At 66.9% G+C, this 57,671-nt stretch carries 40 protein-coding genes and 1 riboswitch (2 of these 41 only partly in view); of the genes, 20 read left to right on the top strand and 20 right to left on the bottom strand.

From position 1 onward, the window contains the following. From ACZK29_RS18060 to thiC, 5 genes are all read right to left on the bottom strand, one after another. Positions 1-2,498, bottom strand: partial view of a TonB-dependent receptor plug domain-containing protein gene (locus ACZK29_RS18060; protein WP_111202767.1) — the 5' portion only. Its footprint begins 460 nt before the window's first position; 2,498 of the gene's 2,958 nt are visible here — the first part of the coding sequence; it begins with the start codon at positions 2,496-2,498; its stop codon lies beyond the left edge, outside the window. 49 nt (positions 2,499-2,547) lie between these two features. Continuing rightward, entirely contained in the window at positions 2,548-3,447 is a 900-nt protein-coding gene (locus ACZK29_RS18065) for a helix-turn-helix transcriptional regulator (protein ID WP_111202768.1), read from the bottom strand. Between the two features lie 114 nt (positions 3,448-3,561). Next, positions 3,562-5,886, bottom strand: coding sequence for a winged helix-turn-helix domain-containing protein (locus ACZK29_RS18070; protein WP_478446326.1), 2,325 nt, complete (start codon positions 5,884-5,886; stop codon positions 3,562-3,564). 269 nt (positions 5,887-6,155) lie between these two features. Continuing rightward, positions 6,156-6,827, bottom strand: a complete 672-nt coding sequence (locus ACZK29_RS18075; protein ID WP_111202770.1) for an ion channel — start codon at positions 6,825-6,827, stop codon at positions 6,156-6,158. A gap of 115 nt (positions 6,828-6,942) precedes the next feature. Beyond that, positions 6,943-8,787 (bottom strand): phosphomethylpyrimidine synthase ThiC, encoded by a 1,845-nt coding sequence (gene thiC / locus ACZK29_RS18080; protein ID WP_478446327.1) that lies wholly within the window; start codon positions 8,785-8,787, stop codon positions 6,943-6,945. An 81-nt stretch (positions 8,788-8,868) separates the two neighbouring features. Further along, positions 8,869-8,969, bottom strand: a riboswitch (TPP riboswitch). Between the two features lie 256 nt (positions 8,970-9,225). Between thiC and ACZK29_RS18085 the strand changes: the two genes are divergently transcribed. Beyond that, positions 9,226-10,803, top strand: a complete 1,578-nt coding sequence (locus ACZK29_RS18085) for a BCCT family transporter (RefSeq protein ID WP_111202772.1) — start codon at positions 9,226-9,228, stop codon at positions 10,801-10,803. Between the two features lie 546 nt (positions 10,804-11,349). Here ACZK29_RS18085 and ggt read toward each other — a convergent pair. Further along, complete coding sequence (gene ggt / locus ACZK29_RS18090; RefSeq protein ID WP_033835650.1) at positions 11,350-13,068, bottom strand: gamma-glutamyltransferase; 1,719 nt, start codon at positions 13,066-13,068, stop codon at positions 11,350-11,352. Between the two features lie 660 nt (positions 13,069-13,728). On the opposite strand from ggt, the gene ilvC reads away from it, so the two are divergent. From ilvC to leuB, 9 genes are all read left to right on the top strand, one after another. Next, complete coding sequence (gene ilvC / locus ACZK29_RS18095; RefSeq protein WP_049435305.1) at positions 13,729-14,703, top strand: ketol-acid reductoisomerase; 975 nt, start codon at positions 13,729-13,731, stop codon at positions 14,701-14,703. A 37-nt stretch (positions 14,704-14,740) separates the two neighbouring features. Continuing rightward, on the top strand, positions 14,741-16,477 hold the full coding sequence (ilvG, locus tag ACZK29_RS18100) for an acetolactate synthase 2 catalytic subunit (protein ID WP_111111485.1): 1,737 nt from the start codon (positions 14,741-14,743) through the stop codon (positions 16,475-16,477). After that, positions 16,461-16,712, top strand: coding sequence for an ACT domain-containing protein (locus tag ACZK29_RS18105; protein WP_164147206.1), 252 nt, complete (start codon positions 16,461-16,463; stop codon positions 16,710-16,712). The genes ilvG and ACZK29_RS18105 overlap by 17 nt, the downstream gene beginning before the upstream one ends. A 96-nt stretch (positions 16,713-16,808) precedes the next feature. Then, positions 16,809-17,900, top strand: a complete 1,092-nt coding sequence (locus ACZK29_RS18110; protein ID WP_164147205.1) for a threonine dehydratase — start codon at positions 16,809-16,811, stop codon at positions 17,898-17,900. Then, a complete protein-coding gene (locus ACZK29_RS18115) occupies positions 17,897-19,483 on the top strand; it encodes a 2-isopropylmalate synthase (protein WP_164147204.1) in 1,587 nt (528 codons plus the stop codon). The genes ACZK29_RS18110 and ACZK29_RS18115 overlap by 4 nt, the downstream gene beginning before the upstream one ends. 10 nt (positions 19,484-19,493) lie before the next feature. Beyond that, positions 19,494-20,273, top strand: coding sequence for a class I SAM-dependent methyltransferase (locus tag ACZK29_RS18120; RefSeq protein WP_164147203.1), 780 nt, complete (start codon positions 19,494-19,496; stop codon positions 20,271-20,273). A gap of 60 nt (positions 20,274-20,333) precedes the next feature. After that, entirely contained in the window at positions 20,334-21,752 is a 1,419-nt protein-coding gene (leuC, locus tag ACZK29_RS18125) for a 3-isopropylmalate dehydratase large subunit (RefSeq protein WP_111204135.1), read from the top strand. After that, a complete protein-coding gene (leuD, locus tag ACZK29_RS18130; RefSeq protein ID WP_164147207.1) occupies positions 21,752-22,330 on the top strand; it encodes a 3-isopropylmalate dehydratase small subunit in 579 nt (192 codons plus the stop codon). The genes leuC and leuD overlap by 1 nt, the downstream gene beginning before the upstream one ends. Continuing rightward, positions 22,320-23,381, top strand: a complete 1,062-nt coding sequence (gene leuB, locus ACZK29_RS18135; RefSeq protein ID WP_164147202.1) for a 3-isopropylmalate dehydrogenase — start codon at positions 22,320-22,322, stop codon at positions 23,379-23,381. Before leuD ends, leuB begins: the two co-directional genes overlap by 11 nt. A gap of 166 nt (positions 23,382-23,547) precedes the next feature. On the opposite strand, the gene ACZK29_RS18140 is transcribed toward leuB, so the two are convergent. Continuing rightward, a complete protein-coding gene (locus ACZK29_RS18140) occupies positions 23,548-24,321 on the bottom strand; it encodes an SDR family oxidoreductase (RefSeq protein ID WP_164147201.1) in 774 nt (257 codons plus the stop codon). Between the two features lie 117 nt (positions 24,322-24,438). On the opposite strand from ACZK29_RS18140, the gene ACZK29_RS18145 reads away from it, so the two are divergent. Beyond that, positions 24,439-25,344, top strand: coding sequence for a LysR family transcriptional regulator (locus tag ACZK29_RS18145; RefSeq protein WP_478446328.1), 906 nt, complete (start codon positions 24,439-24,441; stop codon positions 25,342-25,344). 201 nt (positions 25,345-25,545) lie between these two features. Here the strand turns inward: ACZK29_RS18145 and ACZK29_RS18150 are convergent, their stop codons facing one another. Both ACZK29_RS18150 and ACZK29_RS18155 read right to left on the bottom strand, forming a co-directional pair. After that, positions 25,546-28,707 (bottom strand): efflux RND transporter permease subunit, encoded by a 3,162-nt coding sequence (locus ACZK29_RS18150; RefSeq protein WP_111204131.1) that lies wholly within the window; start codon positions 28,705-28,707, stop codon positions 25,546-25,548. A gap of 4 nt (positions 28,708-28,711) precedes the next feature. Further along, positions 28,712-29,842 (bottom strand): efflux RND transporter periplasmic adaptor subunit, encoded by a 1,131-nt coding sequence (locus ACZK29_RS18155; RefSeq protein WP_106550763.1) that lies wholly within the window; start codon positions 29,840-29,842, stop codon positions 28,712-28,714. Between the two features lie 117 nt (positions 29,843-29,959). Between ACZK29_RS18155 and ACZK29_RS18160 the strand changes: the two genes are divergently transcribed. From ACZK29_RS18160 to ACZK29_RS18170, 3 genes are all read left to right on the top strand, one after another. Next, on the top strand, positions 29,960-30,640 hold the full coding sequence (locus ACZK29_RS18160) for a TetR/AcrR family transcriptional regulator (RefSeq protein WP_049429069.1): 681 nt from the start codon (positions 29,960-29,962) through the stop codon (positions 30,638-30,640). A gap of 136 nt (positions 30,641-30,776) precedes the next feature. Then, positions 30,777-31,424, top strand: coding sequence for a protein-L-isoaspartate O-methyltransferase family protein (locus ACZK29_RS18165; RefSeq protein ID WP_053499081.1), 648 nt, complete (start codon positions 30,777-30,779; stop codon positions 31,422-31,424). Positions 31,425-31,440: 16 nt separating this feature from the next. Beyond that, on the top strand, positions 31,441-32,799 hold the full coding sequence (locus tag ACZK29_RS18170; RefSeq protein WP_005410961.1) for a TolC family outer membrane protein: 1,359 nt from the start codon (positions 31,441-31,443) through the stop codon (positions 32,797-32,799). 87 nt (positions 32,800-32,886) lie between these two features. On the opposite strand, the gene ACZK29_RS18175 is transcribed toward ACZK29_RS18170, so the two are convergent. Both ACZK29_RS18175 and waaA read right to left on the bottom strand, forming a co-directional pair. Then, positions 32,887-34,107: an amino acid transporter gene (locus ACZK29_RS18175; protein WP_478447098.1), complete on the bottom strand. Its 1,221-nt coding sequence runs from the start codon at positions 34,105-34,107 to the stop codon at positions 32,887-32,889. A gap of 216 nt (positions 34,108-34,323) precedes the next feature. Beyond that, the gene (waaA, locus tag ACZK29_RS18180; protein ID WP_478446329.1) at positions 34,324-35,622 is read right to left on the bottom strand and encodes a lipid IV(A) 3-deoxy-D-manno-octulosonic acid transferase; all 1,299 of its coding nucleotides are present in this window, start codon (positions 35,620-35,622) and stop codon (positions 34,324-34,326) included. 60 nt (positions 35,623-35,682) lie between these two features. Here waaA and ACZK29_RS18185 point away from each other — a divergent pair, with 60 nt between their 5' ends. Beyond that, complete coding sequence (locus ACZK29_RS18185; RefSeq protein ID WP_111204128.1) at positions 35,683-36,600, top strand: LpxL/LpxP family Kdo(2)-lipid IV(A) lauroyl/palmitoleoyl acyltransferase; 918 nt, start codon at positions 35,683-35,685, stop codon at positions 36,598-36,600. A 141-nt stretch (positions 36,601-36,741) separates the two neighbouring features. On the opposite strand, the gene ACZK29_RS18190 is transcribed toward ACZK29_RS18185, so the two are convergent. From ACZK29_RS18190 to ACZK29_RS18205, 4 genes are all read right to left on the bottom strand, one after another. After that, the gene (locus tag ACZK29_RS18190) at positions 36,742-37,191 is read right to left on the bottom strand and encodes an REP-associated tyrosine transposase (protein ID WP_111204127.1); all 450 of its coding nucleotides are present in this window, start codon (positions 37,189-37,191) and stop codon (positions 36,742-36,744) included. Positions 37,192-37,366: 175 nt separating this feature from the next. After that, positions 37,367-38,698 carry an O-antigen ligase family protein gene (locus ACZK29_RS18195; protein ID WP_111204126.1) on the bottom strand — a complete coding sequence of 444 codons (1,332 nt, stop codon included), beginning with the start codon at positions 38,696-38,698 and terminating at the stop codon, positions 37,367-37,369. Then, positions 38,679-39,794 (bottom strand): glycosyltransferase, encoded by a 1,116-nt coding sequence (locus ACZK29_RS18200; protein WP_111204125.1) that lies wholly within the window; start codon positions 39,792-39,794, stop codon positions 38,679-38,681. The genes ACZK29_RS18195 and ACZK29_RS18200 overlap by 20 nt, the downstream gene beginning before the upstream one ends. Before the next feature lie 15 nt (positions 39,795-39,809). Beyond that, entirely contained in the window at positions 39,810-40,007 is a 198-nt protein-coding gene (locus tag ACZK29_RS18205; RefSeq protein ID WP_005410967.1) for a zinc-finger domain-containing protein, read from the bottom strand. A gap of 419 nt (positions 40,008-40,426) precedes the next feature. Between ACZK29_RS18205 and ACZK29_RS18210 the strand changes: the two genes are divergently transcribed. The 3 genes from ACZK29_RS18210 (at position 40,427) to ACZK29_RS18220 (ending at position 45,982) form a co-directional block, all read left to right on the top strand. Next, positions 40,427-43,768 (top strand): GH92 family glycosyl hydrolase, encoded by a 3,342-nt coding sequence (locus ACZK29_RS18210; RefSeq protein ID WP_478453099.1) that lies wholly within the window; start codon positions 40,427-40,429, stop codon positions 43,766-43,768. After that, a complete protein-coding gene (locus ACZK29_RS18215; RefSeq protein WP_459048105.1) occupies positions 43,765-44,508 on the top strand; it encodes a basic secretory protein-like protein in 744 nt (247 codons plus the stop codon). Before ACZK29_RS18210 ends, ACZK29_RS18215 begins: the two co-directional genes overlap by 4 nt. Positions 44,509-45,037: 529 nt before the next feature. Next, entirely contained in the window at positions 45,038-45,982 is a 945-nt protein-coding gene (locus tag ACZK29_RS18220) for an IS481 family transposase (RefSeq protein WP_478446330.1), read from the top strand. A gap of 86 nt (positions 45,983-46,068) precedes the next feature. Here the strand turns inward: ACZK29_RS18220 and ACZK29_RS18225 are convergent, their stop codons facing one another. Both ACZK29_RS18225 and ACZK29_RS18230 read right to left on the bottom strand, forming a co-directional pair. After that, entirely contained in the window at positions 46,069-48,360 is a 2,292-nt protein-coding gene (locus ACZK29_RS18225) for an NADP-dependent malic enzyme (RefSeq protein ID WP_019662061.1), read from the bottom strand. A gap of 230 nt (positions 48,361-48,590) precedes the next feature. Further along, entirely contained in the window at positions 48,591-49,934 is a 1,344-nt protein-coding gene (locus tag ACZK29_RS18230; RefSeq protein WP_111204121.1) for a dicarboxylate/amino acid:cation symporter, read from the bottom strand. Between the two features lie 331 nt (positions 49,935-50,265). Between ACZK29_RS18230 and ACZK29_RS18235 the strand changes: the two genes are divergently transcribed. After that, positions 50,266-51,432 carry an OprO/OprP family phosphate-selective porin gene (locus tag ACZK29_RS18235; protein ID WP_111204120.1) on the top strand — a complete coding sequence of 389 codons (1,167 nt, stop codon included), beginning with the start codon at positions 50,266-50,268 and terminating at the stop codon, positions 51,430-51,432. Between the two features lie 66 nt (positions 51,433-51,498). Next, complete coding sequence (locus tag ACZK29_RS18240) at positions 51,499-54,141, top strand: hybrid sensor histidine kinase/response regulator (RefSeq protein WP_478446331.1); 2,643 nt, start codon at positions 51,499-51,501, stop codon at positions 54,139-54,141. A 560-nt stretch (positions 54,142-54,701) separates the two neighbouring features. On the opposite strand, the gene ACZK29_RS18245 is transcribed toward ACZK29_RS18240, so the two are convergent. The 3 genes in view from ACZK29_RS18245 to ACZK29_RS18255 are tightly spaced (at most 60 nt apart) and all read right to left on the bottom strand, a layout consistent with a single transcriptional unit that may run on beyond the window. Continuing rightward, entirely contained in the window at positions 54,702-55,352 is a 651-nt protein-coding gene (locus tag ACZK29_RS18245) for a response regulator (protein ID WP_111204115.1), read from the bottom strand. 60 nt (positions 55,353-55,412) lie between these two features. Beyond that, positions 55,413-56,468 (bottom strand): ABC transporter substrate-binding protein, encoded by a 1,056-nt coding sequence (locus ACZK29_RS18250; RefSeq protein ID WP_164147102.1) that lies wholly within the window; start codon positions 56,466-56,468, stop codon positions 55,413-55,415. Beyond that, positions 56,465-57,671: the 3' portion of a sensor histidine kinase N-terminal domain-containing protein gene (locus tag ACZK29_RS18255; RefSeq protein WP_459048124.1), read on the bottom strand. Its footprint extends 185 nt past the window's final position; 1,207 of the gene's 1,392 nt are visible here — the last part of the coding sequence; its start codon lies beyond the right edge, outside the window — the gene reads right to left on this strand; its stop codon occupies positions 56,465-56,467. The genes ACZK29_RS18250 and ACZK29_RS18255 overlap by 4 nt, the downstream gene beginning before the upstream one ends.

Consider the following 57,671-nt stretch of genomic DNA (forward strand, 5'->3'; position numbering starts at 1 on the left):
TCCAGGTTGAACGACAGGGTACCGAAGCTGTATTCCGGCAGGCGGTAACGAACGCCGAAGTTGTAGCCTTCGGTTTCCAGCGAGCCCAGGTTCGCGTTGCCGCGGCTCAGGCTGTTGACCTGGCCGGTGACCGCGTCACGACCGTACTGGCCGCAGAACTGGTCGACGCCATTCTGGTAGCACTGGTTCAGCACGTAGTTCGCGTTGACCGCAGTGATCACGTTGTCCACGGTGATCTTGTACCAGTCCAGCGAGACGTTCAGGCCGCTGACGAAGCTCGGGCTCCAGACCAGGCCTGCGGTGCGGGTCTTGCTGGTTTCCGGCTGCAGGCTGTCGTTGCCGACGCCCGACTGGAACGGGGCATTGCCCTGGGTGTCACGCGCAGCAACCGGACGGCCAGCGGCGTCGGTCTGGCGGAAGCCCGGGGACAGGCCTTCGGCAGCACAGCGGGCGGCGACAGCGCCGTTGCTGCGCTGGCCGAACACGGCATCACACGGATCGGTGAAGTTGTCGAAGGTCTGCGAGCCGCCACCGAAGGTATCGCTCAGGGTCGGGGCACGGAAGCCCTCGCCGTAGGTCGCACGCACCAGCAGGTCGTCGATCGGCTTCCAGGTCACGCTGAACTTGCTGTTGATCGTGTTGCCGAACTTGTCGTAGTCCGAGTAGCGGCTGGCGACATCCAGCGACAGCTCCTTGGCACCCGGCAGGTCACGCAGCAGCGGCACCATCAGTTCCAGGTAGAACTCGTTGGTCTTGTACTTGCCTTCGGTCGGCTGTGCGGCCAGGTCGGTGGTGTAACCGGCGGCCGACAGTGCGTCCGGATGGTCGTAGCCCGACACTTCGCGGTGCTCATAGCCAGCAGCGAAAGCGAACTCGCCCGCGTTGCCCGGCATGTCGAACAGCGAACCGGTGATGTTGGCGAAGTACTGCTTGCTCTTGCTCTGGCCGGTCGAGTTCAGCAGGGTGTTGATGTACTTCAATGCATCCGGGGTCGCGGCGCTGGCGCCGCCCAGCAGGTCGAACGGGGTGCAGCGGCCCGGGCCGATGCCCAGGTCGATCGGGTTGGCAGCCGTACCGCACTGGGCAACACCGCTGCTGTTGATGAACGACGGGCCCAGCGCATTCTTCAGTGCCAGCAGGTTGATGTTGCCGGTGCTGGTCTGGGTCACGTCGTACTGGTTGTAGTTGATGCCCACATCCCAGTCGAACGGACGGTTGTTGAAGTCGAAGTTGCCTTCCAGGGCCGCATCGAAGTGCAGCGACTTCACATTGTTCTGGGTAACGCGCGGCAGCTCGAAGATGCGGCGGCCCCAGCTGGTGAGATCAACGCCGGCACCCGGGTTGGCCCAGTTGCCCATCGGGTTGTAGATGCTGTCCTTGCTGATCGCGACCGGGAAGGTCGGCTGCGAGGCGCCGGTCAGCGGGTAGCCGGCGATCTGGCGCTTGGAATCGCGCTCGGAGTACATCGCCGTCGACTTCAGACGCAGGTTGTCGTTGATGTCGTAGCTGGCCGAGGTGAACATCGACTTCGACTCACCGCCCTGGTTCAGCATCATCTGCTGCGAGGCGTTGTAGTAGTCGTCGGTGTTGATGGGGTGGTAGTTGTCCATGCTGTTGGACGGCTGACCCACGCCCACCGGGGTGTTCCACGAACCGGTGTGGTTGACCACCCAGGTGGTGGGTTCCCAGTCACCATCTTCGTTGTACTCGCCCGCACCCGGGGTACCGGCAGCGCGCGGATCGGTGAAGCGGCCCCACGGGCCGGCCGGGCTCAGGCCATCCTTCGGATGGCCCTGGCCATAGGTGTAGCGGGTCAGGCCACGGTCCTTGGCCCACACCGGATCTTCCTTGGTGTAGTTGGCGCCGAAGACGATCGAGGAACGCTCGCCGCTGGCACCCAGGGTCAGGCTGTACTGGGTCTTGGCACCGTCGCCGTGGCTGTTCTGGCCGTAATAGGCACTGGCCTCGGCGCCGTCGAAGTTCTTGCGCAGGATGATGTTGACCACGCCGGAGATGGCGTCGGAACCGTAGATCGCCGAGGCGCCGTCCTTCAGGACTTCAATGCGCTCGATCAGCGAGGTCGGGATGGTCGACATGTCGGTGAAGCCGGCCAGGCTGGTGCTCCAGCGCTTGCCGTTGACCAGCACCAGCGTGCGCTGCTCACCCAGGTTGTACAGGCTGACGTACTGGCCGCCCTGTTCCGGGTTGGACGCCAGCACGGCCGCCTTGCTGAAGGTCTGGGTGCCTGCCACGGACAGGTTCTGCAGCAGGTCGCCGACGCTGACCAGGCCCGAACGCTGGATGTCCTCATGGCTTACGGTGAGGACCGGCTGGGAGGTTTCCACATCCACCGAGCGGATGCGGGAGCCGGTGACTTCCAGGCGATCAAGGGTGGTCGGGGCACTGGCTTCCTGTGCGGAAGCAAATGCCGGTGCCAGCGCCAGCGCAATGCCGGCGGGCAGCAGGCCCAGCCGCACGGCAGGGGTGCGAACGTTCATCAATCTCTCCAAGGTACGTGTTAGTAGCGTGTTAAAACGCTCCAGCACGTTACGATTGCGTTGCGATGCTGTATTTGCGCGACCCAACCGGAGACTTTGCAGAGTGTGGCGGGAGCAAGCCGCCGTTTTCCCTGAACCGGGAAGCAGACTGTCCATAACGGGCGCGGAAGGCCCGCGCGAAGCTGCAGCAGTTGTCGAATCCGCTGGCTGCGGCGACCTCGCCCACCATCATGTCGGTGTCGCGCAGCAGATCGGCGGCCCGCTCCAGGCGCAACCGTGCCGAAAGCGACTGGGGGCTCTCTTCATACAGGCTCTGGAAGGTCTTGGAGAGGTACCAGCTGGAGAAGTTGGTCAGCTCGGCCAGCTCGCCGATCCGCACCACGCGGTGGCTGTTGCCCTCCAGATAGAGACGGGCGCGCTGCATGCGGCCGAACACCTGGCGCTTGCGGCTGCGTGAGCGACCGGGGCAGCGCTGTACGTTGTCGGCAAGGTCACGCTGCAGGCCGGCCAGATGCAACAACAGCGGGCGCAGCGCCTGCGCTGGCAGGCCGCTGTCGAGCGCATCGCGCCACAGGCGCAGGGCAACGCGGGCGTCGCCGCGGCCCATGCGACCACGACCGGCATACAGGCCACAGTCGGCCATCTCGGACAGCACCCGCATCGCCTCCGCATTCAGGCTGAGGCCCACGCACAGTCCGTTACGGCCGGCCTGCACCAACGGGCGCGACTCCTTCTCGAAGGCAATCCACTCGCCATGGCGCAGGCGGAAACGCCCTTCCTTGGCTTCCACCCAGGAACTGCCCCGCACCTGCAGCCAGACCGTGAAGCTTGACCCTGCCGTTTGCAGGCTGCCGAGCCGGGCCACGCCCATGCAGGTCGGCGCGAGATCGTCGAGCGCCTTGTCGAGGGAGACGGTTTGGCCACGATCGGCCAGCGAGAGTTGACGCATGGGGCACCACGGGTTTGCCTGATACAGGCTTCCGTTTTGCCTAATCAGGCGTCAGCCCGTCAGGAAAATCCGCCGAGATCGCCACGAATTCGCGGCGAGAACTCCACGAAAAAATCACGAAGAGATATTTTTCTTCAGGATCAACGACTTGAGAAAGGCCGGGAACAGTGCCGGCGTCGACCGGGGCAGCTGCATGACGCCGATATCGGCACCATCGCTGACCGCCAGGGCGACATACAGATCCCGGCCATCGGCGCTGGCACTGATGCCGTTGCCCGCACTGAGCCGCTGCCGGTCCAGGCAGCGCTCGGGGGCTTCGGTGCCGGCCTGGATATGGATCAAGGTCGTACCGCACTCGGTCGAGTTGCCGAGATAGCCGATGCCACCGGTGCCTGCCACCGTCCAGGTGCGATAGCGCCATCGGCTGGGCCGGTCTTCACTGACCTGCTGCACGCTGGCCGGGGACAGTGCTGCATCCACCGACCACAGGCCGCCGGACGCCAGGCGGGTGAACAGCACGCGGCCATCGCCCCGATCGAAACGCGCCTGGGAGACGCCGTCGATACTGGCCAGGCGGCGCCAGGGGGTCACGCTGCGATCAAACAGGCTCAACCGGGTGCGCTGCTCTGCATCGCGCTCGACTACCAGCAGCTGTTCCGGGGTGGCCCCGTACAAGGCCTGTAGCGGCTGATCGACCGGAACCGGCAGCGGTTGCAGATGCTCGTCGCGCGGGGCGATCTCGTAGACCACGGTACGCCCATGCTCGTCACGCCCGACCACCAGCAGCTGGCGGCTGTCGGCCGACCAGTCCGGCGCCTGCCGCCCCTCCGGGCGCAGGCCCTCGATCGGCCGCAGTGAATCGGGCCGCTGCATGTCCGCCCACCACAGCGCGAAACTGCCGGAACGATCGGAGGTGAAGACCAGCTGGCGACCGTCGGGCGCCGCCATCGGCTGCCCGTCACGCCCGCTGGACGCGAACAGCCGCTCGGCGCTGCCGCCGGCCATCGGCACTTTGAACACGCCGAACTGGGCACGGCGGTGAACGAAGGCCAGCACGTCGCCGTGGCGCGACACCGCAGGCCACTGTGCGTCGTCGAGGCCGGCATCACGCAAGGTGCGGCGCTCCACGTCCAGGTAGTACAACCGCACCTCGCTGTCCACGCGCCGGCCGAACACGATGCTGCGCCCATCGCCCAGCCAAGCCCAGCCACGCTGTTCGGCGGATTCGTTGGTCAACTGCTCCAGCTCACCGCCTCCGGCCGGCATCCGCCACAGGTCGCCCATCTGTGGATTGCGCACGAACACCAGCCACTTGCCGTCGGGCGAGTAGCGTGGCGCGTAGTCAAAATCATCCTGATCGACCGGGTAGTCCAACGCCCGCCACTGGCCGCTGGCCAGGTCGAGCACACGGATACCGCGATGGGCATAGCGGCCCACCATGCTGCCAAAGACCAGGCCGCGGCCATCCGGTGTCCAGTCGAAGCTGAGCAGCTCGGTTCCATCGCAACGGGTCGCCTGGCGCACGCCGCCGCCAGTGGCACTGGCGATCAGCACCTGGCAACCGCCGTCGGCTCCAAAGCGGGCAAAAGCGATCTCGCGCCCGTCCGGTGACCAGCTCGGGAAACGGTCACTGGCCCCCTTTGGCGGTAGTGCCAGCTGCCGGGCCGGCGCATTGCCCGAGGTCTGCACCTTGATCACACCACCTCCGGCGCCATCCTCGTTGGCGCCTTCGTAGGCAACCTGGGAGCCGTCCGGCGAAAGTGTGGGATAGGTTTCAAAACCACTGGTAGCGGTGATCAGGCGATAGGGACGCTGCGGGCTGCCGATCACCCGCACGCCGTTCTCGACCGCTGCATCCACCGGTGAACTCGGCTCCGGCCCGCGCCGCAGCAACAATGTGGCCATGACCAGCAGCGCGGCCAGCATCATCACGCCCAGCACCCACAACAGCTGGCGGCGCAGCTGGCGCCAGCCACGCCGGCGTGAAGGCGCTGCCGGCACGGCTGCGAGCGGATGCCCGCTGCCGCCGGCCACCGCCGGCATGACCTCTGCGACCACATCGGCGTCCAGCACCGGCTCAAGATCCTCCAGCGCCTGCACTGGTACCAGCAGCCGATAACCGCTCTTGGCGATGGTCTCGATATAGGCCTGGCCGTTGTCGTCGTCGTTGGCGAACGCCTTGCGCAGCTGGGTGACGGCCTGGGTCAGCACGTCATTGGTCGGCAACGTATCGGGCCAGACCTCGGCAAACAGCTCTTCACGGGTGACCACGCGCCCAGGCTGACGCATCAACACGCGCAGCACGCCCAGCGCTTTCGGCGTCAGCCGCCGCGGACGGCGCGCGCCTTCAACCTCGACCTCACGCGAGGACAAGGTAATGACGCAGTCGCCGACCCGCACGCGGTCGGCCTCAATGGGCGTGAGTTCGCTGCTGTTCATTTTCCGCTATACAGTAGGGACGGGACCTGGGCAGGGCTCACCAGCAATACCGTCCCCACCGTCCCTGGACAGGGTCATCGAAAAGCCAGATTCCGCACAAAGCATCGGCGCATACCGCAAAAACAATAACGCCCCCGGATATTAGCCTAAGCCGGTTACCCCGCCTATGACGGGGTCGACACTCAGGCTCTCTCTCGCCGACGCATTCACATAATCTGCATCACCATTCGCGCCCTTATGGGCGCGAAATTTTTATCTGGCGTTCATTTTCACATGCGCCGAAGCATGGTCAATCCGACCAGACGCGACACCACAAGGCCGATATACATGACGCCTGCGAACTGTTCGAGCATCACCAAGGCCCGTGCCTGCGGGTGCAACGGCACGACGTCACTCAATCCAACTCCGGACAACAAGCTGAAGCTCAGATAAAGCAGCTCCATCCAGCTGCGTTCGGGGCCAGCCGTCGCGCCCTGGAAACTGCCTGGATACCACTGCTGGCACACCGCGAACGCAAAGGCGAACCCCCAGGCCAGCAGGGTGAAGGTTGCACCGGCCGCGAACAGCTCGTCGCGGGTCACTCGATGGTCCTGCAGCATGTAGGCGATCAACGCCCCTGCCGTATAGAAGTACAACAGGCTTTCCAGCAGCTGCGCCGTGGTCAACAGCGCACTGCGGTCCAGCAGGGCGCCTGCCAGCGAGAACACCACCGAGGGAATGGCCAGCAGCAATGCCAACCAGGTTCCCAACGGACTGCGCTGGACCACCCACAGCGCCAGGCCGAGCACCGCCATGCCGAACATGCCCAGCGCCGCGCGGCCAGCGGCGGTGTCATCGAGGGCGGGATACAGCAGCACCGCGATCAACTGGGCGGCCAGGAGCCAGGCCGAAGGATGGCGGCGGGCGATGGCCAGCCAGCGGGTGGTCAAGGCAACAGGCATGGCGTCCTTTCCGCTGGGCAATGGCCGGAGCATAACGGGTCGCGCCGGGCCACGCCCGGCGCTTTTCCTGGACCGCTGCGCCCGCCGGGCATGGCCCGGCGCTACCGGTGCGGCATCATCCCTGGTGGTAGACCTCGGCACCGGCAGCACGGAACTCCTGCGACTTCTCCTTCATGCCGGCCTCTGCGTAGTCGCGCACGTCCTGGGTGATCTTCATCGAACAGAAGTGCGGTCCGCACATCGAGCAGAAGTGGGCCAGCTTGTGCGCGTCCTTCGGCAGCGTCTCGTCGTGGAATTCCTTGGCCTTTTCCGGATCCAGGCCCAGGTGGAACTGGTCCTCCCAGCGGAACTCGAAGCGCGCCTTGCTCAGCGCGTTGTCGCGTACCTGTGCGCCCGGATGCCCCTTGGCCAGGTCGGCCGCGTGCGCGGCAATGCGGTAAGCCATGATGCCGTCGCGCACGTCCTGGCGGTTGGGCAGGCCCAGGTGTTCCTTCGGCGTCACGTAGCAGAGCATGGCCGTGCCAAACCAGCCGATCATCGCCGCGCCGATCGCACTGGTGATGTGGTCGTAGCCCGGCGCGATGTCGGTCGTCAGCGGGCCCAGCGTGTAGAACGGCGCTTCGCCGCATTCGCGCAGCTGCTTGTCCATGTTTTCCTTGATCAGCTGCATCGGCACGTGGCCGGGGCCTTCGATCATGGTCTGCACATCGTGTTTCCAGGCGATCTTCGTCAGTTCACCCAGCGTTTCCAGTTCGCCGAACTGCGCCGCGTCGTTGGCATCAGCGATGCAACCCGGGCGCAGCCCGTCGCCGAGCGAGAAGGTCACGTCGTAGGCCTTCATGATTTCGCAGATGTCTTCGAAATGCGTGTAGAGGAAGTTCTCCTTGTGGTGCGCCAGGCACCACTTGGCCATGATCGAGCCGCCGCGGCTGACGATGCCGGTAACACGCTTGGCGGTAAGCGGCACGTAGCGCAGCAGCACGCCGGCGTGGATGGTGAAGTAGTCCACGCCCTGCTCGGCCTGCTCGATCAGGGTGTCACGGAAGATCTCCCAGGTCAGTGCCTCGGCGCGGCCGTCAACCTTCTCCAGGGCCTGGTAGATCGGCACGGTACCGATCGCCACCGGCGAGTTGCGGATGATCCATTCGCGCGTCTCGTGGATGTGCTTGCCGGTGGACAGGTCCATCACCGTGTCACCGCCCCAGCGGATCGCCCACACCAGCTTCTCCACTTCCTCGGCGATGCCGGAAGACACCGCGCTGTTGCCGATGTTGGCGTTGATCTTGGTCAGGAAATTGCGGCCGATGATCATCGGCTCGCTTTCCGGGTGGTTGACGTTGTTGGGCAGCACCGCACGGCCACGGGCGATTTCGTCGCGCACGAACTCCGGGGTGATGACTTTCTGGATCGACGCACCGAAGGCCTCGCCCGGGTGCTGCTGCAGCAGGCCCGCATCGCGGATCGCGTCCAGGCGCTGGTTCTCGCGGATGGCGACGAATTCCATTTCCGGCGTGATGATGCCGCGGCGCGCGTAATGCATCTGGGTGACGTTGGCACCGGCACGTGCACGGCGTGGCAGGCTGCGCGCGGGGAAACGCACCGCGTCAAGCTTCGGGTCATGCTCGCGATCGCGGCCGAACGAAGAACTCAGTCCTTCAAGCTGCTCGGTATCACCGCGCTCTTCCACCCAGCCGCGACGCAGTGCCGGCAAACCGGCGGACAGATCGATGCGCACCTCCGGGTCGGTGTACGGGCCCGACGTGTCGTAAACGGTCACCGGCGCATTCTCTTCGCCGCCGAACAGCGTCGGCGTACGGGTCAGCGCGATCTCGCGCATCGGCACCTGCAGATCCGGGCGTGAACCGGGCACGTGGATCTTGCGCGAGCCGGGAATGGGCCGGGTCACGGATGCGGAGAGTTGCTGGGCCTGTTGCTGCAGGGCGGAGAGCTGTGCGTTCATCGGGCATCGTCCAGGAAGGTCAGGGACGAAGCGGCGGCGCACTGCACCCCGCACGGACGGTCCTTGGGCGGTGTCCGGGCACGGTTGCATTGCAAAGCTTCCCTACGCCGGTATGAGCCGGATCAGGTTCCAAGGGACTGTCTCAACCGTGGCCACATGGCCCGGTACCCCCGCTTCTTGCTGCGCATTAGAGCATAGAAAGCACTGAGTTCCCTTACCGCTCACCCAGGCAAGGCGTGGATCCACTGAACAATCGCAGGGCCGGCGTTAACAGAACCATGACGTCGCATTCAGTAACGTGCACGCCCATCGCGTCGCTGCGACCGATGCATCCCCGCCGCCTTCGCGGCTCCTGCCCGGTCCGTGCTGCATGCCGCCGGCCCCTCGCCGCAAGCTTTGCTCGCTCCCCTCAATCCCCTTGATCGGAGAAGCTCCTTCATGGTGTTTCGCGTTTCCATCGCACTGGTCCTGCTGCTGGTGCTGCTTGCCGGTATCGCCCCCGGCCCCTTCAACGCAGTGGTCCAGTCGATGCTGGCAGAAGTCATCCGCAGTGTCGGCTGGCTGTACCTGCTGGTGGTGTTCCTGGCGCTGGTGTTCCTGATGTACCTCGCCTTCGGCCGCTTCGGCAACCTGCGCATCGGCGGCGAGGATGCCGAACCCGAATTCTCCCGCGCCAGCTGGATGTCGATGCTGTTCGCTGCCGGCATGGGCATCGGCCTGGTGTTCTGGGGCGCTGCCGAACCGATCTCGCATTTCAGCAAGCCGCCCGAGGGCCTGGCTCCACAAAGTCTGGATGCGGCGCGCGCATCGATGCGCTATGCGTTCTTCCACTGGGGCCTGCATCCGTGGGCGATCTATGCGCTGATCGGCCTGGCAATGGCCTGGTTCCAGTTCAACCGCAATGGACGTGGCCTGGTCAGCGACATGCTGCAACCGATCATAGGCCGTCACCACCGCGGCTGGATCGGTCGGGTGGTCAACATCGCCGCCGTCGTTGCCACCGCGATTGGTGTCGCCACCACGCTCGGCTTCGGTACCATCCAGATCGCTGCCGGCATCGAGCGCGTGTTCGGCGTGCAGGCCACCGTTGCGGTGCAGATGACCATCATCGCCGTCGCTTTCGTGCTGTACATGGCCTCCACCGCCAGCGGCGTGGAGCGCGGGGTGAAATGGCTGTCCAACTTCAACCTGGCGTTGGCCGCTCTGCTGGCTGCCATTCTGCTGGTGCTGGGGCCGACCGGTTTCATCTTTGATACGTTCACCACCACGCTGGGCTCCTACCTCAACCAGCTGGTGACGATGAGCCTGCGCATGTCACCGTTCTCCGGCAGCACCTGGGTGGCGGACTGGACGATTTTCTACTGGGCCTGGTGGATCTCGTGGGCGCCGTTCGTGGGATCGTTCATCGCGCGCATATCGCGTGGCCGCAGCGTGCGCGAGTTCGTGATCGGCGTTGTGCTCGCACCGACGCTGCTGGGCTTCTTCTGGTTCGCGGTGTTCGGCGGCACCGCGCTGTGGGCACAGATCTTCGGCCACGCCGATCTGGTGCAGGCGCTGGGCAATGGCTACGAAACGGTGCTGTTCACACTGTTCGACAGCATGCCGCTACCGCTGTTGCTGTCGTGCATCGCGCTGGTGCTGTTGATGATCTTCTTCGTGACTTCGGCCGATTCAGCGGTGCTGGTGCTGGCCAGCATGTCCACCGACGAGGCCGGCGACCCACCGCTGAAGCGCAAGCTGGCCTGGGGCATTGCGGTGGCGTTGATTGCAGCAGCGTTGCTGCTGGCCGGAGGCCTGGACGCGCTGCAGGGCATGATCACGATTGCCGCACTACCGTTTGCGTTGCTGATGGTGCTGGTGATGGTGTCGCTGTACCGGGTGCTGGACCAGGAGTACACGCGCGAGCGGCGGCAGGCACAGCGCCAGCGGCACATGATCGATGCGTGGATCGCACGCGAGATGGCGGCGCAGGAGGAGACCCAGGCGGAGGCGGCACGCGCGCACGATCAGGATTGAGGGGGTTTTGCAGCCTGCGGCTGCACCGCTTCTTTCAAGCAACGGCAACAACAACTTCAAAAGCGGCTCTGAGACATTGAGGGTCTGGCAGGAAGGAGGCCGATGGCGGGACACGCCGCAAGTACGTCCCTGTAGGCTCGGCCACGGCATCCATGCCGTGGACGGTCCCGCCATCGGCCCCCTCCCCGCCTCCGACAATTTCCCGGTGGCGGTGGGTTTTCCACGCCATGCGTGGATGAGGTGTATCGGAAAACACGAAGGGGTTGGATCCGTTTTCCTCTGGAAAACGGATCCAACCGCAGCGCTCGGCTGTTGCTGTTGCCTTTGCTTTTGATCTTCTTCTTTCTCTTCCGTGGCTGACGCGCACGGAAGTTTTCGGGGGGCGTGCGGGTGGGGGTGGCGGGGGTATCCGCGCCATGGATGGCGCGGCTAAGACTACAAGGACGTATTCACGGCGTCCCCCGACACTCCCACCCGCACGCCCCAGCGCATGAAACTGCTCTGGCGATCAACCGCGAGGGGGCTCAGCCCGGTGGCCGGGAAACCTCAATACCCTGCCGCCTGCCCGTCCTTGCGGCTCTCCGAAGCACCGTAGTAAACCCCAGTCTCGGGATCGCGCATGATCGCCTGGTATCCGCCATACGGACCATCGGCAAACACGATGCGATGTCCCTTGCGCATCAACGCACGCACCGTCTCATACGGGAAGCCGGTTTCCAGATTCACTTCGCCACCGTCGGTCATCGCCGTGGCCTGACCGGTCGGCTCGGTGGAACCCTCGTGCTGGATGCGCGGTGCGTCACCGGCCTCCTGCAGGTTCATACCGAAGTCCACCAGGTTCATCACGATCTGCGCGTGACCCTGCGGCTGCATCGCACCGCCCATCACGCCGAAGCTGGCGTACGGCTTGCCACCCTTGGTGATGAACGCCGGGATGATGGTCTGGAACGGGCGCTTGCCCGGCGCGTAGCCGTTGGGATGATTCTTCTGCAGCACGAACATCTCGCCGCGGTCCTGCAGGATGAAACCCAGTCCTGGAGGTGCCATGCCGCTGCCCATGCCGCGGTAGTTGGACTGGATCAGCGAGACCATCATGCCGTCGGCGTCGGCCACGGTCATGTAGATGGTGTCGCCCTCCTCCAGCTGCTTCGGCGTGCCCGGCTGCACTTCCTTCAAGGCCTTGTCCATCGAGATCAGCGCGCGGCGCTGCGCCGCGTACTCCTTGGAGATCAGTTTCTGCACCGGTGCCGGCTGGAACGCCATGTCAGCGTAGAAGCGTGCACGGTCGGCGAAGGCCAGCTTCTTCGCTTCGACGAACAGGTGCACATGCTCGGGTGAGCCGAACGGAATCTTCGAGAAGTCGTAGCCTTCCAGCACGTTGAGAATCTGCAGCGCAGCGATGCCCTGGCTGTTCGGCGGTAGTTCCCATACGTCGTAGCCGCGATAGTTGCTGCTGACCGGCTCGACCCATTCGCCGTGGTGATCGGCCATGTCCTGGTAACTCAGGTAACCGCCGTTGGCCTTGAAGTAGTCGCCGATGGTGTGGGCGATCTCACCCTTGTAGAAGGCATCACGGCCGCCGTCTGCAATCTTCTGCAGGGTGCTGGCCAGGTTCGGGTTCTTCCACATCTCGCCCTTGCGCGGGGCATGGCCGTTGATCGTGAACTGCTCCTTGAAGCCCGGGTACTGCGAGAGCTTCGGCACCGAGCGGTCCCAGTAGTAGGCAATCACTTCGGCCACCGGGTGCCCTTCGCGGGCGTAGCGGATGGCCGGCGCCAGGTTGTCGGCCATCGGCTTGCGACCGAAGCGGTCGTGCAGCGCGAACCAGCCATCGACCGCGCCCGGCACCGACACCGGCAGTGGACCGGTGGCCGGGATGTCCTTCAGGCCACGGCGCTGGAACTCGGCCAGGGTGAGCGACTTCGGCGAGCGGCCCGAGCCGTTGTAGCCGTAGAGCTTCTGCGTCTTCGGGTCCCACACGATGGCGAAAAGGTCGCCGCCGATGCCGTTGCCGGTCGGCTCCATCAGGCCGAGCGCGGCGTTGGCGGCAATCGCCGCGTCCACTGCCGAACCGCCGCCCTTCATCACGTCCAGCGCGATCTGGGTGGCCAGTGGTTGCGAGGTCGCGGCCATCGCATGCGGGGCGATCACCTCCGAACGGGTGGCGAAGGTGTGGCCGGTGATGCGGTCGGCGGCGAAGGACAGCGCGGGTACGGCAGCCAGTACGGCGGCGGCGAGCAGGGAACGGGCAAGGCGTCGGGACACGGTCGGGTTCCGATGGACGGGTGGTTCCCCGATCTTCGCCGCTGCGGCCTTCACGCGGTATCGGACAGACGTCATGGACGTTGATCCTTGGGCGGAAAAATCCACCGGATTCCGCGCAAGAACCGCCCCGAAAGGAGTGAATTCGGGTTCACCGAAACACTTTCAGCAGCAACCATCCTTGTGCCGCAAGCGATTGCGCTGGATGCAGCGGAAACCGATAGAAAATCCGTCGCGAGGGTTGACACCGCCGAAATGGCTGTGTTCCTCTCGATCACATGTTGCATCACAACACGCCACCGCGAACCCACATCGAAGCCGCCGACACCGGCGCCGCCTCGCTGCGTTCGATTCTTGTGCTCGTACTTATTACCCAACCAACAGGTGCGGGACGAGCCAGCGTGTAAGCAACACACACACCGGAACTCTTCAAAAACCCGCACCCGCCCCGGTGCGGGTTTTTTCATTTCAGGACCTGGTTTCAGACGCAACCACCATGCACACCGCCAACATCAAAACCCGGACCCACACCACCACGACGCCTCGTGGCGAGTGTCCGCGTGCGATGCATGGCGCCTCCCCCACCGCTTTCCCCTGACCGGCCGGCACGTCACCTCGACGACCGGCCGTTCTTTTTTCTTCCCACCGCAAGGAACCTCCCCCATGAGCACCAACGACCTGCCCCAGACCAAGATCGCCGTCATCGGCTACGGCAGCCAGGGCCGCGCCCACGCACTGAACCTGCGCGAATCCGGTTTCGACGTGGTGGTAGGCCTGCGGCCGGGCGGCCCGACCGAGGTCAAGGCGCAGGCCGATGGCTTCACCGTCAAGGCCCCGGCCGATGCAGTGAAGGATGCCGACCTGGTCGCCGTGCTGACCCCGGACATGGTGCAGAAGAAGCTGTACGACGACGTGCTGGCGCCGAACATGAAGCAGGGTGCGGTGCTGCTGTTCGCGCACGGCCTGAACGTGCACTTCGACATGATCAAGCCGCGCGACGACCTCGACGTGGTGCTGGTCGCACCGAAGGGCCCGGGCGCGCTGGTCCGTCGTGAATATGAGATCGGCCGCGGCGTGCCCTGCATCTGGGCGGTCTACCAGGACAAGAGCGGCAAGGCCGCCGACTACGCCCTGGCCTATGCCGGTGGCCTCGGCGGCGCCCGCGCCAACCTGATCCAGACCACCTTCAAGGAAGAAACCGAGACCGATCTGTTCGGCGAGCAGGCGGTGCTGTGCGGCGGTGCCTCGGCGCTGGTGCAGGCCGGCTTCGAGACCCTGGTCGAAGCCGGCTATCAACCGGAAATCGCCTACTACGAAGTGCTGCACGAGCTGAAGCTGATCGTGGACCTGTTCTATGAAGGTGGCATCTCGCGCATGCTGGAATTCATCTCCGAGACCGCGCAGTACGGCGACTACGTCAGCGGCCCGCGCGTGATCGATGCCGGCACCAAGGCACGCATGAAGGAAGTACTGAAGGACATCCAGGACGGCACCTTCACCAAGAACTGGGTGGCCGAGTACGAAGCGGGCCTGCCGAACTACAACAAGTTCAAGCAGGCCGACCTGGAACACCCGATCGAGAAGGTAGGCAAGGAACTGCGCGCCAAGATGGTCTGGTTGCAAGGTCAAGCCGCGTAACACCGCGGCACCCCCACCCGCTCTGCAAGGTTCCCCCATGAACTCTCCCACACACCGCAGCACGCCGCCCAACGGCGCGCGCTGGCTGACCCAGGCGCTGGAGGCCGAGGGCGTCCGCACGCTGTTCGGCTATCCCGGCGGCACCATCATGCCGTTCTACGACGCGCTGGTGGATTCGTCGCTGAAGCACATCCTGGTACGCCATGAGCAGGGTGCGGCGTTGGCGGCCAATGGCTTCGCCCGCGCCAGCGGCCAGGTCGGCGTCTGCGTGGCCACCTCCGGCCCGGGCGCGTCGAACCTGGTCACCGGCATCGCCGACGCGATGCTGGATTCGGTGCCGATGGTCTGCATCACCGGCCAGGTCGGCACGCCGCTGCTGGGCACCGATGCCTTCCAGGAACTGGATGTGTTCGGCCTGACGATGCCGATCGTCAAGCACAGCTGGCTGGTGCGCAGCGTCGATGACCTGCCGCGCGTGGTGGCCGACGCCTTCCGCATCGCCCGCGAGGGCCGCCCCGGCCCGGTGCTGATCGACCTGCCCAAGGACGTGCAGCTGGCCGATGCCAGCCATCTGCCGGTGCACGTGCCGAGCAGCGTCGAACCGCCACCGGCACCGGCCGACGCCGCCATCGCCGAGGCCATCGCCGCGCTGGCGGCAGCCGAGAAGCCGGTGGTCTACGCCGGTGGTGGCATCGCGCTGGGTGATGCCGTGCAGGACCTGCGCGACTTCGTTGAAGCCAGCGCGATTCCCACCGTGATGACCCTGCGCGGACTGGGTGCACTGCCGGCCAACCACCCGCAGTCGCTGGGCATGCTGGGCATGCATGGCACCCGCGCGGCCAACATGGCGGTGCAGGAAAGCGACCTGCTGCTGGTGCTGGGTGCCCGCTTCGATGACCGCGCCACCGGCAAGCTGGCCGAGTTCGCCCCGTTCGCCCGCGTGGTCCATATCGACGCTGACGCCTACGAGATCTCCAAGCTGCGCAGTGCCGATGTTGCCGTGCCCGGCAATGTCGGCCATGCGATCCGCGCCCTGCGTGCGGCCTTCCCCTCCCCCAAGGCCCACCAGGACGCATGGCGCAGGCGCTGTGCGCAGCATCGCGATCGTTTCGCTGCGCGCTACGACGCGCCGGGCCAGCACATCTACGCGCCGGCCATGCTGAAGCGCCTGAGCGAACTGGCGCCGGCCGATGCGGTGATCGCCTGCGACGTTGGCCAGCATCAGATGTGGGTGGCGCAGCACTGCCGCTTCAACCACCCGCGCAACCACCTGACCAGTGGCGCGCTGGGCACCATGGGCTTCGGCCTGCCGGCCGCGATGGGCGCGCAGTTCGCCTGCCCGGACCGCACCGTGGTGCTGGTCTCCGGTGATGGCAGTTTCATGATGAACGTGCAGGAACTGGCCACCATCGCGCGCTGCCGCCTGCCGGTGAAGATCGTGCTGCTGGACAACAGTTCGCTGGGCATGGTGCGGCAGTGGCAGGAGCTGTTCTTCGCCGAGCGTTACAGCGAGATCGATCTGTCCGACAACCCGGACTTCGTGGCATTGGCGCAGGTGTTCGGCATTGCCGCCACCCGCATCGACGCGCGCGACGACGTCGAGGGCGGCCTGGCCGCGCTGCTGGCCGAGCCGGGCCCGGCGCTGCTGCACGTGGCCATCGATGCACGCGCCAACGTGTGGCCGCTGGTGCCGCCGAACACCGCTAACAGCACGATGCTGGAAAGCAACCCTGCCCACGCCCGCCAGGAGACCCCCAATGCAATACCGGCTTGACCTGGTGCTGCACCCGGCCGAAGGCGCGCTGCTGCGCGTGATCGGCATGGCCGAGCGTCGCGGCTTTGCGCCGCGTGCGATCAGCGGTGCGCCGGTGGCCGCCGACGATGGCCGCTGGCACCTGCAGCTGGTCGTCGATGGCCAGCGCCCGGCGGAAACGCTCTGCCGGCAGATCGAGAAGATCTACGACTGCGTGTCCGTACAGGTCACGGCCGTGGAAGGAGTAGCCACATGAACACCCGTACCGTAGCGACCACGGTGCCGGTACGGAGGCGTCTTCTTCGTCGCCCGTGCCCGCATGCGGCGGTCTTCCGCACCGCGCTGGTGGCCCATGCCGGCCGCTGACGCCAGCCAGGAAAGCGATGTCGGCGACGTAAGCGTCGCCGACGTTCTGGCAGCGCAGGCCCGCCTGCGCCGCTTCCTGCCGCCCACCCCGCTGCACCATGCCGAACGCTTCGGTACCTGGCTGAAGCTGGAAAACCTGCAGCGCACCGGTTCCTACAAGGTGCGCGGCGCATTGAATGCGCTGCTGGCCGGTCGCGAACGCGGCGACACCCGGCCGGTGATCTGCGCCTCGGCCGGCAACCACGCCCAGGGCGTGGCCTGGGCCGCCTATCGCCTGGATGTGCCGGCCATCACTGTGATGCCGCATGGTGCACCCGCCACCAAGATCGCCGGCGTCGCCCATTGGGGCGCGACCGTGCGCCAGCACGGCAACAGCTATGACGAAGCCTACGCCTTCGCGGTCGAACTGGCACAACGCCACGGCTACCGCTTCCTGTCCGCGTTCGACGATGCCGACGTGATCGCCGGCCAGGGCACGGTCGGCATCGAGCTGGCCGCGCATGCCCCGGACGTGGTGATCGTGCCGATCGGTGGCGGTGGCCTGGCTTCCGGCGTGGCCCTGGCGCTGAAATCACAGGGCGTGCGCGTGGTCGGCGCGCAGGTGGAAGGCGTTGATTCGATGGCACGCGCGATCCGCGGCGACGTGCGCGAGATCGCACCCGTCGCCTCGCTGGCCGACGGCGTGCGGGTGAAGATCCCCGGCTTCCTGACCCGTCGCCTGTGCACCTCGCTGCTGGACGATGTGGTGATCGTGCGCGAAGCCGAACTGCGCGAAACCCTGGTCCGGCTGGCACTGGAAGAACACATCATTGCCGAGGGTGCCGGCGCGCTGGCGCTGGCCGCTGGCCGCCGCGTCGCGGGCCGCCGCAAGTGCGCGGTGGTGTCCGGCGGGAACATCGATGCCGGCGTGCTGGCCGGCCTGCTTACCGACATCCGACCGCGCCCGCCGCGCAAGCCACGGCGACGGCGCAGCGAAACACCCCGCTCGCCCGCCAAGGCCAGCGCGCCGCCCTCCCCCATGCCTTCCCCTTCCCACCTGCAAGCCGCAACGCCCGCTGTCGAGGAGATTTCCCTGTGACCACCATCGAACGAATTACCACCCCGCGCATCCGCATCTTCGACACCACCCTGCGTGACGGCGAGCAGTCCCCCGGCTGCAGCATGAGCCCGCCGCAGAAGCTGGTGATGGCGCGTGCGCTGGACGAACTGGGCGTGGACATCATCGAGACCGGCTTCCCGGCCAGCTCGCAGTCCGACCGCGAGGCGATGGCGCTGATCGGCCGCGAACTGCGCCGCCCGAGCCTGAGCCTGGCCGTGCTGTCGCGCTGCCTGCAGGCCGACATCGAGACCTCGGCACGTGCCCTGGAGGCCGCAGCCAACCCGCGCCTGCACGTGTTCCTGTCCACCAGCCCGCTGCACCGCGAGCACAAGCTGCGGATGACCCGCGAGCAGGTACTGGAATCGGTACGCAAGCACGTCTCGCTGGCTCGCTCCTACATCGACGATGTCGAGTTCTCGGCCGAGGATGCCACCCGTACCGAGCTGGACTACCTGATCGAAGTCTCGCGCGTGGCCATTGCCGCCGGCGCCACCACCATCAACCTGCCCGACACCGTCGGCTTCACCACGCCGGAAGAGATCCGCGCGATGTTCCAGCAGGTCATCGCCGGCGTCGCCGACGTGCCCAATGCCGCCAACGTGATCTTCAGCGCGCACTGCCACAACGACCTGGGCCTGGCCGTGGCCAACTCGCTGGCCGCCATCGAAGGGGGCGCGCGCCAGGTCGAATGCACCATCAACGGCATCGGTGAACGCGCCGGCAACTGCTCGCTGGAAGAAATCGCCATGGTGCTGAAGGTGCGCCAGGCCTTCTACGAGCAGGACAGTGCGATCAACACCCCGCGCATCGTCGGCACCTCGCAGCTGCTGCAGCGCCTGGTCGGCATGCCGGTACAGCGCAACAAGGCCATCGTCGGTGCCAATGCGTTCGCCCACGAATCGGGTATCCACCAGCACGGCATGCTGCGCCATCGCGGCACCTACGAAATCATGCGCCCGGAAGACGTGGGCTGGGAGGATTCGCAGATGGTGCTGGGCCGCCACAGTGGCCGTGCCGCTGTTGAAGCGCGTCTGCGTGCGCTGGGCTTCTGGCTGGACGAAGACGAACTGAAACTGGTGTTCGAGCAGTTCAAGGGCCTGTGCGAACAGCAGCGCGTGGTCACCGATGCCGACCTGCAGACGTTGATGCAGGGCGGCTCCAACGCGCAGGGCTACCGCCTGGCCTCGATGACCATCAGCGATGTCGGCAGCCGCGCCAACGCGCTGGTCGAACTGTCCGACCCGGACGGCAACCGCGTGGCCGAGACCGCGCAGGGCGATGGCCCGGTCGATGCGCTGTTCGGCGCGCTGTCGGCCGCTACCGGCGTGCAGCTGATGCTCGACAGCTACCACGTGCACAGCGTCGGCATCGGCGCCGATGCGCGCGGTGAGGCCAACCTGAGCGTGCGCCACGAAGGCGTGGAGTACGACGGCACCGGCACCAGCAAGGACATCATCGAAGCCTCCGCGCTGGCCTGGCTGGATGTGGCCAACCGCCTGCTGCGCCAGCGCCAAGCCACCGCCCACAACAGCACCGACGTTCCCACCCCTGCCACCGCCTGAGGAACCCGCCATGAGCGCCTTCGACACCTTCACCCCGGCCAGCGCCGCTGGCCAGCAGTGGAACGCCCAGGACTATGCGATCGACGCCGGCTTCGTGCCGCTGCTCGGCGGCGCGGTCTCGCGCCTGCTCGACCCGCGCGCCGGTGAGCGCATCCTCGACCTGGGCTGTGGCGATGGCGTACTCAGTACCGAACTGGCGCTGAGCGGCGCACGCATCCACGGCGTGGATGCTTCGCCGGAACTGGTAGTCGCCGCCCGCGCACGCGGTGTCGACGCGCAGGTGATGGACGGCCACGCGCTGTCGTTCGACAGCGAGTTCGATGCAGTTTTCAGCAATGCCGCACTGCATTGGATGACGACTCCGGACCGCGTGCTGGAAGGCGTGCGCCGCGCCCTGCGCCCCGGCGGCCGCTTTGTCGCCGAATTCGGTGGCCACGGCAACGTGGCCACGATCATCGCGGCGGTACAGGCCGCGCGCGTGGCCCACGGCCATGGCGCCAGCACCTTCCAGTGGTATTTCCCGACCGCCGATGCCTACGCCGACCGCCTGCGCCAGCATGGCTTCCAGGTGCAACTGATCGAGTGCACGCCGCGCCCGACCGCACTGCCGACCGGCGTGGCCGGCTGGTTGCGCGTGTTCGCCGCGCCACTGCTGGATGACCTGCCCAGCGAGGCCCACGCCACCGTGCGCGATGCCGCTGCTGCACTGCTGGCCGATCTTCCGCGCAACGCCACCGGCCAGCCGCTGGCCGACTACGTGCGGCTGCGGGTGCTCGCCCGCCGCCGCTGACATGACCTTTTCGCTATCTTTCCTGATGTCCGCATCTTCGTACTTCTGCCAGGCACACGCATGACTTCCGCACCCCGCACCCTGTACGACAAACTGTGGGACGCCCACGTGGTGGTTCCCGAATCCGACAGCGCGCCCGCCGTGCTGTACATCGACCTGCACCTGATCCACGAGGTCACCTCGCCGCAGGCCTTCACCGAACTGCGCGAACGCGGCCTGTCGCCGCGCCGGCCGGACCGCACCAAGGCGACGATGGACCACTCCACGCCGACCCTGCCGGCCGCCGCCGACGGCACGCTGCCCTATGCCAGCGCCGCCTCCGAGGCACAGGTCGCCACGCTGGCACGCAACTGCGCCGAACACGGCATCGAGCTGTTCGACATGGCGTCGGACAACCGCGGCATCGTCCACGTGATCGCGCCGGAGCAGGGCTTCACCCAGCCGGGCATGACCATCGTCTGCGGCGACAGTCACACCTCCACCCATGGTGCCTTCGGTTCGCTGGCCTTCGGCATCGGCACCAGCGAAGTCGGCCACGTGCTGGCCACGCAGTGCCTGCTGCAGCGCAAGGCGAAGACCTTTGCCATCACCGTCGATGGCCCGCTGGCGCCGGGCGTCGGCGCCAAGGACGTGGTGCTGCACATCATCGGCGTGATCGGCGTCAACGGTGGCACCGGCCACGTCATCGAGTTCCGTGGCAGCACCATCGAAGCGATGGATATGGAACAGCGCATGACCCTGTGCAACATGTCGATCGAGGCCGGCGCGCGTGCCGGCATGGTCGCCCCGGACCAGGTCACCTTCGACTTCGTGGCCAATACCCCGCGTGGCCCCAAAGGTGCCGAGTTCGACGCCGCCGTCGCACGCTGGCAGAAGCTGCGCAGCGATGAAGGCGCACGCTTCGACAGCGAAGTACGCATCGACGCCGCCGACATCCGCCCGACCCTGACCTGGGGCACGCATCCGGGTACCGCCATCGCGGTGGATGCGCCGATTCCGGCGGCCAACGATGCCGCCGCACAGAAGGGCCTGGACTACATGCATTTCCAGGCCGGCAAGGCGCTGGCCGGCACGCCGGTGGACGTGGTGTTCGTCGGTTCGTGCACCAATGGCCGCCTGAGCGACATGCGCGAAGTCGCGCAGGTGCTGCGCGGCCGCCGCGTCGCCGACCGGGTGCGCATGCTGGTGGTGCCGGGCTCGGAGATCGTCAAGCGCGAGGCCGAGGCCGAAGGCATCCATGAGATCGTGCGCGCGGCCGGTGCCGAGTGGCGCGAGCCGGGCTGCTCGATGTGCATCGCCATGAACGGCGATCTGGTCGCTCCCGGCCAGTTGGCCGTGAGCACCAGCAACCGCAACTTCGAAGGCCGCCAGGGTCCCGGCTCGCGCACGCTGCTGGCCTCGCCGATGAGTGCGGCCTGGGCCGCGGTGAACGGGCACGTCGCCGATACCCGCGAACTGTTCGCACAGGAGGTGGCATGATGGCCGGTTTCCGTACCCTGACCTCGGCCAGCGTGGTGCTGCGCCAGACCAACATCGACACCGACCAGATCATCCCGGCGCGGTTCCTGTCCACTACCGAGCGCGCCGGCCTGGGCCACAACGCGTTCAACGACTGGCGCTGGCAGGCCGACGGCTCCCCGGTGGCCGACTTCGCCTTCAACCAGCCACACAACGCAGGCCGCAGCATCCTGCTGGCCGGCCGCAACTTCGGCTGCGGTTCTTCGCGCGAGCATGCGCCGTGGGCGCTGACCGACCTGGGCCTGCGTGCCATCGTCAGCAGCGAGATCGCTGATATCTTCCGCGGCAACTCGCTGAAGAACGGCCTGCTGCCGATCGTGCTGGGCGAGGCCGACGTGCAGGCGCTGATGCAGCGCCCGGACGATGAGCTGACCATCGACGTGGCTGCGCGCGAGCTGCGCACCCCCGATGGCCGCGTGTATTCCTTCCCGCTGGATGGCTTCTCGCAGACCTGCCTGCTGGAAGGTGTCGACCAGTTGGGGTATCTGTTGGGCCGTGTCCCTGAAATCGAACGTTACGAGAGTGAGCATGCACGCTGAAATTGTTGTCCTGCCCGGTGATGGCATCGGCCCGGAAGTGGCCGCCGCCGCGGTTGCCGTCCTGAAGTCCGTCGCCGAACGCTTCAACCACACCTTCACCTTCAGCGAGCACGATATCGGTGGCATTGCCATCGACCGCCACGGCGAACCGCTGCCTGCATCGACGCTGGCTGCCTGCCAGGCCGCCAACGCCGTGCTGCTGGGCGCGGTTGGCGGCCCGAAGTGGTCCGACCCCAATGCCAAGGTGCGCCCGGAACAGGGCCTGCTGGCGATCCGCAAGGCGCTGGGCCTGTATGCCAACCTGCGCCCGGTGCGCACCCATGAAGCCGCACTGCATGCCTCGCCGATCAAGGCCGAGCTGCTGCAGGGCGTGGACTTCGTGGTGGTGCGCGAACTGACCGGCGGCATCTACTTCGGCGACAAGACCCGCGACGCCGACAGCGCCAGCGACCTGTGCCGCTACACCGTGGCCGAGATCGAGCGCGTGTTGCGCAGTGCCTTCCGCCTGGCCCAGCAGCGCCACGGCAAGGTCACCTCGGTGGACAAGGCCAACGTACTGGAGACCTCGCGCCTGTGGCGTGACGTGGCCGCGCGCATCGGCCGGGAGGAATTCCCGGACATTGCACTGGAGCACCAGCTGGTCGATTCGATGGCCATGCACCTGCTGGCCAAGCCGCGCGAGTACGACGTGATCGTGACCGAGAACATGTTCGGCGACATCCTCACCGACGAAGCTTCGATGCTGGCCGGTTCGCTGGGCCTGCTGCCCTCGGCCTCGCTGGGCGAGCCGGGTGCCGTCGGCATCTACGAACCGATCCATGGCTCGGCCCCGGACATCGCCGGCAAGGGCATCGCCAACCCCTACGCAACGATCTTCAGCGCGGCGATGCTGCTGCGCCATTCGCTGGGGTTGGAAGTCGAAGCGGCCGCGGTGGAAGCCGCCGTGCATGCGGTGCTGGATGATGGTGTGTTCACCGCCGACCTGGCCGCCAAGGGCCAGGCAGTGAGCACGGCAGCCGCCACCGACGCGGCGCTGGCCAGACTCAACTGATCCGGTAGCGCCACGCCATGCGTGGCGGCCTTTCCTTCGGACATTGCGCGCAGCCACCCATGGGGTGGCTCTACTGTAGATCCACGCCATGCGTGGATGCAGCCATCCGTGCCAACCAAGGTTGGCACCCACCACCGCAGCAGATCCACGCCATGCGTGGCTTTGCTCACTTGGTGGTGTACCCACCATTGACCAGAATCGTCTGCCCGGTCATCCACCAGCCATCGGTCACCAGGAAGCGGATCCACGGCACGATATCGGCGATGTCGGTCAGGCCGGTGCGGGTGAATGCCGACAGCGCCGCCGCGGTCTTGTGATACGCCTGCGCATCGGCACTCTCGGCCGGGTAGAAGAACGGCGTGTCCATCGGACCGGGGCCGATCGCGGTCACCGAGATGCCGCGCTCACCGAACTCCTTCGACGCCGCGCGGGTGAAGTGCTCGACCGGCGCCTTGGTTCCGGCGTAGCTGGAATAGAACGGCGTGTAGGCACCCAGCAGCGAGGTCACCAGGGTGCAGATGCGACCACCGTCGTTGACGTGGCGACCGGCTTCCTTGAGGAAGAAGAACGCCGCCTTGGCGTTGACCGCGCTCATCTCCTCGTACTCTGCCTCGCTGATTTCCAGCAGCGGCTTCTTCAGCACCTTGCCAACCGTGTTGATGGCAATGTCAGGGCGACCAACCGCTGCCACGGCATCGGCGAACAGGCGCTCCATCGCTGCCGCCGACGTCAGGTCGCCCTGCAGGGCAACGGCTTTGCTGCCGGCGGCCTGCACCGCAGCGACGGTGGCTTCGGCGTCGGCGTGGGTGGCGGCACTGTTGTAGTGAACCACGATGGCCCTGGCACCTTGCGCGGCGAAGTCGCGGGCGATCAGCCCACCCAGGTTCTTGGCGCCACCGGCGATCAGCACGGTCTTGCCTTTGAGGGAATGGTCGGTCATGGCTTCGATCTCGGGAGGGGGCTGCCCGGGGTGGCAACCCTGCCCTGACGACGATATCGTGCAGAAAATGCGGATAAAGCCCGCCACATTGACTTAACTTTCCAGAGCCAGCGAACAATGGACCGGATCGATCGCTTCCGCATCTTCACCCGGGTGGTGGAGTGCGCCAGCTTCACCCGCGCCGCCGACCAGCTCGGCCTGCCCCGCTCCACCGTCTCTGCCGCCATCGCCGAACTGGAGCAGCGTCTCGGCACCCGCCTGCTTCAGCGCTCGACCCGTCGCGTCTCCACCACCCACGATGGCGACGTGTTCCATGCGCGCTGCCTGCGCCTGATCGCCGAAGTCGAAGACGCCGAAACCCTTTTCCGGCAGGACGACGCGCAGCCGATGGGCCTGCTGAAGATCGACGTGCCCAGCCGCATCGGCCGCCGCATCATCGCCCCTTCCCTTCCGGATTTCTTCGCGCGCCATCCGCAGGTGGAAGTGGATCTGGGCATGACCGACCGCGCGGTGAACCTGATCGAAGACGGTTGCGATGCGGTGTTGCGTGTCGGCCAGCTGGGCGATTCCAGTCTGGTGGCGCGCACGCTTGGCCAGCTCGACTTCGTCAACGTCGCCGCGCCGGCGTACCTGCGTGAACACGGCATGCCGCAGCAGCCTGCCGACCTGCAGCAGCACCGTGCAGTGAACTACGCCTCGCCGACTACGGCACGGGTGGAACCGTGGGAGTGGCAGGAGGGCGCGCAGCTGCGCACATTGCCGATGCCCGGTTGGGTGCGGGTGAACAGTGCAGAAGCATCGATCGCGTGCTGCGTGGCCGGCCTGGGGTTGCTGCAGATTCCGCGTTACGACGTGCAGGCGGAACTGCAATCCGGCGAACTGGTGGAAGTGATGCCGCAGTACGTGGCGCAGCCGTTGCCGGTGACCCTGCTTCAGCCGCATCGGCAACACCGCGCGCAACGAGTGCAGGTATTCATCGAATGGCTGCTGCCGGTGCTGCGGACCGGACTGCAACTGCACTAGATCCACGCCATGCGTGGATGCTTCTGTAGAGTCGAGCCATGCTCGACTCATCCCATCATCGCGCGAAGAGCAGCCGAGCATGGCTCGGCTCTACAGAAAGCAGATCCCGCGAGCAGATCAATCCGGGCCATGCGTGGATGCAAGCCGCAGTGCCAACCAAGTTGGCACCTGCCAGAGGCGGTGGCCGTAGAACCCGGGGCGTCATGCCCCGGATTCGTCCGGCTTCACCCGGAACCACGCTGCGTACAGCGCCGGCAGGAACACCAGGGTCAGCACCGTGCCCACGATCAGGCCACCCATGATCGAGATCGCCATCGAGCCATAGAACGCGCTGCGCGACAGCGGAATCATCGCCAGCACGGCCGCCAGCGCGGTCAGAACGATCGGGCGGAAGCGGCGCACCGTAGCGTCGATGATCGAATGCCAACGGTCATGCCCGGCATCGATGTCCTGCTGGATCTGGTCGATCAGGATCACCGAGTTGCGCATGATCATGCCGGCCAGTGCGATCGTGCCCAGCAGTGCCACGAAGCCGAACGGCGCGCGGAACAGCAGCAGGAACAACGTCGCACCGATGATGCCCAGCGGCGCGGTCACCAGCACCATCGCCGCGCGCGAGAAGCTGCGCAGCTGCAGCATCAGCAGCGTGGCCACCACCACCAGGAACAGCGGCATGCCGGCCTTGATCGAGTTCTGGCCACGTGCCGAATCCTCCACGGTACCGCCGGTTTCCAGCAGGTAGCCGCTGGGCAGCTCGGCACGGATGCCGTCCAGCGTTGGCAGGATCTGGTGCACCACATCCAACGGCTGCATGCCATCGCTGATGTCGGCGCGCACGGTCACCGTCGGCAGGCGGTTGCGGTGCCAGATGATGCCGTCCTCGAAGCCGTACTCCATCGTCGCCACCTGCGACAGCGTGATGCTGCCGCCGTTGGCAGTCGGCATCGACAGGCTCGACAGCAGCTCCAGCTGGTTGCGCTCATCGGCCGGGCCACGCAGCAGCATCTCGATCTGGCGGTTGCCTTCGCGGTAAACGCTCACCGATTGCCCGGCCAGCGAACTGGACAGGAACTGGCTGACCTGGGCACTGCTCACGCCCAGCGCGCGGGCACGCTCCTGGTCGATCACCAGCCGCACCACCTTGCTCGGCTCGCTCCAGTCCAGGTTGACGTTCATCACGTGCGGGTTCTCACGCACCTTGGCCTCGACCTGGCGCGCGATCGCCTGCACCTTCTCGATGTGCTCGCCGGAAATGCGCATCTGCACCGGGTAACCGACCGGCGGGCCGTTCTCCAGGCGGGTCACGCGCATCTGCACATCCGGGAACTTCGGGATCACCTCGTGCAGCAGCCAGTCGCGGGTGCTTTCGCGCGATTTGATGTCCTTGGCCAGCACCACGAACTGGGCGAAGTTGGTGGCTGGCAGCTGCTGGTCCAGCGGCAGGTAGAAGCGCGGCGAACCGGTGCCCACGTAGGACACATAGTTGGCGATGCCCTCGCGGCTGGACAGCAGTTTCTCCAGCTTCTCGGCCTGGGCCTGAGTCGAGCGCAGCGAGGCGCCCTCGGCCAGCTCGATGTCCACCATCAGCTCCGGCCGGGTCGAATCCGGGAAGAACTGCTGCGGCACGAAGCGGAACAGCATCAGCGAACCGATGAACAACGCGATGGTCGCGGCGATCACCCACCAGCGCCGGCGCAGGCAGGTGTCCAGGAAGCGACGGAAGCTGCGATAGAACGGGCGCTGGTACGGATCATGGTCATGCCCGTGCTGCGGCGGCGCGATCAGGTTGGCCAGCGCCGGGTAGCGGTCGGCCCACTGCTGGCGCTTGGCATGCCAGCGCGCGGACAGGCTGCCCGGCTTCGGCGGCTGCGGATTGAACAGGTCCGGCAGCATCTTGTCGCCCAGGTACGGGATGAACAGCACCGCCGCGATCCACGACACTACCAGCGCGATGGTCACCACCTGGAACAGCGAGCGGGTGTACTCACCGGTGCTCGAGGCGGCCGTAGCGATCGGCAGGAAGCCGGCCGCGGTGATCAGGGTACCGGTCAGCATCGGGAACGCGGTCGACTCCCAGGCGAAGCTGGCTGCGCGCAGGCGGTCGTAGCCCTGCTCCATCTTGGTGGCCATCATCTCCACCGCGATGATCGCGTCGTCCACCAGCAGGCCCAGCGCCAGCACCAGCGCGCCCAGCGAGATCTTGTGCAGGCCGATGTCGAAGTAATGCATGACGAAGAAGGTCATCGCCAGCACCAGCGGAATGGTCACGCCCACCACCAGGCCGGTGCGCAGGCCCAGCGAGAAGAAGCTGACCAGCAGCACGATCACCACCGCCTCGGTCAGTACCTGCACGAACTCGCCGACCGACTCTTCCACCGACTGCGGCTGGTCGGACACCTTGCGCAGCTGCATGCCCGCCGGCAGGGTCTTCTGCAGGCGCTCGAACTCGGCATCCAGGTTGGCGCCGAGCTTGAGGATGTCACCGCCATCCTTCATCGCCACCGCCAGGCCGATCGCCTCTTCACCCATGAAGCGCATCTTCGGCGACGCGGGATCGGCGAAGCCACGCTTGACCTCGGCGATGTCGCCCAGGTGCACGGTGCGGTCACCGGCGCGGATCGGGAACTGGCGGATCGCTTCGATGTCGTTGAACTGGCCGGTCACGCGCAGCTGCACGCGATCGGTGGCGGTCTCGAAGAAGCTGGTGCCGGTCACCGCATTCTGGTCGGCCAGTGCCTGCTGCACCTGCTGCATCGACACGCCCAGCGTGGCCAGCCGGGTGTTGGACAGCTCGATCCACACCTTCTCGTCCTGCAGGCCGACCAGGTCGATCTTGCCGACGTCGGGCACGCGCTGCAGTTCCAGCTGGATGCGGTCGGCGTAGTCACGCATCACGGCGTAGTCGAAGCCCTTGCCGGTCAGCGCGTAGATGTTGCCGTAGGTGTCGCCGAACTCGTCGTTGAAGAATGGGCCGACGATCTCGCGCGGCAGCGTCGCGCGGATATCGCCCACGCGCTTGCGCACCTGGTACCACAGATCCGGAATCTGCCTGGAGCGCAGGCTGTCACGGGCCATGAAGATCACCTGCGATTCGCCCGGGCGCGAGTACGAGCGGATGAACTCGTACTCGCCGGTGTTCATCAGCGCCTTCTCGATCGGCTCGGTCACCTGCCGCGAGACCTGCTCGGCGGTTGCGCCCGGCCACAGCGTGCGCACCACCATCGCCTTGAAGGTGAACGGCGGGTCTTCGGACTGGCCCAGATGCTTGTACGACCATGCGCCGATCAGGGCGAAGGCGAGCATCGCGAACAGCACCAGCGGGCGATTGGCCAGCGCCCACTCGGAAAGATTGAAGCGGCGCACCGGCTTACTCCTTGGCCTTGGCGGCAGCGGGCGGCGCGGCCGGCTTCAGCACCGGGCGGTTCTGCCGGTCCACCGCAATCACCGGCTGGCCGGCGCGCAGCAGGTGGCCACCGGCGGCGACCACCCAGTCACCGGCACCGACGCCCGACAGCACAGGCACCGATTCGCTGCCATAGGCTCCGGTGGTGACCGGCGCGGCCTTCAGCGTGCTGTTGGCCGGATCGACCACCCACACGCTGGCGGCACCGTTGGCACCGCGCTGCAGCGCGCCCAGCGGCAGCTGCAGGGTGCCGTGGCGACCGGCACTGCTGTAGACGCGTGCGCTCTGGCCCAGTTCGACATCGGCCAGCGCATCGGCGGCCAGGCTGACGCGGGTGGCATAGGTGCGTGCCTGCGGATCGGCGGCGGCGGCGATCTCGCGGATCGTGCCCGGCAGGCGCTGGCCCGGGCGGTTCCACAGTTCCACCTCGACCGGCTGGCCGACCGCATAGTCGCGGATGGTGGCTTCGGGCAGGTCGATCAGCACTTCGCGGCCACCATCGGCGGCCAGGTTGAAGATGGTCTGCCCGGCGGACACCACCTGCCCGGCTTCGGCCTCGCGGCTGGCGATCACGCCGTCAGCCGGTGCGCGCAGCTGTGCGTAGTCGGCCTGGTTGCGCAGCACATCAAGGTTGGCACGAGCGGCATTGGCCTGGCCCTGCGCAGCTTTGAACGCCGCGGACTGCTGGTCCAGCTGCGAGCGGCTGACCAGTTGCTGGTCGGCCAGCACCTGGTAGCGCTTGAGATCGTCACGGGCACGCACCAGGTCGGCTTCCGCCGCCGCCAGCTGGGCCTGCGAGGCACGCGCCTGCAGCGCGAAGTCGGCCACGTCCAGTTCGGCCAGCACGTCGCCCTTCTTCACCCGCTGGCCGGCATCGACATGGCGCTTGACCAGGTTGCCGCCGACGCGGAACGACAGCGGGCTTTCCTGGCGGGCACGCACCGTGCCCGGGAACGCCGCCGGCGCCTGTCCGGCCTGTTCGCCGGGGTGAACCACCAGTACCGGCACGGCCGCCTGCGGCGCCTGTTCCTGTCCCGAACAGGCTGCCAGCGCAGCCACCCACACCATACCGCCCATCCAGCGCACGATCTTCATCGGTCAACGTCCTGAAAACGCAGGGTTGCAACAAGGGGGAGCCGCGACTGCCGGCCCAATTTAATAAACCGGCCGGTATAGTATAAATATCGAACCGCTTGGTCTAGTATTGTTGCGATGAGTTCTTCCACTTCCCGCAAGCCGTCGGCCAAGCCTGCTGCCAAGGCCGCCGGACCCGGGCGCCCCAAGGATCTGGGCAAGCGCGCGGCGATCCTTGAAGCAGCCAAGGTACTGTTCATCGAACAGGGCTATACCGGCGTGAGCATGGACGCCATTGCCGCCCAGGCCGGCGTCTCGAAGCTGACCGTGTACAGCCACTTCGGCGACAAGGAAACCCTGTTTTCCGAGGCCGTGCAGTCCAAGTGCATTGAAATGCTGCCCGATGCCCTGTTCGTGGCCGACGCGGACGGCCCGCTGCGCGACCAGCTGATCGGCATCGGCCTGGCCTTCTTCGAGCTGATCACCTCCGATGCGGCGATCTCGATCCAGCGCATGATGATGGCGCCGGAGACCGATGAACGCCTGCGCGAGTTGTTCTGGCAGGCCGGTCCGGAACGCACCTGCGAGGCCCTGGCCGACTTCCTGCGCGCCCGCGGCGAACGCGGTGAGCTGGCGATCCCCGACTACTACCTGGCCGGCCAGCAGTTCCTGACTTTGGTAAAGGGCGAAGTGCACATGCATATGATGTGCGGCATGCCACTGTCACCGGTGGAGTGCGACCCTCTTGCCCATGTGACCGCCAGCATCGACTTCTTCCTGCGCGCCTATGCGCCGCGAGGGGCCGCGACGGCTGAATAACCAAAACTGAACGAACCGGAGGTCGCGATGACTTCCGGCACTGCGACCCCGGCCACCCGGCAGCTGATGCTCTGGGCGCGCCGCCGGCCTCCGGCACCGGTAAAATGGCCGGCCCACTGCGCTGGATTTGAACCTCATGACGATTGATTACGCCCACGCCCGCGAACTGATGGTGGAACAGCAGATCCGTCCCTGGGACGTGCTGGACATCAAGGTGCTCGACGTCCTGGCCCGCCTGCCGCGCGAGGCCTTTGTCGCCGATGCACACCGGGCGCTGGCCTACGCCGATGTCGAACTGCCGATCGGCCATGGCCAGAAGATGATGAAGCCGGTCATCGAGGGCCGTACCCTGCAGGCACTGGATCTGCAGCCGGGTGACGAAGTGCTGGAAATCGGCACCGGCAGCGGCTTCCTGTCCGCCTGCATCGGCGCGCTCGCACGCGACGTGCTGAGCCTGGAGATCGACCCGGAGCTGGCCGCCGCCGCGCGTGCCCGCCTGGACGCCTCCGGCCTGGGCACCAACGTCCGCGTGGAAGTGGCCGACGCCCTGTCCTGGCAGACCGAACGCCGCTTTGACGTGATCTGTGTCACTGGTGCCGTCGACGTGGTGCCGTCACAGTTCGCCTCGTGGCTGCGTCCGGGTGGTCGCCTGTTCGTGATCCACGGCCGCTCGCCGGCGATGGAGGCCCTGCTGGTCAAGGCCGACGGCGGCACCGAGTCCCTGTTCGAGACCGATATCGATTACCTGCGTGGTGCCGCCCCGGCACCCCAGTTCCACCTCTGAGTCCAAGGAAGCCGCAATGATCCGCCGATCCCTCGCTGTTGCGCTGGCCACTGCTCTGCTGCCGTTGTCCGCCCATGCCGCCGACCTGCTGCAGGTCTACGAGATGGCGCGCAACGGCGATCCGCAGCTGTCCGCCGCCGAATCGACCCGGCTGGTCGACAAGGAAGGCGCCGTGCAGGCACGCGCCGCCCTGCTGCCGCAGATCAACGGCCAGGCCACGCTGAACCGCACGCGCAGCGAGCCGAACGCCGACATCAACTCCGGCTCGTTCACCAACAAGCGCCGCAATTACACGATCGATGGCAGCCAGACGCTGTTCAACTGGACCCAGATCAACAACCTGCGTTCGCAGCGTGAGCTGAGCAAGGCGGCGGACTTCACCCTCGAATCTGCCAACGACAGCCTGATCGTGCGCACCTCGGCGGCCTACTTCAACGTGCTGGTGGCGATCGAATCGCTGAACGCCGCACAGACCAATGAAGCGGCTGCGAAGAAGCAGTTCGACTTCGCCGACAAGCGCCTGGAAGTGGGCCTGGCGCCGATCACCGACGTGCACGAAGCACGCGCCCAGTACGACCAGGCGCGTGCCAACACCATCGTTGCGCAGAACACCCTGGCCGATAACTACCAGGCCCTGACCGAACTGACCGGCCAGCCGGTGGTCAACCTGCGCGGCCTGCCGGCCGACTTCCGTCCGGAAGTGCCGGCCAACCGTGGCAACATCGATGAGCTGGTGCACCAGGCCACCACCCAGAATCCGGCGCTGAAGGCGCAGGAACTGAAGGTGAGCGCCGCCGAAGCCGGCGTGCAGGCCGCGCGTGGTGGCCACTACCCGACCCTGTCGCTGGGCGGCAGCTGGGGCAAGACCGCGACCTGGGGCGACAGCACCGGCTCCGGCTCGCTGTCCCCCGACGCCCGCACCAACAGCATCGGCCTGACCCTGAACGTGCCGATCTTCGCCGGCGGCGCTACCCAGTCCGGCGTGCGCCAGGCGCTGGCCCAGCGTGACATTGCCCAGGACGGCTACGAGCAGCAGAAGCGTGCCCTGGACCGCAACACCCGCAATGCCTACCAGACCCTGGTACAGGGCATCAGCGAAGTGGAAGCCCGCCGCCTGGCGGTGGTCTCGGCACAGAGCGCGTACGACGCCTCGCAGGTCGGCCTGGAAGTCGGTACCCGTACCGTGCTGGACGTGATCCAGAACCAGCGCATCCTGTTCTCGGCGCAGCTGGACTACGCCCAGGCCCGTTACACCTTCCTGCAGAACCGCCTGCTGCTGAGCCAGTCGCTGGGTGCGCTGGACGTGGCCGAGCTGCAGGACGTCAACCGCCTGCTGACCCAGGACGCGGGCAACCCGGCAACCACCACGCATTGAGTCGTCAGCCTGCCGGTCACGAAGAAGCCACCCGCGAGGGTGGCTTTTTTGTTGGTCGCGCGGACGGAAGCATGCACCCACCGACCGTCAGCCGGGCCAGACCCGCATCCGCTCGACTGCGGCCAGCAGACACAGTGCGATGGCGACGGGAGCCAGCACCGGCAGGGCGCGTGACCGCGGTGCCCGTCCACGCAGCACCGCCAGGCACACGGCCCCCATCACCAACAGGGTTGCCGGGCCAGGCAATACCGGCAGGCTGCCCGTTGGCGCCCACAACGCCAGCAATGCCGCCGACAGGACGACGGCGACCGGCACCAGCCTCTCCCGGAATTCCAGGGATTCGCCACCTGCCGTCGGCCACAGCTGTATCGCCAGCCGCGCAGCCAACATCAGCAGCACCAGAACGAGCGCCCCCAACCCGGCCACTCCTGCCAACGGCAGCAAGGGCATCATCCAGTACAGCTGCGGGTGATGCTGCAGGGCCACCGACAAAGGCCGCGTGCTGGCCAAGGACGGAAATTCGACCAGGCCAGCCTGCAACGCGGCCAGTACGATCAGCAGCACCATGGCCAGCAGCACGCACGCCAGCAGCAGCCGCGGCCGTGTCCTCGCCTGCCTGCCAATGCCTGGGAATCCCAGCGCCAGGCCAACGGTGGCGAACACACCGGACAGCGGCACGCTCGCCGCCAGTACACCGCCGATCCCGAAGCGATAGGGTGCCGTTGCCGGCGGCAGCCATGGAATCCAGTACGCGTAGTGCACATGGCGGGCTGCCAGCACCAGCAACAGCAGGCCGACGCCGATCTTCACCGTCAGCAGCATGCAGGCAACCAGCACCACACGGTGTGGCCGCAGCAATCCGACCACTGCAAGCAGCAGCAGGCTGGCAGCAGCCATCAGTGGGTCCGGCATCCCGTTGCTGGTCTCGATTCCACAACCGGCCAGCAGCGCATGCAGATGGCTGGCGATGGACTGTGCCACGCCAGCGGCAGTCACCACCAGTTCCAGCAGCAGCGAGCCGCCGAGCAGAACGGCCGGCACGCTTCCCAGGCGGTCCCGCAACACGCCATTCAAGCCGTCGGCAGCGGGCCATTGCTGGTTCAGGACGTACAGGCAGTACAGCAGCGGACCCGTGCCCAGCGCGGCCAGCAGCAGGCTCAGGACGATGGCCGGGCCTGTCTGGGCTGCGGTGTGTTGGCCGACCAGCGCGACCACGCCGCCTCCCAGCAGCAAGGTCAGTGCCACCACCACAAGGCGATCGCCGTACCCGGGCTCATCAATGCCGTCGGGGCTGCTGTCGCTGTCCATCGCAAGTTCCCTTGATATCCGCCCAAGCGCGGTCGACAGCAGACTGACAGCCTGTGCGGGGAGGCGGTATCGGAATACGCGCCCTGCGCACCACGATGTGACGGCAGGCACGTTGGCAAGGAAGCTCCCGGTCCCGCTACGACAGGTTCCCGGTCGCTAAGCAGAGTTGACGCGGTCTTTCACGACAGTCGCGTCGCGCGCGCCGGCCCTTCGAACTCAGCGGCAAGGTGGCGGCAGGTGCGGCCCGACCAGCGCCAGCGTACGCTGCAGGGCACCGCGTCCATTGCTGATCAGCGTGCAGCCTGCCCGCGCCATGTCCTCGCGTGCCTGCGGGTCTTCGAGCAGGTGCTGCAGCAGTTCGCCGACCGCCTGCACGTCTTCGCCGATCAACAGCGCGCCGGCCTCGCGCATCCGCCGGGAAATCTCCGAGAAGTTGTGCAGGTGCGGGCCTGTCACCGCAGCGGTGCCCATCGCCGCCGGCTCAAGCAGGTTGTGGCCACCGATCGGCTGCAGGCTGCCACCGACAAACGCCACCTGCGCGCAGGCATAGAACGGCATCAGTTCGCCAAGGGTATCGATGACGAACACATCGGTTTCAACCTCCGGCCACTGCTTCGCGCGCCGGGTTGCCACGTTCCAGCCCTGCTCCCGCGCCAGTGCCTCCACCTTCGGGAAACGCTCGGGATGCCGCGGTGCCCACAGCAACAGCAGGTCGGGGTGCTGCTGGCGCAGGCGCCGGTGCAGATCGATCACCGCCTGTTCTTCACCATCGTGGGTACTGGCGGCGATCCACACCGGCCGCCGGGCCGGCACGCAGGCATGGAACTGCTCGACGAAGCCCTGCACGTCCGGCGTGGTGATGTCGAACTTCAGGTTGCCCAGCGCCTGCACCTGCTCCGGCGCAGCGCCCAGCTGCACGAAACGCTCGGCATCGTCCTGCGACTGCGCGGCCACGCAGGTGACCGTGCGCAGCGCGCGGCGGATCAACGCCGCCAGCAGCCGGTAGCCCCGCAGCGATCGTGCTGACAGGCGCGCGTTGAGGATGTAGACCGGAATGCCACGGTCACGGCAGCCGAACAGCATGTTCGGCCACAGTTCGGTTTCCAGGATCAGCGCCAGGCTGGGCTGGAAGTGGCCGAGGAAGCGGTTGACGCTGCCGGGCACGTCATACGGCAGGTAGACGTGGTCCAGTGCATCGCCCCACAGCGCACGCACGCGCTCGGAGCCGGTCGGGGTGATGGTGGTGATGACCCAGCGGATGTCCGGGCGCTCCTTGCGCAGCGCGTTCACCAGCGGCGCAGCGGCATTGACTTCGCCCACCGAGACCGCGTGCAGCCAGACCCGCGGTTGCCCGGTGGGCTGCGGATAGGAGGCATAGCGCTCGTCCCAGCGCCGGAAGTACTCACGGACCCGGAAGCCGCGCCAGACCAGGTGGTACACGGTGATCGGCAGCAGGATGTAGAGCACGACCGAGTACAGGCCGCGCAGGATCCATTCGACAGGGTCTTTACGCATGCGGCAAGGATACGGGAGCCCCCCGGGAAAGACACGCGGCCGCCTTGGTAGAATGGGCCAATGTCCGATGCCACCACCGCCGTCCGCCCGTCGCTGCGCGATCCCCGCAACTGGCCGATGTTCGCCGCCATGCTGGGCGCCTTCGCCATCGCCCGCCTGCCTTGGATGCTGCAGCGTGCGCTGGGCCGGGGCGTCGGCTGGATCAGCTGGCGCCTTCTGGGCAGCCGTCGCCGCGCCGCCGAGGTCAACCTGCGGCTGTGCTTCCCCGAGAAGGACGAGGCCTGGCGCCAGCGCCTGGTGCGCGACAGCTTCGATGCCCTGGGCGTAGGTGTGTTCGAGTGCATCCGCGCCTGGTGGGGCAGCATCGACAGCATCCGCCCGCAGGTGCAGATCGAAGGACTGGAACATCTGCGGCAGATGCAGGCGGAAGGTCGTGGCGTGCTGCTGGTGTCCGGCCACTTCATGACCCTGGAAATGTGCGGGCGCCTGCTGTGCGACTACGTTGATCTTTCTGGCATGTACCGCAAGCACAAGAATCCGGTGTACGAGTGGGCGGTGAAGTTCGGCCGCCTGCGCTATGCCAAGGCAATGTTCGCCAATGAGGACATCCGCGCTACCGTGCGCCACCTGAAAAAGGGGGGCTTCCTCTGGTATGCGCCGGACCAGGACATGCGCGGCAAGGACACCGTGTTCGTACCGTTCTTCGGCCATACCGCCTCGACCATCACCGCTACCCACCAGCTGGCGCGGATGACCGGCTGCGCGGTGATCCCGTATTTCCATCGCCGCGAAGGCGGGAAGTACTTCCTGAAGATCGGCGCGCCGCTGGAGAATTTCCCCAGCGAGGACGTGGAAGCCGATACCACGCGGGTCAACCAGGCCATCGAAGAGATGGTGCGCGAGGCGCCCGACCAGTACCTGTGGATCCATCGCCGATTCAAGCGGCAGCCGGGTGGCCGGAGCGATTTCTACAAGTAACGCGGGGTCGGGTTGGCTCTATTCACGCATGGCGTGGATCTACCGGCGCGGATGGATTCATCCACGCATGGCGTGGATCTACCGGGCGTTCTGAAGTAGATCCACGCCATGCGTGGATGCTCTTCGATCACGTGCCAGAATTCACAACGGCCAACGGCACCATGCATGCGGGTACTCACCCAACGTGCTGGCCAGGCCGCTCCGGACCGGGTTGGCCATGATGTACATCGCCTTCTCCTGAAGTGATTCGTCGGTCCGCACTGCATGGTCGTGATAGCCGTGCTGCCACAGCGCGCCGCGTCGGCCCATATACTGGTTCAACACGCGGCCGCTGCGGGATTTGAGCAGGGACATGCACTCGGCCAAGGTTCCACTGCGCAGTTCCAACAACCAGTGCAGGTGGTCGGGCATCACCACCCATGCCAGGCTGTGGCTGAAACCGCTGCGTTCGACGAAGCGCAGCGCATCTACCAGGATCGCCACAATGGCGGCATCGGTGAAGAACGGTTCCCGGCCAAGGGTTGCCGTGGTCAGGAGGTACACGTTCCCCGGGTGGGAGTAGCGACCGTAGCGGAGTCTAGGGCTGGCCATGGCCCCAGCGTGCGATACGCAGGGAAGCATCGGTAGCGGAGGTTGGCGCGTGTTTGCGTCGGGAAAGCGCCATCCACGCATGGCGTGGATCTACCAGGGTGGCGTTTGTCCGGTGACCGCCCATCAGTGTTCGTCCGGCGATTGCAGTAGATCCACGCCATGCGTGGATGCGCCGTTATTTCAGCGCCGGTGATTCATCCGCGTCGCGGGCCAGCAGGCTGCCGGCGAACAGCGCGGCCAGCAGCACGGTCAGGCCACCCCAGAAGGCCGAGTAGAACGCCAGATGGGTGTTCAGCGGGAACACGGTCACCGCAAGCGCCAGCATCGCCGGACGCGCGCGTTCGCGTGCAATCGCCGGCGCGTAGCGCCATGCACGCCAGGCCTGGGCCACGGCCGCCAACCACAGCAACAGGCCTATCACTCCGGTCTCTGCGAGGATTTCCAGCACGATCTGGTGGGCGTGCAGCGCCGGGGCATTGCCCCATACCGCCGGCCCTTCCTCCGACACGCAGGCGGGATAGGCATCGCGGAAACCACGTGCCCCCACGCCATTGATCGGGTGCTCTTCAATCATGCAGGCGGCAGCTTCCCAGATCCGCGCGCGCCCCGACAGGGCCTCGTCGACACCACGCTCGCCCCCATCCAGCGCCATGGCTGTACGCGCGAAACGCTCGCGCAGCTGAGGCACGCTGGCGGTCAGCGCGCCCGCGCCTAGCACCGCCACCAGCGCCAGCACGGCCAGTCGTTTCCAGCCGAACTGGCGCACGCCGCTGTAGGCCAGCACCAGCGCGAAGGTGATCCACGAGGCGCGCGAACCGGCCAGCAGCAGCACGCTGCCCAGCGCTGCCGCAGCCAGCAGCCAGCCCGCATTGCCAAAGCGCCGCGCGACGGGCAGCAGCAGGAACGGCGACAGGCTGGCCAGCACCTGGCCGAACTTCAGGTTGCACGGTCCCAGTGCGCCGCTGAGGCGGTCGGCCAGCGCGGCCTCATCGGCCGGGCACAATGCGTGGCCACTGACCGCCAGCTTCAGGTGTTCCAGTGACCAGAACCATGGGCTGGTGCCGGCCACGGCCTGCACCAGCGCATCCAGCGTCCAAGCGCCGGTGATCAGCGCCAGACCTGCGAAGGTCAGCCGCCGCCGCTCCGGCGTGGCCACCGCGATCGCCACCAGCCACATGAAGGGCAGATAGCGCAGGCCCGCAGCAGCTTTGGTCCACGAGGCCGCCGGATCGATCGCATCGAATGCGGAAAATGCCTGCGGCAGCCAATAGCCGAGGAACAGGATCGAAGTCAGCGCCCAGGCCGCCGTGCTCAACAGATGCGGGCGGCGCTGCAGGCGGCGCATCACCATGCGCGCCGCGGCGTACAACGCGCCCAGGCCCAACACGGTTTCGGCGATGCCCGGCAACGGCCACATCGCCACGTACGCCAGCACCCACCAGGGCGCCCAGCGTCCAGCGCGGTCGTCGCGCACGATGACGGCAGGGTCAGCCGGCGAGGTCGGCATAGAGGCGGAGGGTATCGCGCTGCATGGCCTGCAGGGTAAACGGGATGCGGGTCGGCAAGGACGGGGGCTGGGCCAGCAGGGCCAGCGCCCGTTCACCCAGTGCGCGCGCATCGCCGAGCGGCACGGCACCTGCCGGTTGCAGCTGCCGAAGCAGTTCACCGACGCCACCATGGTCCCAGCCCAGCACCGGTCGGCCCACCGACAGCGCTTCGACCACGGTACGGCCGAACGCTTCGGGCTTGTCCGACAGCTGCAGCACCAGGTCGCTGGCCGCGTAAGCCTGGGCGATGCGCGCGGTCGGTGTGCTGATGTGCACGGCCTCGGCCACGCCGAGCGCGGCCGCCTGCCGGCGCAGGTCGGCCACGTAGGCTTCACGGCCGGGTTCGTCGGTGCCCAGCATCCACAGCTGCGCCGGCACACCGGCGGCGCGCACATCGGCAAGCAACTGCAGCGCATGTGCGTGGCCCTTCAGACGGGTGCCCCGCCCCGGCAACAGCAGCAATGGGCCTTCAACCTGCGCCAGCCATGGGTAATCTGCCGCAAGCGCCATCCGCGGACGGCGATCGGCACGCGCCACGCGCGGGAACTGGGCCACATCAACGCCGCGCGGAATCACCTGCAGCGCCTGTTCGGGCACGGTCGGGTAGTGCCGCTGCACGTAATCGCGCACGGTGTTGGACACACAGATCACGCGCTCGCCGCTGGTCATCACTGCGCTGTAGCGGCTGGGCGAATTCAGCCCGTGCACGGTGGTCACCCAGTGCGGGCGCTGCGAGGCAGGCAGGGCGCGGATCGCGTACAGACCCAGCCAGGCAGGCAGACGCGAGCGCGCATGCACGATGTCCGCGCCAACCTCGGCGAACAAGCGACGCAGGGTCGGCAGATGGCGCAGGGTCAGCAGCGACTTGCGGCCGATGTCCAGGGTGAGGTGCTCGGCACCGCTATCGAGCAGCGGCTGCACCAGGCGGCCACCGGCGGAAACCACCAGCGCGCGATGGCCGGCGGCGACCAGGGCCGCAGCGATTTCCAGGGTCGAGCGCTCGACACCACCGGAGTGCAGCGCCGGCAGCAACTGCACCACGGTCAATCGGCGCATCGAGGGGGCAGCCGCTTAGTCGGCCAGCACGAACACGGAACCGCAGTACGGGCACTGCGCTTCGCCGTTGGGCTCGTCTTCGATCGGCAGGTACACGCGCGGATGCGAGTTCCACAACGCCATTTCCGGGGTCGGGCAGCTCAGCGGAAGATCGCTGCGGTGCACGGTGTAGCGCTTCTCGGCGTTGGCGGGCGCAGTGGCGGTATGGCTCATGGCGGATGTCGATGAACGGGTTGCGAGGCCTGTGATTCTAGCATCCGGGCCGCCCCGGCATGGCGCCGCAACAGGTCTTTGGGCGCCGCGGGCCGATTCCGCGTGGCGTTGCATGGCACCTGGGCCGGTCTGTCTGCGCGGAATCCCCGGTCACCCGTGCGGGTTCGTGCTGGAATCCTGTCGACCGCGATATTTTCCGCATTTGGATCGAACTAAATGGCACTTGTCAGGTCGCGGCGGCTGTTGCAGGATCGGGCCCGGGTCGCGAATCGACCCGTCCAATCGACCCGATCGCATGGCCCGCCCCCACCGGACCGGCATCGCCTCTTCCACTGCCATCCCGGCGGGCGGAGCGATGCTGCCCGTGGGTCCGCCGATGCGGGTTCTGCCCGCCGCCTGCCCTTCCGGGAGACTCCTGCATGACCCTGTCCGATCCACGCCGCGCTCTGCTTCCGCTTGCTCTGGCCCTGGCCTGCGCGACCACTGCGATGCCGGTGCTGGCACAGGGGCTGCAGACCTCGTTCGAACCCGGCGAACCTGCGCCGGCGCAGGCCGCTGGCGCCCTGCAGGTAGCGATCGGCAACGGCCCTGCCGCGCCTTACACCGCCAAGCGCAACGCCGGCTACAGCGGGCTGCATGCCCTTCGTTACAGCAGCGCAGGGGGCAACGCGCGGCGCGAATTGTTCAAGACCGACCTGCCGATCAAGGCCGATACCATCCTGTCGTGGCTGGTGCTGCCGGAAATCGTCGGCAAGGACACCGTGGCGTCGACCTATGTCTCGCTGGATCTGAGGCTGGATGATGGCAGCCGCGTTTCGGCCGGTGCGGCACGCGACCAGCACGGTGTAGCCCTTGGCGCACGCGCGCAGGGCGAGTCGAAGACGCTGTACCCGCAGCAGTGGGCACGCAAGGCGGTGCGACTGGGCGACGTGCCCGCGCTGAAAGGTCGCCGCGTGGTGGCGATCGAGCTGGAGGTGGCCAGTGCCGACGGTGCGCCGGTGTCCGGCTGGATCGACGACGTGCGCCTGGATGCTCAGCCGCGGCAACAGCCGCAGCGCGCCTCCGACTGGGTGCTGACCACCCGTGGCACCCAGGCCAATGGCACCTTCTCACGCGGCAACAATTTCCCGGCCACGGCGGTGCCGCACGGCTTCAATTTCTGGACCCCGGTGACCGATGCCGGCGCGCTGAACTGGCTGTACCGCTGGAACGAGCAGAACGACGCACAGAACCGCCCGCAGCTGCAGGCGCTTGCGTTGAGCCACCAGCCCAGCCCGTGGATGGGCGATCGCCAGACCTTCCAGGTGATGCCCTCGGCCAGCCGTGGCGTGCCGGACGCTGATCGCCGCAAACGTGCCCTGTCGTTCGACCGCAGCCACGAAAGCGCCCGCCCCTACCGCTACGACGTGCGCTTCGACAACGGCGTCGCGGCATCGATCGCGCCGACCGACCATGCCGCGCTGTTCCGCTTCGACTTCCCGGAGGGCGGCGACGCCAACCTGCTGTTCGACAACGTCGATGCACGTGGCGGCCTGAGCCTGGATGCCGCCACGCAGACGCTGTCCGGCTATACCGATACGCGCAGCGGCCTGTCCAACGGTGCCAGCCGCATGTACGTGGTCGCCAGCTTCGACAAACCCTGGCGCAGCAGCGGTCGCCTCGACACCGGCCGCCCGACCGGCTACATCAAGTTCGATGCCGGCAGCGAGCGACGGGTGACCATGCGCATCGCCACTTCACTGATCTCGGTGGAGCAGGCACGGCACAACCTGGCGCTGGAAATCGCCGCCACCGATACGCTGGAGAGCGTGGCCGGGCGCGCGCAGGATGCGTGGGATGCGCGCCTGGCCCGCTTCGACACCGGCGCGGCGAGGGACAACAAAAAAACCACGTACTCCAGCCTGTACCGGCTGTACCTGTACCCCAACTCCGGCCACGAGAACGTGGGCAGCGCGGCCGCACCCGACTGGCGCTACGCCAACCAGGCCAGCGCCAGCGACGACAACACCGATGGCAGCGCGACCCGCAGCTTTGCCGCCGTGCGCGACGGCAAGGTGTTCGTCAACAATGGCTTCTGGGACACCTTCCGCACCACCTGGCCGGCCTATGCGCTGTTCACGCCCGACGACGCCGGACAGATGGTGCAGGGCTTCATCGAGCAGTACCGCGCTGGCGGCTGGATCGCGCGCTGGTCATCGCCGGGCTACGCGGACCTGATGGTCGGCACCAGTTCGGATGTGGCGTTTGCCGATGCGTGGCTGAAAGGCATCGGCGGCTTTGATCCGGCCGAGGCCTACGCCGCCGCAGTGAAGAACGCGACCGTGGTACCGCCGGACCGCCACGTCGGCCGCAAGGGCATGGACCGCTCGACCTTCCGTGGCTATGCCAGCGCCGACGTGCATGAGGGCATGTCATGGACGATGGAAGGCGCGCTCAATGACTTCGGCATCGCCAACATGGCCGACGCTCTGGCCAAGCGTGCGACCACGCCGGCCGCACGCGAACGCTACAGCACCGAGGCCGACTACTTCCGCCACCGCGCCGCCAGCTACGCGACGATGTTCGATCCGGCGGCAGGCTTCTTCCAGGGCCGCAAGGCCGATGGCCGCTGGCGCGTGGACGCCAAGGACTACGACCCGCGCGTATGGGGCCACGACTACACCGAATCCAATGGCTGGACCTTCGCCTTCACCGCGGCCCACGACGGTGAAGGCCTGGCCGCCCTGTACGGCGGCCGCGACAAGCTGGCCGCCAAGCTGGACACCTTCTTCGCCACGCCGGAAACCGCCGATGCGGCGTTCGCCGGCTCCTACGGCGGCACCATCCATGAGATGACCGAAGCGCGCGATGTACGCATGGGCATGTACGCGCACAGCAACCAGCCAGCGCACCACATCCCGTGGATGTACCTGTACGCTGGGCAGCCGTGGAAGACCCAGCAGCACGTGCGCGAGATCCTGTCGCGGCTGTATGTGGGCAGCGAGATCGGCCAGGGCTATCCGGGCGATGAGGACAACGGCGAGACCTCGGCCTGGTACGTTCTGGCATCGCTGGGCCTGTACCCGCTGCGCATGGGCGCGCCGGAGTACGTGATCGGTTCACCGGCCTTCGAACACGCGCGGGTGGAACTGCAGGGTGGTGCCGTACTGACCGTGAACGCGGCCAACAACTCGCGTGAGAACGTCTACGTGCAGTCGCTGAAGATCAACGGCAAGCCCTGGACCAGGACCTGGGTACCGCACGAGCTGATCGCCAAGGGCGCGACCCTGGACTTCGTGATGGGCCCGCAGCCATCGCGCTGGGGCAGTGGTGTGGACGACGTACCACGCTCGCTGACCGCGCGTGGCCAGCGCCCGCAACTGCTGCACGACCTGCTGGGCAGTGCCGCGAAGGCAGTGCTGGCCGATGGCCGTGCCCTGCCCGCGCTGGTCGATGACGACGCCAGCACGACGGTGGGCCTGGGTGGCGGCGCAACCATCGCGCTGACCGGCCTGGCTGACGGCACCGCGACGATGTACACGTTGACAAGTGGTGACGGCCGCATCCATGGCGGTGAATGGACGCTGGAGGCGCGCAATGGCAGCGGCAGCTGGACCGTGCTCGACCAGCGCAGTGGCGAAGACTTCGACTCTGCCCGCCAGACCCGTCCGTTCCGCATCGCAAACCCCGGTCGCTACAGCGAGTACCGCCTGCGCCTGGCGGCACCAGGGCGACTGCCGCTGGCCGAGATCGAACTGCTGGCAGCCGGCACCGTACAATGATCCGCATGCGCTACCGTCTTCTGCCCCTGGCCCTTGTTGCCCTGTCCTTCTCCAGCTTCGGCCAGACCCAGGCGTTCGATACGCAGCTGACCCGCGACGGCGTGACACTGAACTACCAGGACGCCCGTGGCGCCCTGGCTGCACCGCAGCGCAAGCGGGTGATCGATACGTTCTTCTTCGCCTATCTGCGCGAGCGGGCTGACTTCCACCCCGCCGCGCCGTCGTTGGTGCGCATCGTGATCGATCCGGCCTACACCGGCATCGCCTTCGTCGGCGACAAGGACCAGGCGGCGACGATCACCATCAATCCCGGCTGGTTGGCGCAGCACCCGAACGACATCGACCTGGTCACCCACGAGGCGATGCACATCGTGCAGGGCTATCCCGGTTATGGCGATGCACGGGTGCCAGGCTGGCTGGTGGAAGGTATCGCCGACTACGCGCGCGACCGCTACGGCATGGACAACACCACCGCTGGCTGGGCGCTGCCGGTCAAGGTCGAGAAGGGCCAGAACGTCGACAGCGGCTACCGGGTGACCGCTGCGTTCCTGAAGTGGGCCGAGGCTGAGCATCCCGGCCTGGTGCTGGCGCTGGACAAGGCCCTGCGCGAGGGCCGCTATACGCCAGCGCTGTGGCAGAAGCACACCGGCAAGGCATTGCCGGCGCTGTGGACGCAGTACGCCAAGCCGCGTTCGGATGCACCGCCGCCGGCCCCTGCACGCCGCGGCAAGCGGCACTGACTGGGCGATCAACTGGGTATAGCGGCGACTGGGTAGAGTCGACTGTTAGTCGACTGATCTTCGCCCCCTCAACCGAAAACCCCGCGCTTCGCGCGATAGTCGACCAACGGTCGACTCTACCTCGCTGGCGTCTACGCCTCAGCGCGACTGCACGAAGCCGGCGTACAGCGCGAACAGCTGCTGGAAGTACCGCCGCGTCACTCGATTGCGCATGACACCCTCGCCCATGGAAAGTTGGTCGGGCCCAGGGTGGGAAGGCCGGTCCGGTCCCTTCCCACGGCCGGGCCGCGTGGGCGTATTGGGCCGCAATGGCGTTGCAGGGACATGACCGGGGTGCGTAGCGCGTGTGGCAGCGATGGCATCGGGACCGGTAGAGTCGACCGTTGGTCGACTTTCACGCGATAGGGCGGGGTTTTCGGCGTCCGAATCAAGAGCAGTCGACTAACTGTGATCTCTCGGTAGGTTGTTCATCCGGGGCATCTTTGGAAAATGGTGGTTACCACACCTGTCCAGTCCCCAAAGAGCCCGGATGAACCACCATAAAAATGCCCGTTTGACGCCGTTTAGTCGAGAACTTCTTGTCCGCCGCATCACTGAGCAAGGCCTTCGGCCAGAAGAGGCCGCCCAGGCTTGCGGGGTGAGTGTGCGCACGGCTTACAAGTGGCTGGCCCGGTATCGAGCCGAGGGCTTGAGTGGGCTGCAGAACCGCAGCTCCCGGCCCAGCCGCAGCCCCCATAGCACCCCCGAGGCGCTCGTTGAGCAGATCGTCCGGCGTCGACGTCAACGGCAAACCTACCTGACCATTTCCAAGGCACTGGGCGTGGCTCACAGCACCATTTCACGACTGATGCGTCGAAGAGGACTCAATCGCCTGTGCCTTCTGGACCCACCGAAGAAGGCGGTCCGGTATGAGTACGACAGCCCGGGCGGCTTGCTGCACTTGGATATCAAGAAACTCGGCAACTTCCGCCGGCCCGGGCACCGGGTCGATCCGAATCGGCGTGGCAACGCTGGCGGCGGTGGCTGGGGCTATGTCCATGTGGCCATTGATGACCACTCCCGAGTCGCTTTCAGTAGCGTTCACACCGATGAGAAGGGCTCAACGGCCTGCCAGGCGCTGCTGGCCGCCGTGGCGTACTACAGGACGCTGGGAGTCACCTTCCAGCGTGTCCTGACTGACAACGGCGCCTGCTATCGCTCCGGCGTCTTCGCTCGACTCGTCGCCTCGTTGGGCATGAAGCACTATCGGACCAAGCCCTACACCCCGCGAACCAACGGTAAGGCCGAGCGCTTCATCCAGACCAGCTTGCGCGAATGGGCCTACGCCTGCGAGTACGCTTCGTCAGAGCAGCGCGACGCCGTGCTGCCTGAATGGCTGCACCACTACAACTGGCACCGACCCCACATGGGGATCGGCAGCCAACCGCCTATTTCCAGAATCCCGCTGAACAACGTGGTGGGTTTACACAACTAACAGTCGACTCTACCCGTTTCCGCTGCGCGGAAACAGAAACGCGCCCCGTAGGGCGCGTTTCTGCAGATCGAATCAGGAAGAAGGCCTCAGGCCTTCTTCTCCGCTTCGATCTGCTTCCTGATCTGCGCATCCACCGCCGCAATCGCGGTCATGTTCAGGATCCTGCGCGAGGTCGCGCTGGTGGTCAGGATGTGCACCGGCTTGTTCACGCCCATCAGGATCGGGCCGATCGCCACGCCGTCGGTGAACACGCGCACCAGGTTGTAGGCGATGTTGGCCGCTTCCAGGTTCGGCAGCACGAACAGGTTGGCGCGGCCCTGCAGGGTCGAGCCCGGCAGCAGCTTCTGGCGCAGCGCTTCATCCCACGCGGTGTCGCCCTGCATTTCGCCGTCCACGTTCAGACGCGGGTTGCGCTTGAGCAGCAGCTCGCGCACCTGGCGCATCTTCAGCGCGTCCTTGGAGTCGTGGCTGCCGAAGTTGGAGTGCGACAGCAGCGCCACCTTCGGCTCGATGCCGAACAGCTTCATGCGGTAGGCCGCCTGCAGGGTCGCTTCGCACAGCTGCTCGGCGGTCGGGTCTTCCTGCACGTGGGTATCGACGAAGAAGAACACGCCCTGCTGGTTGATCACGCCGGTCATGGCCGAGGTCGAGGTGACCTTCGGCTCCAGCGGCAGCACGCTGCGCACGTAACCCAGCTTCTTGTGGAAGCGGCCGACGATGCCGGTCAGCATCGCGTCGGCTTCGCCACGGGCCACCATCACCGCTGCGATCAGGGTCGGGCGCGAACGCATCAGGTTCTTCGCCGCGGCCACGGTCACGCCACGGCGGCCGGTCAGGCCGTGGTAGTACTGCCAGTACTCGTTGAAGCGCGGGTCGTCGTTGATGTTGGTGACTTCAACGTTCTCGCCGATCTTCAGGCGCAGACCGAGGCGCTCGATGCGCGACTCGATCACTTCCGGGCGGCCGATCAGGATCGGGTGCGCCAGGCCGTCATCGACCACGTTCTGCACCGCCTGCAGCACCACTTCCTCTTCGCCTTCGGCGTACACCACGCGCTGCTTGTCGCTGCGCGCGCGGTCGTAGACCGGCTTCATCATCAGGCTGGTGCGGTAGACGAACTGGGCCAGCTTGTCGCGGTAGGCGCCCATGTCGTCGATCGGGCGCGAGGCCACGCCCGAGTCCATCGCGGCCTGGGCCACGGCGGCCGACAGCTCCACCAGCAGGCGACGGTCGAACGGGCGCGGGATCAGGTATTCACGGCCGAAGCTCGGCGTCTCGCCACCATAGGCCGAGCCCATGTCGGTGGCGGCACGGCGTGCCAGCGCGGCGATGGCGCGCACGCAGGCGATCTTCATTTCCTCGTTGATCGCGGTCGCGCCCACGTCCAGCGCACCACGGAACAGGTACGGGAAGCACAGCACGTTGTTGACCTGGTTCGGGTAGTCCGAACGGCCGGTGCCGATGATCGCGTCCGGACGCGCGGCGCGCGCCACTTCCGGCATGATTTCCGGGGTCGGGTTGGCCAGCGCGAAGATCACCGGATCCGGCGCCATGGTCTTGACCATCTCGGCGGTCAGGATGCCCGGTGCCGACAGGCCCAGGAAGATGTCCGCGCCGTCGACGATCTCGGCCAGGGTGCGCTTGTCGGTGTCGCGCGCATAGCGCTGCTTTTCCGGATCCAGGTCGGTACGACCGGTATGGATCACGCCCTCGCGGTCGAAGGCCAGGATGTTTTCCGGCTTCAGGCCCAGCTGCACCAGCATGTTCACGCAGGAAATACCGGCCGCGCCCATGCCCGTGGTCGCCAGCTTCACTTCCTCGATCTTCTTGCCGGTGATCGCCATGGCGTTGAGCACCGCTGCGCCGACGATGATCGCCGTGCCGTGCTGGTCGTCATGGAACACCGGGATCTTCATGCGCTCGCGCAGCTTGCGCTCGACCACGAAGCATTCCGGCGCCTTGATGTCTTCCAGGTTGATGCCGCCGAAGGTCGGCTCCAGCGAGGCGATGATGTCGACCAGCTTGTCCGGGTCGGTTTCATCCACTTCGATGTCGAATACATCGATGCCGGCGAACTTCTGGAACAGCACGCCCTTGCCTTCCATCACCGGCTTGCCGGCCAGCGCACCAATGTTGCCCAGGCCCAGCACGGCGGTGCCGTTGGAGATCACCGCCACCAGGTTGCCGCGCGCGGTCAGCTCGCTGGCCTGCTGCGGGTCGGCCTTGATCGCTTCACAGGCGTACGCCACGCCCGGCGAATACGCCAGCGACAGGTCGCGCTGGGTCAGCATGGGCTTGGTAGCGGAAACCTTGATCTTGCCGGGCGGAGACATCCGGTGGTAATCGAGGGCGGCCTGTTTGAAATCTTCGTTGGACATCGATGTGGGTTACATGAATGGGCAGAAGGGACAGGGGATGATACCCCCGTTGGAGCGTCCGGACCTGTCGCTATCCTGTCGCAGGCATGCTGCGACCGCACAATTCCGTGCCGTATGCGACGGTACCGGGATACCAGCTTCGGCGTCTGCCATGACAGCCATGGGACGCCCTGAAACGCCGCGGGGCCGTACCACTGTCGTGATCGGCCCCGCGGTACCACACACCTGGATCAACCCTTGGCCGGCAGCGCCTCGGGCAGCGCGTCCACCGGCGGCGGCAGCTCGCTTTCGCGGCCATCCAGCGCCAACTGCAGGCGGTTGCGGTCCAGCGCGCCTTCCCAGCGCGAGACCACCACGGTGGCCACCGCATTGCCAATGAAGTTGGTCAGCGAGCGGCATTCGCTCATGAAGCGATCCACGCCCAGGATCAGCGCCATGCCGGCCACCGGCACTTCCGGCACCACGGCCAGGGTCGCGGCCAGGGTGATGAAACCGGCACCGGTGACACCGGCTGCACCCTTGGAGCTGAGCATGGCGACCAGCAGCAGGGCGATCTGGTGGCCCAGGGTCAGTTCGGTGTTGGTGGCCTGGGCAATGAACAGTGCCGCCAGGGTCATGTAGATGTTGGTGCCGTCCAGGTTGAACGAGTAGCCGGTCGGGACCACCAGGCCCACCACCGACTTGCTGCAACCGGCGCGTTCCATCTTCTCCATCAGCGACGGCAGCGCCGACTCCGACGAGGAAGTGCCCAGCACCAGCAGCAGTTCGGCCTTCAGGTAGCGCGCCAGCTTGAACACCGAGAAGCCACACAGCCGGCAGACCAGGCCCAGGATCACCGCCACGAACAGGAACGCGGTGAGGTAGAACGAGCCCACCAGCCACGCCAGGTTGACCAGCGAACCGACGCCGTACTTGCCGATGGTGAAGGCGATCGCGCCGAAGGCACCGATCGGGGCGGCCTTCATCAGGATGTGGACCAGCTTGAACACCGGGGCGACCAGCGCCTCCAGGAAGTTCAGGATCGGCTTGCCCTTTTCGCCCACCGATGCCAGCGCGATGCCGAACAGCACTGCGATGAACAGCACCTGCAGGATGTTGCCGTCGACGAAGGCGCTCACCAGCGTCTTCGGAATGATGTCCATCAGGAAGCCGACCAGGGTCAGGTCGTGCGACTTCTCGACGTAGCTGTGCACCGCGGTCTGGTCCAGCTCGGCCGGGTTGATGTTCATGCCGGCGCCGGGCTGCACCACGTGCGCCACGATCATGCCGACGATCAGCGCCAGCGTGGAGAAGAACAGGAAGTACGCCATTGCCTTGGCAAACACGCGACCCACCGTGCGCAGATGGGTCATGCTGGCGATGCCGGTGACGATGGTCAGGAAGATCACCGGCGCGATGATCATCTTCACCAGGTTGATGAAGGCATCGCCGAGCGGCTTCATCTTCTCGCCGATCAGCGGTTCGTAGTGGCCGAGGATGGCGCCCAGGACGATCGCCACGATCACCTGGAAATACAGCTGGCGATAGATCGGCAACGGCTTTGCAGGCGCCGGGGCTGCGGTCGGGATGTGCATGGCGGACTCCGGAAGGGGCGTTTTCAGGCACGTACGGCCCCGGGACAGCGCGGGAACCGTTACCGTGGAAACTGCTCGCAGGCCCTGTGCTGCACGCGCAGGGGTGCGACCAATGGACGCCTTTGTACGCGCCGGGCACGCCGGCGCAGATAACCTATTGGTACTAGCCCCCCGGTTCAGGTGGCCATGGTGCCTACACTGGCGCCGCACCGCCCGATCACGGGGAGGCCGGTGGCCCGGGCTGAACAGCTGGGCGCGTCATTGCGAAAGTTTCGGCCCCCGCGGCCGTTGTTGTCCTGTCCACACGCAATCTGAGAGAGCCGCACCCAACATGCGCCCGATTCCCACCTTGCTGGCCCTGTCCCTGGCCGCCCTTCCCGCCTTCGCCTCGGCTGCCGATTTCGACAACTGGCCGACCAAGTACGCCTTCGGTGACGGTACCGAGTTGGCCGCGACCGCCAACATCGCCTACGACTACAACGATTTTTCCTCGGGCAGCGGCCTTGACGACGATGACGCTGTGCGCCGCAAGGAGTTCGGCGCAACGCTGAAGAAGAAGGGCGTCTACGACGCGATGGTCTACTACGACTTCCAGTCCGACACCTGGCTGGACGTATTCGTGCGCCTCGAGAGCAAGGCTTTCTTCGGCCGCGACATCGGCCGCTTCCGCTTCGGCTACATGAAGACCCCGGTCGGCCTGGACGCCAACACCTCGTCGCGTGCGGGCAGCTTCCTGGAGACCGCGCTGCCCGTGCAGGCCTTCTACGCAGGCCGCCGCACGGGCGTGGAATGGGTGCTGGAGCGCCCGCAGTACCTGCTGCAGGCCGGCGCCTATGGCGGCAAGGACCTGCAGGGTGACAACCCCGGTACCACCCAGGCAGTGCGTGCAGTCTGGACGCCGGTGAAGGCGCCGGGTGACGTGATCCACCTGGGCCTGGCCTACTCGCAGGAAAATCCGCGCGGCTACAGCGATGGCCGTGACGTGCACCACGAGGCCAGCGCGCGCCTGCGCGCACGCCCGGAAGCCGGCCTGACCGACATCCGCTACGTCGATTCCGGCGCCCTGGTCACCGCCGACCAGATCCGCCGCACCGGCCTGGAAGGCATCTGGATCCGCGGCCCGTTCTCGCTGCAGGCCGAAGCACTGCAGGCCACCGTCACCCGCAAGGGCCTGCCGGATTACACCGGCAGCGGCCAGTACGCGATGGCCAGCTGGGTGCTGACCGGCGAATCGCGCCCGTACAACGCCGGTGCGGTGGCCAACATCAAGCCCGCACACGACTACGGCGCCGTGGAACTGGTGGCCCGTTACAGCCGCATGGACCTCGACGATGGCAGCATCCTTGGTGGCCGCCAGCACGACCTGACCCTGGGCGCGAACTGGTACCTGACCAGCCACTTCAAGTTCCAGGCCAACTACGTGAAGGTCGACGCCAGCCGTCGTGGCGTGCACAGCACGCCGGAGATCTTCGAACTGCGCGCGCAGATGCACTTCTGACCCCTTCCACGTCAGATCCCGGCGGGCGTGCATGCCACGCCCGCCGGCCCTGCGTAGACTGCCGCCATGTACTGGCTCAGCCGCCACCGGATGCTGTTGCTGACCATCGCGGTGATGGTCGGTGGCACCGTGCTGTGTGCCGTGGCCGCCGGTCACTATGCCTGGCGACGTGCCCTGGGCGAGGAAAGCAGCCAGGTGCAACGCCAGCTGCAGTTGTATGGCCAGGGCCTGCAGCAGCGCATCGACCGCTTCGGCACGTTGCCGCAGGTGCTGGCACTGGATCCGGACCTGCTGCACGCGCTGCGCGTGCCGCCCTCGCCCACCGAACGGCAGCGGCTGAACCTCAAGCTGCAACGCGCCAATGAGGTCACCCGCGCCTCGACCCTGACCCTGGTCGGCCACGACGGCGTGGCGGTGGCGGCCAGCAACTGGGACCAGCCGACCACCAATGTCGGCGAGAACTACAGCTACCGCCCGTATTACCGGCAGGCGCTGGCCAAGGGCCGGGGTCGCTTCTACGGCATTGGCATGACCACCGGCGTGCCCGGCTATTACCTGTCGCAGGCCATCGAGGAAGGTGGCCAGCGGCTGGGCGTGGTGGTGATCAAGGTCGAGCTGTCGGCGCTGGAACAGGAATGGCTGAGCAGCCCGGACGTGGTGCTGGCCAGTGACGACCACGATGTGGTCTTTCTGGCCAACCGAGACAACTGGCGCTACCGCCTGCTGCGCCCGTTGGGCGCCGACGAGCGCCGCGAGATGCTCGATGCCCGCCAGTACGCCGACCGCGCGCTGCAGCCACTGCGTGCGCGTACCGGGGACGTGCTGGCCGACGGCGGCCGCATGGTACGCCTGCTGGACCCGGCGTTGCCGCAGCCAATGCTGTGGCAGAGCCTGGCGCTGCCTGCCGAAGACTGGAACCTGCATCTGCTGCACGATGCCAGTGCAGCCACTTCTGCCGGTCGCGCGGCCGCACTCACCGGCGGTGCTGCGTGGCTTGCACTGGGCTTCCTGGTGCTGTTCGTGCAGCAGCGCCGGCGCCTGGCCAAGCACCGCCTGCGCAGTCGCCGCGAGCTGGAAACCCTGCTCAAGCAGCATGCGCAGGAACTGCGCACCGCACAGGATGGCCTGCTGCAGGCGGCAACCGACGCTGACAGCGGCCTCAGCCGCAGCCTCGAACACCTGCCGCAGGGCGTGGTGGTCATCGACCGCGAACTGCGCCTGGTCGCGTGGAATTCACGCTACCTGGAGCTGTTCCGCTTCCCGCAGGACCTGGTTCGCGTGGGCCGGCCGATCGAGGAACTGTTCCGCTTCAACGCACGCCGTGGCTTGCTCGGTCCCGGCCCGGTCGATGAAGCAATCGAGCGTCGCCTGAACCACCTGCGCAGCGGCCGCCCGCACATGCGCGAGAGCGAGAAGGACGACGGCACGGTGCTGGAGATCCGTGGCAATCCGCTGCCCGATGGCGGCTTCGTCACCAGCTATGCCGACATCACCAGCTACAAGAACGCCGCGCGCGAACTGCGTTCGCTGGCCGATGCGCTGGAGCACCGCATCGCCGAGCGCACCCATGATCTGGACGAAGCGCGCCGCGAAGCCGAGCAGGCCAACCGCTACAAGACCCGCTTCGTCGCATCGGCCGTGCACGACCTGCTGCAGCCCCTCAACGCAGCGCGCATGTTCGTCTCGGTGCTGCGCGGCAAACTGAGCGACCCGGCACAGCAGCAGACCAGCGATCACATCGACGCCGCGCTGGCCGCGCAGGATGCGATCCTCAACAGCCTGCTGGATATCGCGCGCCTGGAATCGGGCAGCCTGCCGACCCGTGTGCAGGCGTTCCGGCTCGGGCCTTTGCTGCAGACGCTGGCGCGCGAGTTCGGCATCGCCGCGCAGTCACGCGGGCTGGTGGTCGACTGGGTCGATACCGCTGCGGTGGTGGTCAGCGATGAAGCGCTGCTGCGGCGCATCCTGCAGAACTTCCTGTCCAACGCGCTGCGTTACAGCGAACGCGGCCGCGTGCTGCTCGGCTGTCGCCGCCGTGAAGGCGTGCTGTGGATCGAGGTGCACGACCAGGGCCCCGGCATTCCCGACGCGTTGCAGGGCGAGATCTTCGAGGAGTTCCGCCGCCTGCACGACGGCCAGCAGCGCGGCGCTGGCCTTGGCCTGGCCATCGTCGATCGCATCGGTCGCCTGCTCGGGCATCCGATCCGGCTGCGCTCGCAGCTGGGCCAGGGCAGTGTGTTCGCGGTAGGCGTTCCGTTCGGTGAAGCCAGCGCGATTCCCGCCTCGGCACCCGCGCCGGTGCTGGTGCAGGAACCGGCCGCAGACAATCCGTTGCGCGGGCGCCGGGTGTGGGTGATCGACGACGATCCACACGTCTGCGCGGCCAGCCGCGCGCTGCTGGAGCGCTGGGGCTGCGAGGTGGCGCTGGCCGATGGCCCACAGGCCGCGTTGCTGCTGGCCAGTACCGAGACGGTGCCGGAACTGGTGCTGCTGGATGTGCGCATGGGCGATCACCATGGCCCGGTGCTGTACGAGACGCTGGCCGAGCTGTGGCAGGCGCGCCCACCGGTGGTGCTGGTGACCGCCGAGCGTGATGCGGGGCTGCGCGAGATGGCCGCGGAGCGCGGCTGGGGGATGATGGCCAAGCCGGTGAAGCCGCCGGCGCTGCGGGCGCTGATGAGTCAGTTGTTGATCCGGCATCGCGGGTAGTTTCCAGCCAACGGCGCAGCCCCTCGTGGGTGGTGTCTGGTTGGTCGTGGAAGGCCGGATTGCTGAGGGCTGGCCGGGTGGGTGGGCAGTGCGGGGACGCCGTGAACCCATCCATGGGGGCTTGGCCGCGGCATCCTTGCCGCGGACACCCCGCACTACCCACCCACCCGGCCGCTGACAGTTCACAGGTGTTCTTCACCCACGGAGAAGAAAAAGAAGATCAAAAGCGGGTCGCGCGCTGCGCTTGCTCGTGTAGAGCCGAGCCCATGCTCAGCTTCACGGACCGCCCAGAAAGCAGCCCAGCGTGGGCTTGGCTCTACAAAAAGCAGCCTGTCAGGCTGCCTTTGCTTTTGATCTTCTTTTCTCTTCCGCGGGTGGACGCGCACGGAACCTGTCCGTGGCCGGGCAGGTGGGCTGCGCAGGGGCGTGAGCCGCATGGATGCGGCGACCGAGCTTACATGGACGTACTTGCAGCGGCCCCTGCGCAGTCCACCTGCCCGGCCTCACCCATGAACTGCTCTACGTGTCCACCCACGAGGGGCTGCGCCGTTGGCTGGAAACTACAACCCGATGCCGGCGTCGCCTTCCGGCTCCAGCGCCTTCACCAGCACCGCAGCCTGTGTGCGGCTGTGGCATTCGAGCTTCTTCAGGATCGCGGTGACATGGACCTTCACCGTATTCTCGGCCAACCCCAGCGTGTAGGCAATCTGCTTGTTGAGCAGTCCATCGGCCAGGCACAGCAGCACCCGGAACTGCTGCGGCGTCAGCTGGGCCAGGCGGCTGGCCAGCAGGGCGTCAGCCTCGGAGCGCTCGGCGGCCATCGCCGGGAACCACAGCCCACCGTCGAGTACGGCCTGCACCGCCTCGCCGATGGTCTCGGCCGGGGCCGACTTCGGGATGAAGCCGGCCGCGCCGAACTGCTGGGCACGGCGGATCACCCGTGGGTGGTCGTTGGACGAGAGGATCACCACCGGAATGTCCGGATGCGAGCCTCGCACGTGCAGCAACGCGGAGAAACCGTGTGCGCCGGGCATGGTCAGGTCGAGCAGCACCAGGTCCACATCCGGATGCGCGTCGAGCGCGGCGGCAAGCGCGTCGGCGCTGGCGACCTCGCGCACCTGCGCCAGCGGCAGGCTCTGCCGCAGGGACTGCACCACCGCCGAACGCAGCAGCGGGTGGTCGTCGGCGATCAGGATGGTGTATTCGCTCATGCCGACATTGTACGGGCAGCACACCGCGTCCGCCGGGCATGGCCCGGCGCTACCAGCACATCATCGTCCTGCAGGCTCCACGCTGCTGCGCCAGGCGTCCAGGAACTGGCGGCGCTTGAGCGCGTCCAGGTACACCAGCAGGCCAGGACCGAGCTGGATCGGGCGACGGCTGCGGCCCGGGGCATCGTTGCCGCGCGCGTTGCCGGTCACGATCGGCATCAGCCGCGCCTCGCGCGAGAGTACCTGCTGGCCACGCGGCGACAGCAGGTAGTCGAGGAATCGCCGGGCCTCTTCCGGATGTGGGCCGGTACGCGGAATCACCGCTGTGCGCAGCACCACCAGCGTGTAATCCTCGGGCTCGACGATAGCCAGCGGCGCGCCGGCATCAACGCGCGCCTGCGCGTAGGAGCCAAGCACGTTGTAGACCAGTGACAGCTGGCCGCTGGCGACCTGGTCCAGCAGCACGCCGGTGCGCTCCTCGCGCACCACGTCGTTATCGCCGAGCGCGCCCAGCAGCGCACCGGCAATGCTGCCGCGCTGTGCATCCTGGGTCGCCAGCAGGTAGCCGACGCTGCTGCGCTCGATGTCATAGGTGCCGACCCTGCCGCGCAGCGGTGCTCCCTCGGCACGCAGGCGGTCCAGCAGCTGGCGGCGCGTGTGCGGCACTTTCGCCGCCGGAAGCGCGCGGGTGTTGTAGACCATCACCACCGGCTCGTAGCTGATGCCGAAGGCCTCGTTGCGCCACTGCGCCCAGGCTGGCAGCGCATCGGTCTGCGCCGAGCGATGTGGCAGCGCGTGGCCATCGTTGACCAGCTTGGTCTGCAGGTCCATGCCACTGGAGATCAGCAGGTCCGGCGACGCTGGCCCGGCACGGTCGTGCAGGTACCGCGCGTACAGATCCTGGGTGATGATGTCCTCGTACACCACCTCGGTGCCCGGGTGCAGGCGCTGGTAGTCGGCGATGACGACCGCGAACACTTCGATGTCGGTGGTGCCGTGGATGCGCAGCTGCGCGGTGGCTTTGCCCTGCGCCGGGAAGCGGCGCACCTCGCCGGGCGCGGCCAGCACCGGCAGGGCCAGCAGCAGGGCAACGGCCGTCGCGAACAGGCGGATCATGAGCTGCTCCGTGGCAGACGGATGGTGGCGATCAGCCCGCCCTGCGGGCGGTTGCTGAGGTCGATGCGGCCGCCATGGCTGTCGACCACGCGCTTGACGATGGCCAGGCCCAGCCCGGCACCGCCGGATGGCGCGCCTTCGCCCCGCGCGAAACGTTCGAATACGCGCTCGGCATCGGCGGCCGCGATGCCTGCGCCATGGTCGGCGATGGTCAGCACGGCCTGCCCGCTTTCCACGGTCAGCGCGATCTGCAACGGGCCGTCGCCACCGTATTTGAGTGCGTTGTCGACCAGGTTCTTGATCGCCTCGCGCAGCAGCAGCGCGTCACCGTGCACCTGCACAGGTTCGGCGGTCATCGCCAGCTGCACGCGCGGCGCCGGGCCCGCCTGCGGCAGCGCTTCATGCAGGGCCTGGTGCACGGTTTCGGCCAGGTCCACCGCCGCAAAGCGCTGCAGGTGCGAACGATGGATCACGCTGGCATCGCTGAGCAGCTGGTTGAGCAGCCGGCTCATATGGGTGGCGTTGCGCTCGATCGCCTGCAGGCTGCGTCGCATGTCCTCCGGATCGTCATCGTCCAGCGCCAACTGCGCCTGCGCACGCAATGCCGCCAGTGGCGTGCGCATCTGGTGCGCGGCTTCGGCCATGAACGCGCGCAGTGTCTCATTGCTACTGGACAGGCGTTCCATGAAGCGGTTCAGCGCCGCCACCATCTGGTCCATCTCACGCGGTACACGGGCGTCGAGCGGCTTCAGGTCGGAAGGCTCGCGACGCGACAGCTCGCGTTCCACCCGCACCAGCGGGCGGAACGCGCGATGCACGCCGAACGCCACCAGCGCCAGCAGCAGGCCGGACAGCACACCGATCGCCAGCAAAGCACGGTTGACCATATCCTGCGCAACGGCTTCGCGTGCGCGCCGGGTCTGGCCCACCTGCACCTGCACCTCGCCCTGCGCCGAGGCCGCGGCGAAGCTGCGGCCGACCACCACGAAGCGCACCGTTTCGCCGCTGTACGTGGTGTCGAACAGCTGCGGTTGCGTGCCCGGACGGCGCGGCGGCGACGGCAGATCGGCATAGCCGGTGATCAGCGTGCCGCGGCTGTCGGCCACCCGGTAGAACACGCGGTCTTCCGGGGCCATCGCCAGCAGGTCCAGCGCGGCATAGGGCAGATCAACCTGCCACTGGCCATCGACCAGGGCGACCGAA

The organism is Stenotrophomonas sp. 89682_Sma (genome assembly GCF_056481405.1).

Coding starts and splice junctions, on each gene's coding strand:
- ACZK29_RS18065 (WP_111202768.1), bottom strand. CDS start 3,447: ATGCGTCAACTCTCGCTGGCCGATCGTGGCCAAACCGTCTCCCTCGAC.
- ACZK29_RS18070 (WP_478446326.1), bottom strand. CDS start 5,886: ATGAACAGCAGCGAACTCACGCCCATTGAGGCCGACCGCGTGCGGGTC.
- ACZK29_RS18075 (WP_111202770.1), bottom strand. CDS start 6,827: ATGCCTGTTGCCTTGACCACCCGCTGGCTGGCCATCGCCCGCCGCCAT.
- thiC (WP_478446327.1), bottom strand. CDS start 8,787: ATGAACGCACAGCTCTCCGCCCTGCAGCAACAGGCCCAGCAACTCTCC.
- ACZK29_RS18085 (WP_111202772.1), top strand. CDS start 9,226: ATGGTGTTTCGCGTTTCCATCGCACTGGTCCTGCTGCTGGTGCTGCTT.
- ilvC (WP_049435305.1), top strand. CDS start 13,729: ATGAGCACCAACGACCTGCCCCAGACCAAGATCGCCGTCATCGGCTAC.
- ilvG (WP_111111485.1), top strand. CDS start 14,741: ATGAACTCTCCCACACACCGCAGCACGCCGCCCAACGGCGCGCGCTGG.
- ACZK29_RS18105 (WP_164147206.1), top strand. CDS start 16,461: ATGCAATACCGGCTTGACCTGGTGCTGCACCCGGCCGAAGGCGCGCTG.
- ACZK29_RS18110 (WP_164147205.1), top strand. CDS start 16,809: ATGCCGGCCGCTGACGCCAGCCAGGAAAGCGATGTCGGCGACGTAAGC.
- ACZK29_RS18120 (WP_164147203.1), top strand. CDS start 19,494: ATGAGCGCCTTCGACACCTTCACCCCGGCCAGCGCCGCTGGCCAGCAG.
- leuC (WP_111204135.1), top strand. CDS start 20,334: ATGACTTCCGCACCCCGCACCCTGTACGACAAACTGTGGGACGCCCAC.
- leuD (WP_164147207.1), top strand. CDS start 21,752: ATGGCCGGTTTCCGTACCCTGACCTCGGCCAGCGTGGTGCTGCGCCAG.
- leuB (WP_164147202.1), top strand. CDS start 22,320: ATGCACGCTGAAATTGTTGTCCTGCCCGGTGATGGCATCGGCCCGGAA.
- ACZK29_RS18140 (WP_164147201.1), bottom strand. CDS start 24,321: ATGACCGACCATTCCCTCAAAGGCAAGACCGTGCTGATCGCCGGTGGC.
- ACZK29_RS18145 (WP_478446328.1), top strand. CDS start 24,439: ATGGACCGGATCGATCGCTTCCGCATCTTCACCCGGGTGGTGGAGTGC.
- ACZK29_RS18155 (WP_106550763.1), bottom strand. CDS start 29,842: ATGAAGATCGTGCGCTGGATGGGCGGTATGGTGTGGGTGGCTGCGCTG.
- ACZK29_RS18160 (WP_049429069.1), top strand. CDS start 29,960: ATGAGTTCTTCCACTTCCCGCAAGCCGTCGGCCAAGCCTGCTGCCAAG.
- ACZK29_RS18165 (WP_053499081.1), top strand. CDS start 30,777: ATGACGATTGATTACGCCCACGCCCGCGAACTGATGGTGGAACAGCAG.
- ACZK29_RS18170 (WP_005410961.1), top strand. CDS start 31,441: ATGATCCGCCGATCCCTCGCTGTTGCGCTGGCCACTGCTCTGCTGCCG.
- ACZK29_RS18175 (WP_478447098.1), bottom strand. CDS start 34,107: ATGGACAGCGACAGCAGCCCCGACGGCATTGATGAGCCCGGGTACGGC.
- waaA (WP_478446329.1), bottom strand. CDS start 35,622: ATGCGTAAAGACCCTGTCGAATGGATCCTGCGCGGCCTGTACTCGGTC.
- ACZK29_RS18185 (WP_111204128.1), top strand. CDS start 35,683: ATGTCCGATGCCACCACCGCCGTCCGCCCGTCGCTGCGCGATCCCCGC.
- ACZK29_RS18190 (WP_111204127.1), bottom strand. CDS start 37,191: ATGGCCAGCCCTAGACTCCGCTACGGTCGCTACTCCCACCCGGGGAAC.
- ACZK29_RS18195 (WP_111204126.1), bottom strand. CDS start 38,698: ATGCCGACCTCGCCGGCTGACCCTGCCGTCATCGTGCGCGACGACCGC.
- ACZK29_RS18200 (WP_111204125.1), bottom strand. CDS start 39,794: ATGCGCCGATTGACCGTGGTGCAGTTGCTGCCGGCGCTGCACTCCGGT.
- ACZK29_RS18205 (WP_005410967.1), bottom strand. CDS start 40,007: ATGAGCCATACCGCCACTGCGCCCGCCAACGCCGAGAAGCGCTACACC.
- ACZK29_RS18210 (WP_478453099.1), top strand. CDS start 40,427: ATGACCCTGTCCGATCCACGCCGCGCTCTGCTTCCGCTTGCTCTGGCC.
- ACZK29_RS18215 (WP_459048105.1), top strand. CDS start 43,765: ATGATCCGCATGCGCTACCGTCTTCTGCCCCTGGCCCTTGTTGCCCTG.
- ACZK29_RS18220 (WP_478446330.1), top strand. CDS start 45,038: ATGAACCACCATAAAAATGCCCGTTTGACGCCGTTTAGTCGAGAACTT.
- ACZK29_RS18225 (WP_019662061.1), bottom strand. CDS start 48,360: ATGTCCAACGAAGATTTCAAACAGGCCGCCCTCGATTACCACCGGATG.
- ACZK29_RS18230 (WP_111204121.1), bottom strand. CDS start 49,934: ATGCACATCCCGACCGCAGCCCCGGCGCCTGCAAAGCCGTTGCCGATC.
- ACZK29_RS18235 (WP_111204120.1), top strand. CDS start 50,266: ATGCGCCCGATTCCCACCTTGCTGGCCCTGTCCCTGGCCGCCCTTCCC.
- ACZK29_RS18240 (WP_478446331.1), top strand. CDS start 51,499: ATGTACTGGCTCAGCCGCCACCGGATGCTGTTGCTGACCATCGCGGTG.
- ACZK29_RS18245 (WP_111204115.1), bottom strand. CDS start 55,352: ATGAGCGAATACACCATCCTGATCGCCGACGACCACCCGCTGCTGCGT.
- ACZK29_RS18250 (WP_164147102.1), bottom strand. CDS start 56,468: ATGATCCGCCTGTTCGCGACGGCCGTTGCCCTGCTGCTGGCCCTGCCG.